At 49.5% G+C, this 56968-nt stretch carries 58 protein-coding genes (1 of these 58 cut by a window edge); 40 read left to right on the top strand and 18 right to left on the bottom strand.

What is annotated here, in order from left to right; all coding sequences use genetic code 11:
- The 9 genes from ACO0LI_RS17305 to ACO0LI_RS17265 all read left to right on the top strand — a co-directional run.
- Positions 1-282: the 3' portion of a hypothetical protein gene (locus ACO0LI_RS17305; RefSeq protein ID WP_423034033.1), read on the top strand. The gene continues 12 nt to the left of window position 1, outside the view; 282 of the gene's 294 nt are visible here — the last part of the coding sequence; the start codon falls outside the window, past its left edge; the stop codon is at positions 280-282.
- A 106-nt stretch (positions 283-388) separates the two neighbouring features.
- Positions 389-1228, top strand: a complete 840-nt coding sequence (locus ACO0LI_RS17300) for a HEAT repeat domain-containing protein (protein WP_423034031.1) — start codon at positions 389-391, stop codon at positions 1226-1228.
- A gap of 140 nt (positions 1229-1368) precedes the next feature.
- The gene (locus ACO0LI_RS17295; protein ID WP_422953771.1) at positions 1369-1653 is read left to right on the top strand and encodes a hypothetical protein; all 285 of its coding nucleotides are present in this window, start codon (positions 1369-1371) and stop codon (positions 1651-1653) included.
- 776 nt (positions 1654-2429) lie between these two features.
- Entirely contained in the window at positions 2430-2867 is a 438-nt protein-coding gene (locus ACO0LI_RS17290) for a hypothetical protein (RefSeq protein ID WP_422953770.1), read from the top strand.
- A gap of 193 nt (positions 2868-3060) precedes the next feature.
- The gene (locus tag ACO0LI_RS17285) at positions 3061-3474 is read left to right on the top strand and encodes a pilus assembly protein PilP (protein ID WP_422953769.1); all 414 of its coding nucleotides are present in this window, start codon (positions 3061-3063) and stop codon (positions 3472-3474) included.
- A gap of 293 nt (positions 3475-3767) precedes the next feature.
- Positions 3768-4178 carry a hypothetical protein gene (locus ACO0LI_RS17280; protein WP_423034029.1) on the top strand — a complete coding sequence of 137 codons (411 nt, stop codon included), beginning with the start codon at positions 3768-3770 and terminating at the stop codon, positions 4176-4178.
- Positions 4179-4265: 87 nt separating this feature from the next.
- Entirely contained in the window at positions 4266-4646 is a 381-nt protein-coding gene (locus tag ACO0LI_RS17275) for a polymorphic toxin type 33 domain-containing protein (RefSeq protein WP_423034027.1), read from the top strand.
- Between the two features lie 9 nt (positions 4647-4655).
- Complete coding sequence (locus tag ACO0LI_RS17270) at positions 4656-5348, top strand: hypothetical protein (protein ID WP_423034025.1); 693 nt, start codon at positions 4656-4658, stop codon at positions 5346-5348.
- A 625-nt stretch (positions 5349-5973) separates the two neighbouring features.
- A complete protein-coding gene (locus ACO0LI_RS17265; protein ID WP_423034023.1) occupies positions 5974-7896 on the top strand; it encodes a glycoside hydrolase family 16 protein in 1923 nt (640 codons plus the stop codon).
- 143 nt (positions 7897-8039) lie between these two features.
- Here ACO0LI_RS17265 and ACO0LI_RS17260 read toward each other — a convergent pair whose 3' ends face one another.
- Positions 8040-8705, bottom strand: coding sequence for a hypothetical protein (locus ACO0LI_RS17260; protein WP_423034021.1), 666 nt, complete (start codon positions 8703-8705; stop codon positions 8040-8042).
- An 82-nt stretch (positions 8706-8787) separates the two neighbouring features.
- On the opposite strand from ACO0LI_RS17260, the gene ACO0LI_RS17255 reads away from it, so the two are divergent.
- Positions 8788-9453 carry a hypothetical protein gene (locus ACO0LI_RS17255; protein ID WP_423034019.1) on the top strand — a complete coding sequence of 222 codons (666 nt, stop codon included), beginning with the start codon at positions 8788-8790 and terminating at the stop codon, positions 9451-9453.
- 190 nt (positions 9454-9643) lie between these two features.
- Here ACO0LI_RS17255 and ACO0LI_RS17250 read toward each other — a convergent pair whose 3' ends face one another.
- Complete coding sequence (locus ACO0LI_RS17250; protein WP_423034017.1) at positions 9644-10009, bottom strand: hypothetical protein; 366 nt, start codon at positions 10007-10009, stop codon at positions 9644-9646.
- A 98-nt stretch (positions 10010-10107) separates the two neighbouring features.
- Here ACO0LI_RS17250 and ACO0LI_RS17245 point away from each other — a divergent pair, with 98 nt between their 5' ends.
- The 3 genes from ACO0LI_RS17245 to ACO0LI_RS17235 all read left to right on the top strand — a co-directional run bounded on the left by ACO0LI_RS17245 (position 10108) and on the right by ACO0LI_RS17235 (position 11831).
- Entirely contained in the window at positions 10108-11046 is a 939-nt protein-coding gene (locus ACO0LI_RS17245) for an AraC family transcriptional regulator (protein ID WP_423034015.1), read from the top strand.
- 134 nt (positions 11047-11180) lie between these two features.
- A complete protein-coding gene (locus ACO0LI_RS17240) occupies positions 11181-11417 on the top strand; it encodes a hypothetical protein (protein ID WP_423034013.1) in 237 nt (78 codons plus the stop codon).
- Between the two features lie 81 nt (positions 11418-11498).
- Positions 11499-11831, top strand: a complete 333-nt coding sequence (locus ACO0LI_RS17235) for a hypothetical protein (protein ID WP_423034011.1) — start codon at positions 11499-11501, stop codon at positions 11829-11831.
- Positions 11832-11944: 113 nt separating this feature from the next.
- Here ACO0LI_RS17235 and ACO0LI_RS17230 read toward each other — a convergent pair whose 3' ends face one another.
- From ACO0LI_RS17230 to moaC, 4 genes are read right to left on the bottom strand one after another with little or no spacing between them, the layout of a single operon-like run.
- Entirely contained in the window at positions 11945-12148 is a 204-nt protein-coding gene (locus tag ACO0LI_RS17230; RefSeq protein ID WP_423034009.1) for a hypothetical protein, read from the bottom strand.
- A 38-nt stretch (positions 12149-12186) separates the two neighbouring features.
- Entirely contained in the window at positions 12187-12576 is a 390-nt protein-coding gene (locus ACO0LI_RS17225) for a hypothetical protein (protein ID WP_423034007.1), read from the bottom strand.
- A gap of 22 nt (positions 12577-12598) precedes the next feature.
- Positions 12599-13150 (bottom strand): endonuclease V, encoded by a 552-nt coding sequence (locus tag ACO0LI_RS17220; protein WP_423034005.1) that lies wholly within the window; start codon positions 13148-13150, stop codon positions 12599-12601.
- On the bottom strand, positions 13147-13674 hold the full coding sequence (moaC, locus tag ACO0LI_RS17215; RefSeq protein WP_423034004.1) for a cyclic pyranopterin monophosphate synthase MoaC: 528 nt from the start codon (positions 13672-13674) through the stop codon (positions 13147-13149). The genes ACO0LI_RS17220 and moaC overlap by 4 nt, the downstream gene beginning before the upstream one ends.
- A 275-nt stretch (positions 13675-13949) precedes the next feature.
- Here moaC and ACO0LI_RS17210 point away from each other — a divergent pair, with 275 nt between their 5' ends.
- The 9 genes from ACO0LI_RS17210 (at position 13950) to ACO0LI_RS17170 (ending at position 25959) form a co-directional block, all read left to right on the top strand.
- Positions 13950-15491 (top strand): M48 family metallopeptidase, encoded by a 1542-nt coding sequence (locus tag ACO0LI_RS17210; protein WP_423034003.1) that lies wholly within the window; start codon positions 13950-13952, stop codon positions 15489-15491.
- A gap of 161 nt (positions 15492-15652) precedes the next feature.
- Positions 15653-16846, top strand: coding sequence for a hypothetical protein (locus tag ACO0LI_RS17205; protein WP_423034001.1), 1194 nt, complete (start codon positions 15653-15655; stop codon positions 16844-16846).
- 5 nt (positions 16847-16851) lie between these two features.
- On the top strand, positions 16852-17946 hold the full coding sequence (locus tag ACO0LI_RS17200) for a hypothetical protein (RefSeq protein ID WP_423033999.1): 1095 nt from the start codon (positions 16852-16854) through the stop codon (positions 17944-17946).
- A gap of 482 nt (positions 17947-18428) precedes the next feature.
- Positions 18429-21092 carry a hypothetical protein gene (locus ACO0LI_RS17195; RefSeq protein ID WP_423033997.1) on the top strand — a complete coding sequence of 888 codons (2664 nt, stop codon included), beginning with the start codon at positions 18429-18431 and terminating at the stop codon, positions 21090-21092.
- Between the two features lie 104 nt (positions 21093-21196).
- Entirely contained in the window at positions 21197-21667 is a 471-nt protein-coding gene (locus ACO0LI_RS17190) for a DUF6794 domain-containing protein (protein WP_423033995.1), read from the top strand.
- A 129-nt stretch (positions 21668-21796) separates the two neighbouring features.
- On the top strand, positions 21797-22249 hold the full coding sequence (locus tag ACO0LI_RS17185) for a DUF6794 domain-containing protein (RefSeq protein WP_423033993.1): 453 nt from the start codon (positions 21797-21799) through the stop codon (positions 22247-22249).
- A 44-nt stretch (positions 22250-22293) separates the two neighbouring features.
- The gene (locus ACO0LI_RS17180) at positions 22294-22878 is read left to right on the top strand and encodes a hypothetical protein (protein WP_423033991.1); all 585 of its coding nucleotides are present in this window, start codon (positions 22294-22296) and stop codon (positions 22876-22878) included.
- 336 nt (positions 22879-23214) lie between these two features.
- Entirely contained in the window at positions 23215-24972 is a 1758-nt protein-coding gene (locus ACO0LI_RS17175) for a patatin-like phospholipase family protein (RefSeq protein WP_423033990.1), read from the top strand.
- Positions 24973-25122: 150 nt separating this feature from the next.
- Complete coding sequence (locus ACO0LI_RS17170; protein ID WP_423033988.1) at positions 25123-25959, top strand: hypothetical protein; 837 nt, start codon at positions 25123-25125, stop codon at positions 25957-25959.
- A 67-nt stretch (positions 25960-26026) separates the two neighbouring features.
- Here the strand turns inward: ACO0LI_RS17170 and ACO0LI_RS17165 are convergent, their stop codons facing one another.
- The 8 genes from ACO0LI_RS17165 to ACO0LI_RS17130 all read right to left on the bottom strand — a co-directional run bounded on the left by ACO0LI_RS17165 (position 26027) and on the right by ACO0LI_RS17130 (position 31718).
- Positions 26027-26614, bottom strand: a complete 588-nt coding sequence (locus ACO0LI_RS17165) for a hypothetical protein (protein ID WP_423033986.1) — start codon at positions 26612-26614, stop codon at positions 26027-26029.
- Positions 26611-27777: a M48 family metalloprotease gene (locus ACO0LI_RS17160; protein ID WP_423033984.1), complete on the bottom strand. Its 1167-nt coding sequence runs from the start codon at positions 27775-27777 to the stop codon at positions 26611-26613. Before ACO0LI_RS17160 ends, ACO0LI_RS17165 begins: the two co-directional genes overlap by 4 nt.
- Positions 27774-28481, bottom strand: a complete 708-nt coding sequence (locus ACO0LI_RS17155; protein WP_423033982.1) for a hypothetical protein — start codon at positions 28479-28481, stop codon at positions 27774-27776. The genes ACO0LI_RS17160 and ACO0LI_RS17155 overlap by 4 nt, the downstream gene beginning before the upstream one ends.
- A 254-nt stretch (positions 28482-28735) precedes the next feature.
- The gene (locus ACO0LI_RS17150) at positions 28736-29440 is read right to left on the bottom strand and encodes a hypothetical protein (RefSeq protein ID WP_423033980.1); all 705 of its coding nucleotides are present in this window, start codon (positions 29438-29440) and stop codon (positions 28736-28738) included.
- Between the two features lie 43 nt (positions 29441-29483).
- Positions 29484-30095, bottom strand: coding sequence for a DUF2946 family protein (locus ACO0LI_RS17145; RefSeq protein WP_423033978.1), 612 nt, complete (start codon positions 30093-30095; stop codon positions 29484-29486).
- Entirely contained in the window at positions 30095-31051 is a 957-nt protein-coding gene (locus ACO0LI_RS17140; protein WP_423033976.1) for a YheT family hydrolase, read from the bottom strand. The genes ACO0LI_RS17145 and ACO0LI_RS17140 overlap by 1 nt, the downstream gene beginning before the upstream one ends.
- Before the next feature lie 10 nt (positions 31052-31061).
- Positions 31062-31493 carry a YybH family protein gene (locus ACO0LI_RS17135; RefSeq protein ID WP_162042498.1) on the bottom strand — a complete coding sequence of 144 codons (432 nt, stop codon included), beginning with the start codon at positions 31491-31493 and terminating at the stop codon, positions 31062-31064.
- A 15-nt stretch (positions 31494-31508) separates the two neighbouring features.
- Positions 31509-31718, bottom strand: a complete 210-nt coding sequence (locus ACO0LI_RS17130) for a zinc-finger domain-containing protein (protein ID WP_162042497.1) — start codon at positions 31716-31718, stop codon at positions 31509-31511.
- 450 nt (positions 31719-32168) lie between these two features.
- On the opposite strand from ACO0LI_RS17130, the gene ACO0LI_RS17125 reads away from it, so the two are divergent.
- The 3 genes from ACO0LI_RS17125 (at position 32169) to ACO0LI_RS17115 (ending at position 33978) form a co-directional block, all read left to right on the top strand.
- Entirely contained in the window at positions 32169-32906 is a 738-nt protein-coding gene (locus ACO0LI_RS17125) for an AzlC family ABC transporter permease (RefSeq protein WP_422953739.1), read from the top strand.
- A complete protein-coding gene (locus tag ACO0LI_RS17120) occupies positions 32903-33226 on the top strand; it encodes an AzlD domain-containing protein (RefSeq protein WP_422953738.1) in 324 nt (107 codons plus the stop codon). Before ACO0LI_RS17125 ends, ACO0LI_RS17120 begins: the two co-directional genes overlap by 4 nt.
- Before the next feature lie 365 nt (positions 33227-33591).
- On the top strand, positions 33592-33978 hold the full coding sequence (locus tag ACO0LI_RS17115; RefSeq protein ID WP_423033974.1) for a hypothetical protein: 387 nt from the start codon (positions 33592-33594) through the stop codon (positions 33976-33978).
- 147 nt (positions 33979-34125) lie between these two features.
- Here the strand turns inward: ACO0LI_RS17115 and ACO0LI_RS17110 are convergent, their stop codons facing one another.
- Positions 34126-34416, bottom strand: coding sequence for a hypothetical protein (locus ACO0LI_RS17110; protein ID WP_423033972.1), 291 nt, complete (start codon positions 34414-34416; stop codon positions 34126-34128).
- 666 nt (positions 34417-35082) lie between these two features.
- Between ACO0LI_RS17110 and ACO0LI_RS17105 the strand changes: the two genes are divergently transcribed.
- The 10 genes from ACO0LI_RS17105 to ACO0LI_RS17060 all read left to right on the top strand — a co-directional run bounded on the left by ACO0LI_RS17105 (position 35083) and on the right by ACO0LI_RS17060 (position 45270).
- Entirely contained in the window at positions 35083-36276 is a 1194-nt protein-coding gene (locus tag ACO0LI_RS17105; protein ID WP_423033970.1) for a phosphoglycerate kinase, read from the top strand.
- Between the two features lie 304 nt (positions 36277-36580).
- Positions 36581-38020: a pyruvate kinase gene (gene pyk / locus ACO0LI_RS17100; RefSeq protein ID WP_422953734.1), complete on the top strand. Its 1440-nt coding sequence runs from the start codon at positions 36581-36583 to the stop codon at positions 38018-38020.
- A gap of 41 nt (positions 38021-38061) precedes the next feature.
- On the top strand, positions 38062-39126 hold the full coding sequence (fba, locus tag ACO0LI_RS17095; protein ID WP_423013034.1) for a class II fructose-bisphosphate aldolase: 1065 nt from the start codon (positions 38062-38064) through the stop codon (positions 39124-39126).
- 275 nt (positions 39127-39401) lie between these two features.
- Positions 39402-40298, top strand: a complete 897-nt coding sequence (locus ACO0LI_RS17090) for a phosphoribosylaminoimidazolesuccinocarboxamide synthase (protein WP_162042490.1) — start codon at positions 39402-39404, stop codon at positions 40296-40298.
- Between the two features lie 2 nt (positions 40299-40300).
- Positions 40301-40798 (top strand): 5-(carboxyamino)imidazole ribonucleotide mutase, encoded by a 498-nt coding sequence (gene purE, locus ACO0LI_RS17085; RefSeq protein WP_423033968.1) that lies wholly within the window; start codon positions 40301-40303, stop codon positions 40796-40798.
- A 318-nt stretch (positions 40799-41116) separates the two neighbouring features.
- A complete protein-coding gene (locus ACO0LI_RS17080) occupies positions 41117-42337 on the top strand; it encodes a 5-(carboxyamino)imidazole ribonucleotide synthase (protein WP_423033966.1) in 1221 nt (406 codons plus the stop codon).
- Positions 42334-43368, top strand: a complete 1035-nt coding sequence (locus ACO0LI_RS17075; RefSeq protein WP_423033964.1) for an L-threonylcarbamoyladenylate synthase — start codon at positions 42334-42336, stop codon at positions 43366-43368. Before ACO0LI_RS17080 ends, ACO0LI_RS17075 begins: the two co-directional genes overlap by 4 nt.
- Positions 43369-43443: 75 nt before the next feature.
- Complete coding sequence (locus ACO0LI_RS17070; protein ID WP_423033962.1) at positions 43444-43932, top strand: hypothetical protein; 489 nt, start codon at positions 43444-43446, stop codon at positions 43930-43932.
- Between the two features lie 284 nt (positions 43933-44216).
- Positions 44217-44690, top strand: a complete 474-nt coding sequence (locus ACO0LI_RS17065; RefSeq protein WP_423033960.1) for a hypothetical protein — start codon at positions 44217-44219, stop codon at positions 44688-44690.
- Between the two features lie 91 nt (positions 44691-44781).
- The gene (locus ACO0LI_RS17060) at positions 44782-45270 is read left to right on the top strand and encodes a rod shape-determining protein (RefSeq protein WP_423033958.1); all 489 of its coding nucleotides are present in this window, start codon (positions 44782-44784) and stop codon (positions 45268-45270) included.
- Between the two features lie 225 nt (positions 45271-45495).
- Here ACO0LI_RS17060 and ACO0LI_RS17055 read toward each other — a convergent pair whose 3' ends face one another.
- Entirely contained in the window at positions 45496-46212 is a 717-nt protein-coding gene (locus tag ACO0LI_RS17055; RefSeq protein WP_423033956.1) for a hypothetical protein, read from the bottom strand.
- Positions 46213-46478: 266 nt separating this feature from the next.
- On the opposite strand from ACO0LI_RS17055, the gene ACO0LI_RS17050 reads away from it, so the two are divergent.
- A complete protein-coding gene (locus tag ACO0LI_RS17050) occupies positions 46479-47126 on the top strand; it encodes a hypothetical protein (RefSeq protein WP_423033954.1) in 648 nt (215 codons plus the stop codon).
- A gap of 285 nt (positions 47127-47411) precedes the next feature.
- Positions 47412-49199, top strand: coding sequence for an RICIN domain-containing protein (locus tag ACO0LI_RS17045; protein WP_423033952.1), 1788 nt, complete (start codon positions 47412-47414; stop codon positions 49197-49199).
- Between the two features lie 99 nt (positions 49200-49298).
- Here ACO0LI_RS17045 and ACO0LI_RS17040 read toward each other — a convergent pair whose 3' ends face one another.
- Entirely contained in the window at positions 49299-49937 is a 639-nt protein-coding gene (locus ACO0LI_RS17040) for an esterase/lipase family protein (protein WP_423033950.1), read from the bottom strand.
- A gap of 332 nt (positions 49938-50269) precedes the next feature.
- Between ACO0LI_RS17040 and ACO0LI_RS17035 the strand changes: the two genes are divergently transcribed.
- Both ACO0LI_RS17035 and ACO0LI_RS17030 read left to right on the top strand, forming a co-directional pair.
- Entirely contained in the window at positions 50270-50782 is a 513-nt protein-coding gene (locus ACO0LI_RS17035; protein WP_423033948.1) for a hypothetical protein, read from the top strand.
- 257 nt (positions 50783-51039) lie between these two features.
- The gene (locus ACO0LI_RS17030) at positions 51040-51894 is read left to right on the top strand and encodes a C13 family peptidase (RefSeq protein ID WP_423033946.1); all 855 of its coding nucleotides are present in this window, start codon (positions 51040-51042) and stop codon (positions 51892-51894) included.
- Between the two features lie 120 nt (positions 51895-52014).
- On the opposite strand, the gene ACO0LI_RS17025 is transcribed toward ACO0LI_RS17030, so the two are convergent.
- Positions 52015-52875, bottom strand: coding sequence for a rhodanese-like domain-containing protein (locus ACO0LI_RS17025; RefSeq protein ID WP_423033944.1), 861 nt, complete (start codon positions 52873-52875; stop codon positions 52015-52017).
- Between the two features lie 355 nt (positions 52876-53230).
- Between ACO0LI_RS17025 and ACO0LI_RS17020 the strand changes: the two genes are divergently transcribed.
- Positions 53231-56662: an NPCBM/NEW2 domain-containing protein gene (locus ACO0LI_RS17020; protein ID WP_423033942.1), complete on the top strand. Its 3432-nt coding sequence runs from the start codon at positions 53231-53233 to the stop codon at positions 56660-56662.
- Positions 56663-56968 lie beyond the last annotated feature (306 nt).

The raw sequence follows: 56968 nt of genomic DNA, 5'->3' as shown, positions 1-56968 counted from the left end.
CTTGGATCAGATAGATTTGGCAATATTGTTGAGAATGATGATTTAGTTCGTTTATTACGTATTCGCCCTTCTATCCTAAAGCGATTGGCTGGAGATGAACATGCCGATGTTTCGTCAATGCTTGGTCAAGTCTTGCCTGTATTTGATGTCTATGAAGATGGTCTGGTTTGGGTAAGTCTGACTTGGAAAAGGCAAGACGGGGCGACGGAAGTTCACGCAATTGCTGTTGATACTGACGCCATCGAATTGGTCGAAAAAGCCAGCTCACGTAACTCAGATTAGACAGCAGGGAGCGTTATAACGCACCGTCCGCGTTGCAGACCATCTAGTGCCTCAAAAGATAAGATCAAGAAGTGCCCATGATCGCAATGCAATAAAGGAATTGATAATGAATCCCAATGATTCACGTCTCGAAGATATGGAGTTTGAAGTTTGGAAGGAAATGGAGTCCTTTAGCGTCCAGCAATTGCGCGCTGAGTTGAATGTAACGAATATACTTCGGCAATATACTGCTGCTAAATATCTTCAACTTAAAGGTGCATCAAGAGAGACTTTTATATATTTGACTGATCTTCTTAGATGCGAGAACGAGTCGTATCGTAAAGTTGCGGTATTTTGCTTGGGGCAATTAGGTACTCCTGATCGACCTTTCTCAGTAGAGACAGTGCCACTATTAGTTGATTTGGCGAAAAAAAATATTGATTTGAGCGTGAGAGCAGAAGTGATCTCTGCACTTGGTCATCTTAAGGACAATAGTTGTTTTGAATATTTGGCAGATGCCGCAAACGACAAAGACGCAGGAATACGTGCTTGCGTTGCTTTTGCGCTTGGTAATATTCACGATAAAAGAGGCTCCGTCCCTTTATTGAAGTTGACGTATGACGCAGATGATGAGGTAGCTTCTTGGGCTATTCTAGGCTTAAGGCTCCTTGACGTTAGCTCTCTTGATGTGAGAAATCGCTTGTTTGAATTAGTTACTACTACGGATGACGAAGTGTCGGAAAATATCATCTGCGCACTAGCGAGATGGCAAGACCTACGTATACTGTCAGTGTTAATTGATAAGTTAAATCAAGACGAAATAAATGCTGAGCTTTTTGAAGCAGCAGGTAATTTAGGAGATAAAAAAGCATTGCCGAGATTAAAGCAATTACTTGATGATTGGGGTGACGATTCACCAAAGCTTCTCAAACAAGCCATTTTAAAACTTGAAGCGCAAATAAATTAAGCGCTATGTCTTAAATGTAGTAGCCAGTAGGGGGGGGCGTTGCAATGCACTCTACGCGCTAAGCAGTTGAATCAATTCTTGAATAAGCTGCGTGGAAATGGTGTGAATTTGAACAACGTAAAAGTAGGAGCAGGATTCTAATGAACATAAATATAAATTTCTTAAGAATACCTATATATAACTTATATTATATTGATGACGTAGCTGACTTTGCAGGACTGTCTGTAGAAGATTCACGGTCTCTGCAAGAAGTCTATGACGAAGAAGAGCTAAAAGGAATTTTTGAGGCATTAGCGTGGGCGATTAAAAATCCGGAATATGATTTTCTATCGCTTCTTCCAAATTTGCGGCATTCTAACGAAGATATTTATCTATACCTTTGCAAGATAGAAAGGTCTTTAACTGCAGCAGGAGTCACCTATTAGCCCCCGGTAGTCAAGTAGCCGAACAACATACCCGCGACACATCGCGATAAAATTTACTACACCATCGCACGCTTGTTTCAAAATGCCGGAGAGTCTTTTTCTTCAACGTGTGGTTACGTTAATCAGAGCCAGTAGGGGGGCGTTGCAACGCCGCATGCGTGAGCCTATCTTTTATGAAAGAATGAGCAGTGAGGAGCCAGCTATATATTGGATTAATTGCATCTGAAGAAATAATAAAAAATTTTTCGATGAAGGTTAGTCTTTCTGAGGCGATTGTATATGAGATGGGTAGTAAATTGAAATCTTCCTGCGACCCAAAGTCTTGGCAATGGCGCACTCCCCGTAGAGCATCGTATACGTCGTTTCCAACAGATTCGATAGTGCCTCTTTTGCGAGAGTACGAAGTGATACTTCCTGCGCTCAATCAAGTCCGTGCATTTTCACATTTTCACGTGACGATCATTTGCGAATTTCATGACAATGAATCTCCTTGCGGATTTTCATTGTCGAGGGAAACTATAGAGTTACTTTCTAAATTTCAAGCTTCAGTAGAGATTGATTCGGTATCGAGGATGTCGCCGCCAGAAGTTTGAAGACTTCGGTCCGAAAGATAGCCAGTAGGCTGCGTTACAGCGCACCACTCGACAGATGTAGGGCAGGGGAAGTATCTATCCGGGTGAACCTGCTTCAAGTGTTTTCATGCCCTTCATGTGGTGCGTTGTAACGCATACTTCGCGCTGACCCGAGCTTGTACTACCAGGCATTCGAAAAATTAGATGAATACTTTAATTTTATATTTAGATCAATTATCTGATGGAAGACATCAGATTAAACACGGCATTAATTTCTGCGATGTTGCGATCGTCAAAGCTGTAATTGATGGTGAAGATATTGATGAAAACGAGCATTTTAAAGACTCGTTAATCTATTTTGATGAGTTGAAAAAAAGTAAGCTTGGTACCGCTCGCTACTTAATATTTACATGTGCCTGTGGCATAGCTGAAGATGGTGGTTGGGAAGGGGTTGAGGTTGAAATTAATGATACGATTGTGTGCTGGAAAATAGAGATGTGGAATGAGACACTTCAATATTTTTTTGACCGAGAACAATATGAACACGAAATTGACTCGATGAATGAGCATGTGGGTCGTTCTGGGTTACCTTTAGAACCTTTGAACGTGATTTTCCCAGAGAATTTTTCAAGGAGTATGTAAGCGTCCTGTCGCTTGCTTTGTTCAGTGCTCAGTCAGCCAGTAGGGTGTGTTACAACGCACCGCTCGACAGAAACAGACCAGAGGAAGTATTTACCCGGGTGAACTTGTTTCAAGTATTTTCATGCCCTTCATGTGGTGCGTTTTAATTCACCCTACCCGCTGAAGGAAAGATTACCTACAAACAAATATTAAAATGGAACAACGGGAAAGACGCGAAATCACGTCCTGTTCCGATGGGAAGTCCAAAACAATGCAAATGCCCAAAAAACTAGCAGTCACGCTAATTCTACTATTGGTGTGCATTTCCTCATTTGCAACTTTGACATTGGGAGTGTTGGAAAAATATGAATATGGTGATTTAGCTCTTGTGGGAACTGGGATGGACGGTAGAGGATGGATTGCTTGTTTCAAGAATATAAAAGGAGAGCGTTTCATCGCAATAAAAGGAGACCACATTGGGAAAGTATTTGGCTCAATTGCAGAAATTAATAGCAAAGGTATTTTTATAGCCGAAACGATAAATCTTAATTTTGAAGATTGGTATGAAAGAAAATTCTTTTGGCCAGTTGTGAGTAATGAATCAATGCGTTCGGTATGCAAAAGGTAGGTGATTTCGGCCTTGGATAAGGGGAAAGGTATGACATTCATACATTTCAAACCAGGCGGGCAATAACTGGGGCGCGGGGTCACAAAGCCGGGGGCACCCATTAGCCCCCGGTAGTCAAGTAGCCGAACAACATACTCGCAACACACCGCTCGATTACATGCAGGCCATGGGACCTATCTATCCAGGTTGCGTGCTTCAAGTATTTTCATGCCCTTCATGTGGTGCGTTGTAACGCAACGTACGCGTTGAAATTTAAATTGCAATTTTAGTAGTTGTAATGAAGTGAGGCTGATATGGAAATAAAGGATAATGAAAAAAGTTCGGATCAGTCTTTTGTTGATATGGCTAATCGAGGAATTTCTTTCACTTTAATCCTGGTTGTTCTAACGATAGCGGCGATAGCCATGGTGGTAGTATATGGATTGTCATGGCAACGATTAATCTTTCAATACCCACGTTGGTCCGCTTACTGTTTACTAATTGCCTCCCTCCTTAGATTACTGGCAATCGCCGGTATTTGGAGGTGGAAAAAAATCGCAGTAATTTTATATTCATTTACAGCAATGACAACGACGGTAATTTGGTTTGCGGTTGGAGAGCCAGTGCAAAGTATATTTGGAATGATCGGTGCAATACTTGTTGTATCGATGTCCACGCTCAAGTGGTCGAGAATGAGCTGGAAATTGATGAATTCCAAACATTAATGCAGGAGAGCAAAAAGCCGGAGTCACCCATTAGCCCCCAGTAGCCAAGTAGTCGAACAACATACTCGCAACACACCGCTCGATTACATGCAGGCCATGGGGCCTATCTATCCGGGTTGCGTGCTTCAAGTATTTTCACGCCCTTCATGTGGTGCGTTGAAACGCACCCTACGCGCTGCTGCTTGGATGGCAAATAAAGCTGATGAAAAAGGCAAAGACGAGGAAAAAGGCAAAGACGAGGAAAAAGAAATTCCAGAAAAGCCTGAAGGAAAAATTACCGTTACTGACGACAGCTATTGTGAAACAAAAGGGATACATCCCCATGATGTTAAAAATAATGGGAGAGGAGACTCCAAGAGAAATCTTGCTGTCGATAAGAAAGGTAATATTTGGAGTGTGGATCGTCATGGCTCAGGCAATCCATCTTATGAAGGACATATTGACCATTTTTGCCCTCCAAAAAAATGAGTGATATCTATGAAATTAATAAATTGGGAAAAGGATGCAAACGGTAGTTCGGCAATGTTTTTTGCTCCGAAAGAAAAGAAATTTATATCCTCCTCAAATGCGACATTTGTTGCCAAAAGCTTTATGCATGATGCAACAGTGATAAGTGCAAGCTTTCCACAAGTTGGGGAAATCGCGTATGGTTTATTGGCTGGTATTTCAGTCTTTGGAGATAACTCGGCGATTTTTTACGGGTTATATGGCGCTAGCAGCATGTCAGAGAATACTAAATATTGTTTAAGGAGGAGTGAATGGAAGAAAGGATTTGGAACTTTTGAGGCGGTTTTAAATGGATTTTCATCTAAAGTATTGTTTTTTTCATTACAGGATATACCCTCTTCATCCCAACAAATTATTGAAATGATAGATGCTCCTTTAAGTTCAACAAACATTGTTGTTCCTCGGAAATTAACCAATGCTAATTCTGAATTTATTAACAAACGAATTTATTATTCAATTGGAGACGACAGTCAGGACATGGATTGCCGATATTGGGGACGTGACATGATGAACCCATATATTGAAGACGTTTTTCAGAAGATTCAAATCGTATTCAATTCTTTGGAGTCCGTAAACACTATGGAGCCTATAGAAGGCTCTTTTAGATTGTCATATGCGTTTGATTTGCTTTGTGATGCCGAGAAGGTGCTATTAGCTACTTAAGCAGTGCTCAAGGGAAAATTGGGGTCACCCATTAGCCTCCGGCAGTCAAGTAGCTGAACAACATACTCGCAACACACCGCGATAATATTTACTGCGCCATCACACGCTTGTTTCAAAATGCCGTCGTGCCTTTTGCTTCAACGTGTGCTTGCGCGAATAGCAGCTTCACCCATGTGTATCAGGCGAAACATCAAGCTGGATTTCGCCCATTAGCACAGCTACTCCAGAAGCATCTCAGTACCGCGTTGCGTTCAGGTGATGGGCAGATCTGTGGCTACCAGATTTGGTTACAACCCCGCTTCCGTTTTCGATCTGCCGGTATTGCTCACCCTTGGTAGCACATTCTCAGCCACACAATAAACACCTTGCACCCGCCTGGATAGTAATGTTGCTTTCTGAGTAATAAAACCCCTAGATGTAAAATTTTCATTGACAAGAAATAAAAATAATATCACTATTTAAATTCCCGAATGGAAACGTTTCCAAAAATATGAATTAAATGGAAGCAAGTTCGGGAATTGATATCAATGGTCTTTACACATAGTTCAGACAGACGTTGTTGACAGCGTTTTCCATGTCAATCCGTCTAAACCCTGTTTTTAAAATTGAAAATAACGGAGGCATGATGAATCGGCAGGACTATCGTCTCAACAAGCAAAAACGCAGCAGCACACTCACCGCCATCGCGGCCAGTATCTTGCTGGCTTATGGCTCGCAAGCCTATGCCAGTGTCACTAATCCTGTGATAGGCAAACTGATCTGGTCAGAAGAATTTAATGGCACCAGCCTCAACACCGGTTTGTGGACTGCCTATGATGGCAATGGTTGCCAGATCAATTTGTGCGGCTACGGTAATCAGGAACTCGAATACTACAGCCCAAACAATGTCTCGATACAAAACGTGCCGTTTGAACCTGGCACGCGCGCATTGGCAATACAAGCAAAAAACCAGGTCATAGGCAGCAACGTCTTCACATCCGGGAAAATTTCTTCTGCGGGCAAAGTACAAGTCCAGTACGGCATGGTGGAGATGCGTATCAGCACGCCACAAGTTGGCACAGGGCTGTGGCCTGCCGCCTGGATGCTGGGTACCAGCCCGCAAACCTGGCCGCGCAACGGCGAGATCGACATTATGGAAATGGGGCATAGCAACGCAGGACGGGCGCTGGCTGGCTACCCGGCGATCAATAATTATGTAGGCTCAAACGTCATCACCTATCAGGACGCCGCTTGCGTGCCTGGCAACCCCAGTTGTGCCGCTTCGACCGCGTGGCAAACCAAAAACTGGTATATCGCCTCGACGCCTTTGATCAACCGTTTCGTCACCTACCGCCTGTACTGGACCGATACCCAAATGCGCTTTACCGTCATCGATAACGGTGTAGAGCGCGACATGTATCAAAATCCTTTGCCAGTCAATTCAACTTCGCTGCAAGCGCCGTATTACCTGCTGTTTAACCTCGCAGTAGGTGGCAATTTCACCGACGCCGCAACACCAGCGCAAGTGACCACACCTTTACCGGGCACCATGTATGTCGATTATGTGCGGGTCTATGAGCTGGATGGCAAAGGCACCGTAAAAGTGGGTAACCCTAACGTGCCCGAGGTTGGTAAATTTGGCGTGTTCACCGATCTCACCGCAGTCAATAACAAGCAGGCGGCAGGTGTCAGCTCTGACGTGTGGAACTGGAACCAGGCATCCATGTCGGCAGGCTCTACCGCACCGTATGAAGGCAGTAATGTCATCGCCTGGAACTACACCGCCGCCAACCAGTGGTTTGGCAGCAGCATACAATCGCGTCAAGTGCGTGACATGAGCAACTACAGAAATGGCACGCTGAAATTCAAGATCAAGATACCCGCCAACGTCGCCTTCAAAGTCGGCATCGGTGATACCTACACCAACCAGGGCTCGGTCACTTTCCCCGCAAGCGTGGCGAGCTATGGCCTGGTACGAGATGGCAATTGGGGCACAGCCACGATCCCCATTTCTGCACTCGCAGGCAATCTGATCGCCTTGCAATCGATGTCTGATCTGTTCCAAATCTACAGCGTCGATGGCAGCCTGCCCGGCAGCACTTTCCAGTGGGCGGTCGATGATATTATTTGGGATTCTGGTGTGCCGACACCGACACCGACACCGACACCGACGCCGACGCCGACGCCGACGCCGACACCTACGCCGACGCCGACGCCGACGCCGACGCCGACGCCGACTCCAACGCCTACTCCAACGCCTACTCCAACGCCTACTCCAACCCCGACACCTACGCCCACCCCGACTCCAACTCCGGTTTCAGCCAGCGCCACGCAAATCAACGCAAGCACACTGCAGTTTGGTATCAACACGTCGTCGTGGGCAGACGTGCATTACACAGTCAACTCCGGTGGCCAGCAAAACTTTCGCATGACGCAGTCTAACGGTAATAACAGCTACGCAGCCAGCGGGCTCAAAGCAGGGGATCTGGTGAAATACAGCTTCACTTATTGGGACGTCGCGAAAAACTATGCAGTCGATACGGGGCAGCAGAGTTTTACGATGAAGTGATATTGGTGATTTTGTAGAGAAAACGGTCGTAAGGGGGTTACGACCGTTTTTTTGGGGACTACCATACGCGCGAATCGCTACCTAAAATACCTCGACGAATACGAAGAAAGTCTCGCATTCATGCATTTCTTCGCGTACCTTAATCAATTGTTTCTTAGCTTTATTTCCAAGAAAGGGATAGCATATTTCTCTACTAAGTAAAAAATTTTCTTAAGTAGAAAATCTGATGCATGAGATAAATCTTGTTCGCTCAATATCATTACTTCGTCAATCGCTTGCCAAAGCGTATATGTTACTTTTATGCCCTTCATATCTTCGGCATCAATTTCCTCATCTGTAATTAAAGGATTTTTTTTTCGCATTTGTTTAGCTAAAAGCTCCCTAGATTTTGAGTAAATTTCAGTTTTTTTCCATTCGGCAATCGCAGTTGATTGAAGCTCCAAAGATGGTTCCTCAACAATCAAGAGTCTTCTGCCGTCAAAAAGTAAGTCGTCTGCCACTAACCGTTCGTCGGTAAGCTGCATCCATCCTTTAGAATCAAGAATTTCCTCAGAACCAAGTTCATCCAAGTCCTCAATTGAGTCCCCGTCTGCTGTCCAGTAAATCAATGCCCAAAGGTAGCTATTTGATTGATCTCCTTCAAGTAAAATCGATACGCGGCACTTATCACTAACACTTTTACTAAAGACACTGCGCGTTACGAAAACACCCTTTTTAAGCTTTAGCTTGACGGGCAGATAGTCGGGATAATGAATCGCCATCCACTTGCCAGTTTCCAGATTAATATAATTTAGGAGAGGTTTAATCATTTAGTTACATCTACGCTTCAAATATTTTATCAATACGAAAAAGATATAGATATTGCATTTATGTATTTCTATAGTATAGCTTATGCTGTCCGCTGGCCTGGTATATCCGGGCTCAAGGCCAGAGTTTCAGATATTGTTAGCAAGCGTGGCGAGCTATGGTCTGGTGCGCGACGGCAATTGGGGCACGGCGACCATCCCCATTTCTGCACTCGCCGGCAACCTGATCGCTTTACAATCGATGTCTGATCTATTCCAGATTTTCAGTGTCGATGGCAGTCTGCCGGGTAGCACTTTCCAGTGGGCGGTCGATGATATTATTTGGGACACTGGTGTGCCGACTCCTACGCCTACCCCAACACCGACACCCACGCCAACACCGACTCCGACTCCGACACCTACGCCAACGCCAACGCCTACGCCAACTCCGACACCTACGCCTACGCCAACGCCTACGCCAACTCCGACACCTACGCCCACACCGACTCCAACTCCGGTTTCAGCCGGCGCCACGCAAATCAACGCAAGCACACTGCAGTTTGGTATCAACACGTCGTTGTGGGCAGACGTGCATTACACAGTCAACTCCGGCGGCCAGCAAAACTTCCGCATGACACAATCCAATGGCAACAACAGCTATGCAGCCAGCGGGCTCAAGGCAGGGGATCTGGTGAAATACAGCTTCACTTATTGGGACGTCGCGAAAAACTATGCATTCGATACCGGGCAGCAGAGTTTTACGATGAAATGATATTGCTGAGTTTGTAGGGAAAACGGTCGTAAGGGATTGCGACCGTTTTTAACCTGTTGTACGAACGCCCCTAAAGCATCTCAGCGAATGCAAAGAGGGTCTTGCATTTACGTATTTCCTTATTATGGGGCTGTCCTGATGTAAGACCGCCCCTATTAAAGCCGCTACTATTTCGCATGCACTTTTATATTCAGCCAATTTCAGGAAGTGGTCCAAAAAAACTAAATACTGCGACGATTTTCCCTGCCACATCGACTTCGACTACATCATAGCCCGCAACGATGGCCTGCTTTGCTATGCGCACTTCCCAGGTGTAACGATGCAAATGGTGGTGGGAGTCAACTCCTGAAGTCCAGACTATCTCTGCGCCAGGACGTTGAGTGCGAAACTCTGCAAGGCAAGCTGAAAATTCTTCAACGCCCGTGGCAACACGGTGTGGATCAAAATACCGGGTATTGGTGCCGAATGCATCGCTGACATGTTGGCGAATCTCGTCTATGTCATGTGAATTCCAGGCTGCAAAGTAACTGACCAGGCAAGCGGGGCGGTTAAACATTTTTTTCTCCAGATAGTTCGTCAATGTGTTGATAATACGTGCTTGCAACGGGACGATCCATACTCTATAGTCCATTTTATCTTTTCAATCGTCCGAAGATGATGGATCCACTTTCCGATACTCTGGCACTTCTCAAACCCCGCAACTATATGTTTCACGGGCTGGACGCGGGCGGTAACTGGTCTATGCATTTCGAGCCACGGCAGGGGATACGTTGCTATGTCTTGCTTTCTGGTCAATTCTGGCTCACTTTGGACGATATTCCTGAGGCAGTACTTTTCAAAGAAGGCGATTGTTTTTTGCTCCCCGGTGGGCACGGGCTCACTCTTAGTAGCGACCCGACGCTGCCAACTACTGACGCGAAGACCATATTTTCTGACGTAAAAGAAGGCGGGCTGGTTACTTACAACGGTGGTGGTGCCTGTTACGGATTAGGCGGTTTCTTTGAGTTTTCTGGCAGACACGCAAGCATATTGCTCGGCGTTTTACCAACTATCGTGCATATCCGCAAAGAGTCAGACAAAAATACCCTGCGCCAGTCAATGGAACAAATTATGCAAGAGCTGCGAGAACCGCAGCCCGGTGGCACTTTGATTGCGCAATACCTTTCATCTCTCATGCTCGTTCAGGCGTTGAGACTTTTTCTGTTTGAGAGGGCAGAGGCTTCAAGCGCAACAGGAAGTACAGACATTGGCGCAGGCTGGATTTATGCACTGGCGGACAAGCAAATAGGTGGCGCCATAAGTGCCATGCATGAGAACCCGGCACATAAATGGACTATACAGAGTCTGGCCAGCCGTTCTTGCATGTCCAGATCCACCTTTGCAATGAAATTCAAAAACCTGGTGGGCGAGTCGCCAATGGATTATCTGACGCGCTGGCGTATGCTGCTTGCAGGTGACAGGCTTTTAAATTCGGACGATACAATTTCCGTCATCGCACCATCACTCGGTTATCAATCTGAAAGCGCATTCAGCACCGCTTTCAAACGTGTAATGCAATGCTCGCCGCGGGAATACAAAGCGCTTTGCCAATAGGCCGATTTGGGCTTGAACATATTTCTGTTGAGAGTTGCAATGCACATCACGCGATTACTATTTAATTTTTACCCAATCACCCCGACAGTCATAGTATATGAACTGCCACGTCGGTTTAACAAACTATTTAGATGATGCTGCAAAAATCTTATGTATTTAAGAGTCGGGCTGATTGTGCTGAATGTGAGCAAGCGATTGATCTAGCGCTTGGCAACAAAGAAATTAAATCAATTCCCGAGCCATCCTGGTATGCCCCTCCAATCGATGAAATGGGGCAGGCAGTATTTTTTGAAAAAATTAATGATGGCTCAGTTTGGGTGCTCGTTCTGCCAGAGCGAGTGTCATTCGGCTATTGGAAGCAGATTAAATAAGCGAATCGGGCGTTTGAAATTATCTGTTGATATACTTCAAAAATCAGAGGACGCGAACAATTTAGAAAAACTGCTTAAATTATGAACGATGAAAAATACAAATTGCGATTCGTAGTCGATGATCTTATATCTTCGTTGAATGCAGAGCGCGTTCGTCAACTTAATATGCTTATCCTCAATCACCAAATCAAGGAAAGCTGTCTATGGTACGACGAGGTGATTTCCCGGTATCTGCAAAGCCTAGACTCTGCCGAACTAATAGGCGAAATCGATGCTCTGTTTCCAGATGAGAGTACATTAAAACTTATAGAAACAAGCACCGTTTTGCCAGTGTTTGAAGCCAAGGTTATTCTCAGAGAAGCACAAAATCTTCTGCGATCGTCAGCGGCCGATAGCATTTTAGTTTCCAGGTAGCAGGCATCAAATAGACACATCAACTTATCAGCAAATCCGTTTCTCACACTTCCAGCACTGCCCACTTCCTTCGGGATAAAACAATGAGCCGCATTCGGGGCAGGGCATGGCTTTTACTCCAGGGTTATAGGGCTCCCAGCCTTGGCGCAGGTGGTAGATGGCCATGGCTTCTTCATGAGTGGCGACTTGTATGCGCCAGAACAATTGTTCGCAGTCTGGTTGTAGTGTTCCATCATTGAACCAAGGCGGGTCTTCGCCAGATGCAAGGGCGCATGGATATTGTGCATCTTTGGGACCCAACTGGTAAATATTGGCATGTTTGTCTCGTTTTAAAAATCAGATCATAGGATGCTGATTACAACAATTCATTGTTCCGAAAAAAACGCCGCTTTTTTCTTTCGTAGAATCTGGCACGCAATACTAGTGGTAAGGCGGCGACAACGGGCAGCAATAGAAAAATCAATGCCAGGGTTTTATAAGAAAGTATCCAGAAAATAGCAGCACCAAACCAGCTGTTCCCTGTCAGCGTTCCCAGAACTAAAGCAATGTGCCAGTGGCAGCTAAGGCTGCGATGGCAATTCTTGCATCGCACAGGCAGGCCGAGCAAGGCGCTCAGGGCTTTGTGGCTGGCAGAGCAGGCGGTTTCTCCGCAGGCGGGGCAAGACAATATGAGCAGGCTGTTTTTCATTGTGCCTGGTTTCTCTATAAATCTGCTGCTGTCCTTAGTGGTGATGATGCCTGCCATGTCAGGGCTCAAGACCAGGGTTTCAGGTACTGTCAGCAGGTTTATCCCCCGCTTCACGGCACAGTTGATCGACCAGCTTTAACAAAGTTGGCAGCCGGTATTCGCCATGCATGGCGGCTATGCTGGCCTGGGCTGTAGCCAGGTCCATGCCCAGGCTGGTGATGTACAGCGGCTTGATGCTCTCGCCCCGGCAGATGCCGAACGAGGCGGCTATGGCCGAGAAAGAAGACTTGGCAACGCCGATGATGCTGACCTTGCCAGCCAGCGCCTCGTGCAGGTACCAGCCCAGGCCGGGTTTGCTGGTGCCATCAAGATAGACATAGCCGTCGATGATGATGCAGTCTGGCTGCAGATCATGTTCCGCCAGCAATTGCAGGATGCAGGGCAGCTCGCGTTTGTAAAATTCACCAGGCACATAGCTGGCCACGCTGTTGATGTGGCTGATGCAGGTTTTTGCCGGTTTGTCGTCATCCCAGTTGTGGAAGACGACACCGGCAACGCAGGCGCTTTCACCAGCTTCGTCGCTACTGTAATGCACATCCACCGCCAGCAAAGTGGCTGGTTTTGTTGTCATTTGTCGATATCCGCTACCCAGTCGCCGGATTTGCCGCCGTGCTTCTCCAGCACTCGTATATCGGTCATGACCATTCCACGGTCGGCAGCTTTACACATATCGTAAATTGTTAAGAGGCCAACTTGCACGGCGGTAAGGGCTTCCATTTCGACACCGGTTTTACCCACTGTTTCAACCTGGGCCTCGCATGTAACAGTGTTGTTACTTGCATCAATGCTAAAATCAACAGTGACGCGGGTCAGTGCCAGCGGGTGGCACAACGGGATGAGGTCACTGGTGCGTTTGGCAGCCATGATGGCGGCGATGCGTGCTATGCCGATGACATCGCCTTTCTTGGCATTGCCCTGCTCGATGATGGCCAGGGTGGCTGCCTGCATGCGGATATGACCACGGGCAACGGCGATGCGGTGACTATTGTTTTTATTGCCAACATCCACCATATGAGCCTGACCACTTGCGTCAAAATGGGTCAGTTCGGCTGGCAATTCGTGGGACTGTTCTGTTTTGCTTGTATCTGTGCTCATAATTGTGTAAAAAACTTGTAAAACTAGAACAGGACTTACGAAAAATTGTCCCAGCAAGGCTATCGCTTTTGAGAACCATCCCCAGCGTGGGATGGTCGCTTTGCTGGCAGGCAACATGTTGCCTGAAACCCCAGCGATGCCGTAGCGACGAAGACAGTACTTTAGTACCGAATATTGCTAGATGCGGGAGCTGCAACGCAGCTAGGGCGGTTTTTCGTAAGTCCTGATAAATAAGGAAGCTATTAGTGTCCAAGTATCATAGCATTGAGAATCCCTTGCGACGTGTTTTTCGCCTGCCAGCCTTGTCAGCATTGCGGTTGGCGGTTTTGCTGACAGTTGGCCTGGGGAGTGCCAATCTGTCGCCTGCACTGGTCCAGGCGCAAAACCTGCCAACTTTGGGCGACACCTCGCGTGAAGACCTGTCGCCGCTGGCAGAACGCAAGCTCGGTGAGCAAATCATGAGCGTGGTCAGGCGCGACCCTGACTATATGGACGATGCCCCGGTCAGTGAATACCTGAACCGCCTCGGCAACAAAATGCTGGAAGCGCGGCCAGATGCCCGTGGCGAAACCAATTTCAATTTTGAATTTTTTGCCGTGCGTGATCCGGTGCTGAACGCCTTTGCCTTTCCTGGTGGTTTTATTGGTTTTCACTCGGGCCTGATCCTGGCGGCACAGTCTGAGTCCGAGCTGGCCTCGGTCATGGGCCATGAGATAGGCCACGTGGCCCAGCGCCATATCGCCCGCATGCTGACCAGCCAGCGTGGCGATGCCCTGATCCCGCTGGCGGCACTGGCACTGGCCGTGCTGGCTGCGCGGTCCAGCCCTGATGCTGCAATGGCGATTGCGACTGGCGGGCAGGGCCTGGCGATACAAAAGCAACTGAATTTTGGCCGTGATGCCGAACGTGAAGCTGACCGTGTAGGTTTCCAGATCTTGCGGGACTCTGGCTTTGACCCTTCGGGCATGGTCAATTTTTTTGGCCGACTGCAAAGTTCCATGCGCAACTATAACGATAACCTGCCACCGTTTTTGCGCAGCCACCCACTGACCAGCGAAAGGATAGCCGACATACAATCGCGCCTGTCAGAGCAGCGCTACCGCCAGCATGCAGATAGCCTGGAGTTTTTGCTCACCAAGGCGAGGATCAGGGTATTGCAAGACAGCAGCACCCAGGGCCTGTTGGATGCCAGCACCTTTTTTGACACCCAGGCCAAAACCGGCAAGCTCGAAGACCAGATCACTGCCAAATACGGGCAGGCCTTTGTCGCCTACAAGCGCCTGGACTTTGCTACCGCCCGCAAATTGCTGGATCAATCGCGCAAAATGCTGGAACAGATACCCGCATACAAAAGCATGCTCACATATAGCAATATGTATGTCGATATGTCCATCGACATCCTGATCGGTGACAAGCAAACTGCCGCCGCCGTCAAAGAGGCAGAAAAAGCCATGCGTGATCTGCCGCTCTCACGTGGTGTGGCCGTGCAATATGCCGAGGCACTGCTGGCAGACAGCAAAGAAGAGCAGGCGGCTGTTTTCTTGCGTGACCAGATCGTACTGTACCGGCAAGAAGCGCAACTCTACAATTTGCTGGCCAAAGTCTATGCCGCCCAAGGCAAGCAAGCCGCCCAGCATGTTGCCCTGGCCGAGGCCTATGGCATAGAGAATAACCTCGCCGCCGCCCTGCAACAACTGGACATTGCCCGGCGCGAAAAAGATGCGCAGTATTATGAACTGTCTGTCATCGATGCCCGCGAGCGTGAATGGAAAGAAAAGCACAAGGAACAACTGGCGGAAGAGAAGAAGCGGCGTTGAAAGAGAGGATATTTGATCGCACCTTATATCGCATGGTATTGCGTCAAATCAAAGAAGTATTGAACTTCGTAGATTTAATAGTTTGCTAAAGACAAAATTCATTTATTTAAATATAACGCTCTGATAATATTAGAGACACCAACCGATTGACTGGGAAAATTATGTCTCAACCCCTTTTGCGCCTTGACGATAAAAATACCAAATGCGTTTCGCTGATGGCTACTATAAAGCTCGACAATTATCTTAGCTTAGTTGAGGTTGCATATAGGGATCAAGGAGGCTTAGCTGGGCAACGTGCCCCAATTCGAACAAAAACTGCATTGAAGATACGGACACGATTAATTGATGATTTAAAACAAGGTGCAGTGATTCCTCCTGTTGTACTTGGAGTTGTATGCAGTACCGCTGCCCAAAGGAAAATGGCCTCTATTGAGACATCTGAAGAACTCGTGAATCTACTCAGAAGCGAAAATGAGGATATTTCTATCATTGATGGTATGCAGAGGACAACGGCACTACTTGAAGCCTTCCCTGGGAAATTGGCTGCTCAGAGTACCCGTCTCATTCGTGTTGAAATTTGGGTCGCACAAAAAGTCAGTAGTCTAATTTATCGGATGTTAGTTCTAAACACTGGTCAAGTGCCGTGGGATTTAAAGAGACAATTGGATACGCTATATCGCCCTATTATTTCAGAAGTTCAAAAGAAATTAAAAAATATAAAAGTTATTGGACTTGATGAGACTAATCGACGATCGCAAGCCGGAGAATATCGTAGCACGCGTGTAGTTGAGTTGTTTCTCGCTTTCACTGCTAGATCGATAAATATTGATATTAAAGAGAAGGTAGCAGAGGAATTTATTAAAATTGACATAACGGAGGCAACGGCATCGGATGATTTTTTGCCTTTGTTTATTCGTACGCTGAAATTGATGTATGAAATTGATAAACAATTTGATCGGATTAAACAACAATCGATTCCTGAAATTCCAACTAGAGTAAGAAATGGGAAGGATATTTTTACTTCAGCACCTGGATCTATTGGATTCGTCGTCGCAGTTGCAGAAATTATTTTTGGATCTCCTGGGTTTGATTATGAGGTAGAGGAAGCTGAGAAAAATTTAAGGAAAATTGAAAAATCTTCTACGAGCTTAATGAAATTTATGAAAACGCTTGACGATAATTCTTTAGCTGATTTTCTGGATCTGGAAACACTTAATCAACTTTTAGATGTGAGGTCTGGGCGTGTTGGAGATCATGATCGCTCACTTTATAAACGAGCGTTTCTTCTCATGTTTACCAAATCAAGTTCGTTGATTTCTCAAGGAGCAATGACTCCTTGTTGGAAGGCTAGATAATCATCGTGGAGTCTGGAAAGAAAATTTCAAAAATTAAGAATTTTTTAGAAAATCAAGTCTGGAAATGGGTATCCCAAAACATTGAGACCCAGCTAGTTCCGCGTTTTCCTTCGAAAAAAAATTTCAAAATTTTGCCAGTTGACGAAAGCGATCCAAATTCTAAGGACATTGTTAACGAACTATGTGATCAATTTTCCACAACGAGCCTATCTAGTTCAAGAGAATTTGATGGACTTTGTATTTCAGTTCTTAACGTGGGTGATAAGAAATTAATTTGTGGAATGTATAGAAATGGTGGGCGTTTTTTAAAGTCTTTATCCAATAATGAAAATAAAGATTTGTTGGAAGCAGAGCTGACTTTTCTTCAGAAAATTTTAGTACTGTCCTTCTTTGATATTGGTGCAACAGAGAGCATTGACATTAAAGTATGGGAGTCAGTACCCATATTTGAAAAAGATATTGAACGATATATGCCAGAAATGTTGGTGTATGAATTGGCTCAAGAAGACGCTAAAGAAGAAGATGATTTCATAATTTTAAGATTTTTACTTTCGCTTGAATTAGTATCTAGCAATGCACATGCATTTCAAAACGAAATTTTTACAGTACTTCAATTTCTCCTTGCAACGGGACATGATTGGCTAACCAATCAGTTTCTCTCTGCAATGCTATCAAGTCGGAATAGTAGCTATTTTGCGGAGATATATAAACTAGTTGAGTTCTTTTTCCCGCTTCAAAATGTTCTTAGACTGAAACAAAGCACTTCGTTCAGTGGGTCAACTATGGAGTTGTTAAGTTTCTGTAGGGCAGATTTGAAATGGAATCAAAATCATCATATGGGGGCGCGAGCCTCAGTAGCGTATGCGACCCCACACTTTGCAGAAATACTGCTTGAAAAATTATTTTCAGAAACTAACAAAGATGAAATTAAGTTCAAAGAGGAGGCAATAGAAAGAATCTCAGTAATGCGTCATTCAATCGTTCACCAAGACTTTAAAGATAGTGCTCCTTCAGAGGATGATTTAAGGCGTGCAACCCATGCGATGTTGATTTTTTTGGCTGAATCCTTTAATAACTATGTCATTGAAAGTTCAAGTTGACTTCGATATTTTGTTCGTTAATTTTTTTAGTATGATTTGAAGTCGCAAAAAAAAATCCACCTTGCCTAAATATTTTCAATCTGTAGGTTTTTATTATCTCTTGAGAAAATATACAGTGCGTATGAGTTGGTTGGTAAGATGTATGTACCAAAGACTTGCGTAAATTAATCTCGGCCATTGCTCTGTATCCTGGAAGAAACTGAAGGCAGTTTGCTGCTGATCAGCTAAAAAAAGATGCTGTGTAAACAGTAGCAGATTAATTTATGATATGCAGCAACTTGATGGCCACTCTGGCTGTCGATCCATATATCAATTAAACCACTCATTCCCCACATGTGAAATAAAAAATGAAAATCTGAAACCAACCTGTGCAGGATTGGTTTCATACCGGAAGTGCCTGAGCAGGCTGCTTGCATGTGCGTTCGCACTGTGATGCCTGTTTGTGGGTGCATGCCATCTCTGGATTTTTATTTTGTATTCACATGTCATCAAGCAAACCTGTCAAAGACAGGGCAGCGGTTCAGCCGCGTGTCCTGCAAACTGTCAAATCCATTTTAATCAGCCTGCTGCGTCAGCCTCAGGGCATCGTTGCCTTGCTCAGTGATGAAGTCGATAGCGTCGTGCAGCCTGCATTGCGGCAGGTGAAGCTCGCTGCACTGGATGCGCGCTTGTTTCCGCAGGCGGCCAGCTTGCTGGCAGATTGGCATAGCTTGCAAACCGCTACCGACTTGCGCAGTGTCTGGCCTGCTTTTTGGCGGGTGTTCTGGATGACCGTGCCTGATGCTGGCAATGCCAACATGGTGGCACTACCGCAAACCGGGGTGCCCAGGAAGCCGGTGGCGACTGCTGCCCATCCGCGTGCTTTTCGCGGTACCAAATACCAGCCGCCAAAGCCTGCGCAGCCTGCACTGGATTTGTGTGACTGGCTGGCAGATGCACGTTTGCTCGATGCTTTCTTTGCGCGTCATGATTTTGCTGCCTTGCCCGTGCTGGATGCGCAGGGACAGGTGATGTCGTTGTCTGCCGGGCTTATACCCAGCAGCGCCACTCTGTATTTGCATCACTGGAACAGGCCAGCACAAGAATTGCCCGTCTTGCCAGAAGCGTTTCGCCGTTGCTTACTGTGGCAATTGCGTGCATGCAGTGCAGACTTGCAACTGGCCTGGCTGCAAATATGGCATCAGCACAGCGGCCAGCATGCAGATGACATTGCACGTTCGCAAAAACTGGCCGTACTGGCGCGCCTGTGTGCCATGAATACGGATAATACTCACGCGGCACAGCTCACTTTGCTATTGCCAGAAAACCGGCAAACTATTTTTCTGGCTGTAGTGATGCGAGAAGTGCAGGGGAGTTTGTCGCCTCAACAGATGACGGCTGACCAGCTCATGCGTCTGCATGATTTGTCAGGGGACGATGCACGCTTTGAATTTTACCTGTGCAATATTTTGCGCAACCTCGCCAAGCAAGTCAGTGTGGAATATAGCCTCACAGGTTGCCTGCTATATGAGGCGAGTGATATCAGCGAATTGCGCGACTATGTGCTGACGGCCAGTCACGATTGTCAGGATGTACCATTAGAAGCGATAGCAAGAGCCTGTAAAGCTGTGGGTATCAAGTCCAGGGTGTCTTTGTGGGACTATTGCGCCAAATTTCCTGGTCTCGCACATTATCTGCGTGAAACCCAATGGGAAAAGTTGAGTGAGCCCGCCGCCGATACCTGGCTTCATGTCTTCTACAATTTTATGGATGAAGATGAAAAAGAAAAAATGCAGGCGAAGTGGCAAGTGTATCTGACGCTGTTTTCTGCCTGCCATAATGTACTGATCAACCTGCCTGCCGACAGGCAAAACAAGCTGGCACTGATGTGGCGTCACTTTATTGGCGGCTGGGATGATGCACGGAGTTTGCCACAAGCAGTGCAGGATTTTTTGCCACTCATGCATAAATTATGTTTGCCGCCGTTTAAGGCTGAGATTGATTATGGCCATAGCTTTGTGAACATCGTCGAGACCTGGCCGATAGATAAAAGAGCAGAAATTATTGCCATTGACGATAGCGTCTGGCGGCAATTGGAACTTGCATGCCGTCGCGAAGACAATATGAATTTGCTGACTTCTGGCAGTTATTCCTTCGTAAACCTGGCCCCGGCGTTCTTGCGAACTTCTTTGATGGCCGCGCCAGCCAGGTTTTTTAAGACTTGCAATCTGCTGGGCAGTTTGCATTTCGAGCGTCGGCAACTCTTCATGAAAAAGTTCCTTAAGACGGACTGGTTTGCGCTGGACTGGCATGCAATGCCGCCATTGGTGGCTTGCCAGCGCATGCTGGACTTGAGTAAAGAAGCTGGCCTCGATAGCCCCTTGCCACGTCGTTTGCGCGAATACCTTGAAGGCGTATTGAGTTTATCTTCACAGCAAATCGCCAGGCATTGCAGGCTGAGTTTGTCGAGATTGCCATCGTTGCGTTTACGCGCTCTGACTGCTGCACTTTGGGTAGAAATGGATGCTTCTTTCAACTTGCGTGATACGTCTGCACCTGCCAGGCATGCCCTGCGCCTGTTGGCGGGCCTGGATAATTTTTCTAGTCGTAATAACCGCAAAGGATTGCGACGATTTCTCGGCCACGCCAGAGATGGTAATGCATTGAATTATATCCAGCACCCGCTTAATCAGGCCTGGTATGCCAGACACCCGCGTGCACAGCAGGCGGCATGGCAGGCAGGGCTGCAATGCAAAGTGCAAACGGCACAAGGTGATTTGGCACTGGCATTTGAACATGATCCTTTTGAAGTTCTCATGATGGGCACTTATGCAGGCAGTTGTTTAGGTATTGGTGGTTTGTGTGATTATTCTGCGATTGCCTGTTTGCTTGACGTGAACAAGCAGCTCTTGTATGCCCGTAATGAGCAGGGAAAAGTAGTGGCGCGGCAGTTGCTGGCGATTGATGAAGGCGATCAACTGGTGTGCTTTGCGGTCTATCCAGGAAATGTTTCGCAGGACGTGAAAGCCGCGTTTAAAACCTACGGACTGGAACTGGCTACTCAATTGGGCATCACTGTTTATCAGGACGGTAACGACGGCAGCTATGACGTGGCCACCATCCTTGCGCAGAACTGGTGGGACGATGGCCCATGGCAAGAAAAATGATTGTCAAAAGGCAAGTACTTTCCTTTATTTCATGTATGATGCTTGTTTAGTACTTTTAACATTTTTTAATATTTTTGAGTTGGCCCATTTTGAAGGGGAAGTTGATGAGCATTACACGTGCAGGGATTTGTTCTGGCTTTGTTGCTGTCATCATGATGGGCGCCAATGTGGTGTGGGCGCAGTCTGTACCTGTTCCAGCACCTACCGCTGCAGCTGATCCGGCTAGCGCCAGCGGTGCTGCCGCTACTTGCGCCACGCCGGGCAAAAATGGCTACGACAAGCAATGCAAGCGCTACGCGGATGCTGATACCTGGCCAACGACCTGTGAACAGGCAGCGACAAACATATTGGGCAGGCTCGATGAAGCCAGCAAGCAGCGCACGCGGGATTCAACGTATGACAACCTGATTCAGTTTCACATGGGATGGGGCATGGGCATACGTAATAGCACGGGTTTGTGGCGCGGCAATGTGGCGCTGACGGATTCTTGTATGGCACTTGATAACGACGGTGATCGCCACCCTGACCATATTTCCATGATCATCATCCAGCAAATCTGGAAAAAGCTTCACTGAGTGGTCGCTTAGGTCGCTTAGCATTGAGCTGGATTTCAAACTGCTTATAGTGGGCGCTGTCCTTGCGTCCTTGCCCGGGCGGCAATCAGCTCACCTGCCTGCGCCGCCAGTTTTTTACAGAGCACAAACATGAAAACAACAACAGGCAAGATGCATTTGGCTGTGATTGCAGCCGTGTTTTTATCCAGCGCTGCACAGGCGCAACTTGACGCAACGGCAGAACCGGGCAGGCCCAGCTATAACCCGGCAACCGCCATGTGCATGCGCACTGATGATGTCAATGACAAGACCTGTCGCTCCCGTCCTGATGCATCATCATGGCCTGCAAGTTGCGGGCAAGCAGTAAGCCAATTCCTGGCCAAGCTTGATGACAACAGCAAGCAGGCTTTGCGCAAGACAAAATACACAGAATTGAAAGACCATGCCGTTCTTTGGGGCATGCTCGTGCGCAACCGCTTTGGATTGTGGCGCGGTAACAGTGCGCTCATCGCTTCGTGCCTGGCGATGCGCCCTGGCTCGAGTGCTGATCCTGAAGATATTTCCTGGGTGATCGTCGAAGAGGGCTGGAAAAGACTGCAATAAGCCACCATGTAAGAGCGCTAAAGACAAACAAAAAGGAGCAAGGCATGACAGCAGTGAATGAAAAATTGCCAGAGATTTTTATTGCCGTCGATGTAGAGGCCGATGGGCCCATCCCCGGCCCGTATAGCATGATCTCTCTGGGCATGGCGGTAGCCGGGCATCCTGAGCTGAGCTTTTATACTGAACTTAAACCCATCTCTGATGAATTTGATCCCGCTGCACTGGCTGTCTCTGGCCTCGACAGGCAACACCTGATAGACCATGCGCCAGAGGCCGCAGTGGCAATACGTGCAGCTTATGACTGGGTGAATTCTCTGCGCAAGATAGGCCGGCCCGTGTTTCTGGCGGCACCGGCAGTGTGGGATGGCATGTATGTGCATTGGTACTTCATGAGATACGTTGGTGCCAGCCCCTTTGGCTCTACTGGCTCGGGCGTGGATTTGCGCAGCTACTGGATGGGCCTGACAGGTTGCGAATGGGTGGAAAGCCGCAAGGGCAAGATCAAATACGCGCTTAATCTTGAGGGTTTGCCGCATACCCACCATGCAGGTGAAGACGCAGCAGAGCTGGCGCAGGTGTTTGCGGCGGTACTGAAAAGCAGGAGTGACAGCTTGCCTGATGTTGCATAATCAGTGACTGCAGTGACTGATCGGGCGACCAGACTGCAGATCACAAAGCCATGGTTTGACACTCCCCATCGACAAGCAATTCACATCTCTCTGCACAAGAACTGTGAATACACGCAACACTCATCTTGAATAAAGTGACTTTTTTGTAAGCAAATGTTATCTTCGCTTTGTTTGTAAAAATGTCATCTCTCTGAAAAATCAGCCAGCTAAAGTGGAACATGTCCGTGCTCAACAGCAGGGCATGTCTCATCGTGCTGTCATCCCCATGCCGGTTTTTTTGGGAGAGAGGGCGCAAGTCATTTAATGATGCAGCCACTTATCATTGAGGAGTGTATTTTGTCTGAAGCAACTTATCCAGTTACGCCACAGGTGGCCGTTGACAAGATATTCCCGCTGACGCAGCCTGGGCCTGCTGCACATACCTTTGAGCTGGCTCTGGTGCTCGGCGGCACGGTGTCTGCCGGTTGTTATACAGCCGGGGTGCTGGATTTTCTGATCGAGGCACTGGATGCCTGGGCTGCGGCGATTGTACAAGATGACAAAGACAACCCCGGTGCGCCAACCGTGCCACGCCACAAAGTCTTGATCAGGGCGGTCACTGGTACTTCTGGCGGTGGTGTTAATGCCGTGCTGCTGTCACGTGCACTCAGTTATGTCTATCCGCCGGCGAGTGTACAGACCGCGCCTGAGTTGAGGGCAAAGAATCCGTTCTATCAGATATGGGTCAATGCCATCGATATAGACGGTTTGCTGGCGACCGATGATCTTGATGGCGCAACGACGATCACCTCATTATTGTCTGGCAAACCGCTTGCTGCAGCGGCTGCCAGTGGCATTTCATTTGACAGCGGGCAGGCTGCAGCGCGGCAATATGTAGCCAATCCTTTGCCGGTAATACTGACTTATACCAATGTCGCGGGCATCCCTTACAAGCAGATGTTTTCCGGCCAGACTGGCCGCGCCGAATACTTTGTCAATCACGCTGATTTTGTGCGCTTTGCCATTGATATCCAGGGGGCACTGCCAACACCACAATATGCGTTGGCGCCAGATAGTTTTGAGGTTGGTAATCAGACTCAGGACATGCTGGCCTGGTCTGGCATGTCCAGTTATGCGCTGGGTACGGCGGCTTTTCCTGTGGGTTTGCCTGCTGTGCAGATCGCCAGGCCAGCCGGGCATTATGCTTACCGCTACATCTTGCCGAATAGCGGGCAGGGCGTTTACAGCCCGCAATGGCTGGTGCCGGAATGGTCATTGTTTGTACAGCCCGATAGCGATGCAGGCAGCAAGTATGCGTTTGTTTCTCTTGATGGCGGTTGCACCGACAATGCACCGATAGGCCTCGCGCATGATGTGCTGGCAGGCATAGCACCAACCCGCGAAACCAGTGGCAGCACGGTCAACCGTGCCATCGTGCTGATAGACCCATTTACCGATGTGCCCAATTTTGCTGCCTTGCCCAAGGCCGATTTGGCGAGCATCCTGTTCCCCACCATTAATTGCCTGATCCAGAATAACCGTTTCAATTCAGCAGACCTTGCGGCTTTTACTGATGGCAGTGACTTCAGCCGCTTTTTGATCACGCCCAGTCGCAAGAATGCGAAAGGCGATCCACTGACAGGTGGCGATGCGATTGCCTCATCCGGCCTGGCGGCTTTCCTTGGTTTTTTCTCCCGGCAATACCGTGAACATGACTACATGCTGGGCCGCAGGAATTGCCAGGCTTTTTTAAAATCCTGGTTTACGCTGGAACCCGACAATGCCGTGTTCAATCCGCTTAAACCTCCGGCGGTAGAGACCCCGCCCAACAGCGGCAAGTTTGAGATTCCCATCATCCCCTTGTATGGTTCTGCCCTGGCTGAGCAGTCATCGCCCGAGATACCGGGCAAGTTTGACCCTGCCAGTCTTGAAGACCAGATAGAGGCGAGAGCAGACAAGTTGCTGCGGGTGGCCGCCCACGTCGATAGTGCTGGCTGGTTGGCACGGCAGGCTTACAAAGTGGTGATAGGCATAGCGAGCAGCAAGGCCGCAGACAAGGTAGTTAACGTGGTACAGGCTGCAACGCGGGACTCAAAATTGCTGAATCCCAAATGAATTTACCCAAATGAATTTAATTTGAATAACAAAACGCAGGAGCAATGCAAGGTCTGCATTAAGAAAACTTGTTAAGCAAATTTATTAAGAAAACTTATTAAGCAAACTTGTTGTACAGCTCCGTTGGCAACATCGAGAAAAGGATTCATCATGTTTGGTAGCCAGGTATTGGAAACGGCCATCGGTATCGCCCTGTTTTTTCTTGCGGTATCGCTGTTCGTGACCGCATTGCAGGAATTTATTGCCACGGTCTTGAAACTCAGGGCCAATACGCTTGCTTCTGGCATTGATGAATTGCTGGAGCAAAAAAAGAATCTTGACCCTGTCATACAGGCTATCGTCAATCATCCGCGGGTATCGCCGCTCGATGGCAAGCTCTCTTATATTTCATCGACCAGTTTTGCTGCGGCCACTATCCATGTGCTTGGTGGTGCAGGAGATGCTTCCAAAGATGCTTTCAACCGCCTTGATATTGCCGTGGATAATTTACCAGCCGGGAATCTGAAAAGCGTGCTGCAACTCGCCGTCAGCCGTGCCCAGGGTGATGTCACCAAGGTAGAGCAGGAAGTGGCCACCTGGTTTGATGAATCCATGGACCGCCTGTCTGGCCGTTACAAGCGCTATGCCAGCTACCTGAGCCTGGGCCTGGGGGCAATACTGGCCGTGGCCATGAAGCTCGATGCCTTTGCCGTTGGCAGCGCACTATGGGTCAGCCCTGTGCTCAGGGACCAGGCCGCCGCGGCTGCCGCAGCCGCCATAGAAAAAGGCGCAACGACAACCCCTGCCATCACTGCTGATGTGCTCACCATGTTTGGCTTTCAAAGTTTCTTCGCCAGCTTCCCTTGCGGCATGGCGCTGCTGGGTTGCCTGGTCACCGCATTTGCCGTCAGCCTGGGGGCACCTTTCTGGTTTGATTTCTTGCAAAGCATAGTCAAGATCAATGTGCGCGGTACTGGTGACAAGCCAGCAAAGGCGGATGGCAGCTGATTGCTTGCGTCAGGCAGGGGTAAAAATAAAGCCGGCATCGCCGGCTTTATTAGCTTACTTCAGTGAGTTAACCTATCCTTGCGCTTTGTACGATGCGCTTCACCCGCTCTATATGTCGTGGGTAAAACACCAGTTTTGGTGCCTGGTACATGATCGCATACAGTTGCCCGTTGACGACAGATACATCTGCGCTGCCAAGGATTTCGAGATTATCAAGCTTACGCAAGAGGCTGAATTCAAAATGAAAACCTTTGGTACCGCCAAACTGGCTGGGCTCCATTTTCAGTAATTTGAAGGTAGAACTGTCACGTGTCAGTGCACCTTCAAACAAGGCAATGATCTGCTCATTTTGCATGCCTGGTTTAAATGCGAACACTTTTTTATCCTTGTTCGATTCTTCTGGCGGGTGCACAGGCTCGCCATCCCGCAGGCCTGAATACACCAGCAGCTTATCTACCGGCAAACCTTCCATGGTCCAGGTATCGCGGTGTGGACCATTCATGCCACTGGCACTGACCTGGTTCCAGGCACCTTCCAGCGTGAGATTGAGTTTGTCGCCAATCAGGCGCGTGCCTGACTCTACTTTGGTTGTGGTGACGCAGGCACTTAATGCGAGTACCAGTCCCAGGACTGAGAGTTTCTTAAGAAAATTCATGTATTCAAATCCTCAATATAACTTTTAATCATGAGTGCATCTCCGGCTTCGGGTGCACTTTGCAGGTACTGTTCAAAGCATAGTTTTGCCTGGTCTTTATTACCTTTTTGACGCCAGATCAAACCCATGCCACGGTGTGTTTCGGCAGGTTCATTGCCTGCTGCGATGGCAGCCTGATACTGAGTCAGTGCCAGGTCAGCATCCTTATCCTGATTGCGCAAACGCAGTATTTCAGCCTTGGCCCACAGGTATTCCGCCTGTTTCACTTGACGCCCTGACAGACGCTCAAACAGGACCAGGGATTCGGCATAGCTGCCACGTTTGATTTCATCGACCAGCCAGTCATGCAGGAATGGTGCGGTACGCTCCAGCCATTCTTGCTGGTTATTGCTGCCCTGGGTATTGAGCAGCGCTGCATATTGCTCCAGCTTTTCCTTGCGCTCGTGGATGGGCGGGTGAGTGGCAAACATGGGACTGTTTTTAGCCGGGTCACCCAGCGGACCTGCCTTGCTCTCTTCACGCAGGTTTTCCCAGATTTTTGCAGCTTCAGTCGTATCATAGTGAGCGTTATGCAGCAGTACGATACCTATCCTGTCGGCATCGCTTTCATGCTCACGCGAAAACGAAAATTGCCCGGCAAGCAAACCGACCTGGCCCAGTGCACCAATCAAACCAAACAAACCGAGGAACTGCCCAAAGGCGGCACGGCTCTTGATGTCGCGCAAATTGGACAAGGTATGCCGCTCAAGGTAATGGCCTATCTCATGTCCCAATACAGAAGCCAGTTGCGCCTCATTGTCTGCACGCAGCATCAGGCCAGACCAGACTTGCATCATGCCATTTGGCGCCATGTTGGCGTTGAAATAATGATTCCTGACGATGTGCACCCGGATGTCCGGACAATGTTCTGGCGCCAGCTTGCAGGTCAGGGCTTGTACATATTGCGTGAACTCTTTGTCTTTCAAGACAAAGGGGCTGCGGCGCAATTTGGTTTCTTCCCTGTCCATCATGGACCACAGACCACCTTCGTCCGTGCTGATCTCAGGACGGATGAAACGGCCAGGCACCTGATACAAAGCCTGGGCGCTGGCGGTGATACTGCTCAGACCCAGGCTCAAGCCCAGGGTAATACAGAGCAGGTGTTGACCCTTGCGGTATTTCATGGTTTCACCGGGAACTTGTCGAGCAAGTTGTCCACGGTGTTTCTTGCCTTATCCAGTTCGCGCATGTCGCCTGAACCGCTGATCAATTTATTGAACCAGAGTATCCGGCCAGTGCGCAGATCAACCAGTGAGGCATAACCGACTTGCATGCCGCCTGTCAGGCCTACGCCAAAAATGGCCATGGCGATCATAGCAGCCTTGCGCTCGGCGCTGGCATAGCTATCCCTGACCCAGGTAAATATTGCATAGTCTGCCTGGGTTTTTTCGCGCAGGACTAGTACAGAATCTCCCAATGACCAGTCAAGCGCACCTGCCTTGGTCGGCAAGTATAACGAGGAGGAGCTGAAGTGGTGCAGGTTGATCGCCTGCGCAACTGCACCATGCAAGGCGTTGACCTCTGCAGTGGAGTCCGCATCCTGTGCATTGAGGGTGACAGTATTTAGGCCAAATTTATTCTTTTTCTCTATCAGGGCCTTGGCAAAATACCTGGAAGCTGCTTCAGTCCAGTCGGCCTTGGGTTCAGGAACGCCACCTGCACTCAGTGAATACAGTTCTATGTCACTGGGCATGATGAGTACAGTGCTGCCTTTGGGAATCTTGCTAAAACCCGGAGCAAGTTGCTCCACCGCCTGAGCTGATTGCATGGCTGCCAGCAGCATGAGGCCAAAAAAGGCAAAAGGCGCGAAGGTTTTGCGTATAGACATGGATGGAATCCAGAAGAAAAAAGTGCCATATCTTATCAGCGCACCTCAATAAAATACAGTTAAGTTTGTGTGACAGGCGCTGGGGATAGACGCAATTCTTTGTGAAGATTGCGTTTGATCAAGAGTGTTTTATCCTGCAGCAGAGGTCTGCCGTGCAATGACTTGTGTGGCATGAAAATGCTGAATTACCCGCACGCTCCTGCTTCAATATCAGGCATCAGTATTGATGACGGTGGCGCTTGTTTTTTGTGCTTCTATTTGACCACAGGCGGCCCATAAACCGCATTCGCCCATCCTTCTTTAATCATGGGCAGCATATTTTTAATGTCCGGGTCGTTTGATCTGAGTAAATTACCGGTAAATGTTCCGCTGAAGAACACGGTGTCGTCAGGGCGGTAGATGAAGACAAAATCAGTACCTGCGCCTTTGCGGTCATTGACAGAATTCTTGGGAAAGACATTGTAATGTACCGCTCGATACAGAATCTTTTTGTACTCGTAAGAGTAACTTGCGCGGATGGTTTGGCCCTCGAACATTTCCTCTACCTGTGCGCGACTGGCTCCAGCCTTCAAATCGGTGACTGGTATAAAACCCATCCAACTGACGGTTTTGCCTGACAATTTTTCTACCACCTCAGGCCGCCAGAGCTTGTCCTGATAACGCGGAACAATGTCATATTCCTTGCCAGCCTCAAATATGACATACATGGCGACGGCATCTCTGGAAGTCTTGCTCTGAATGCTGATGACGTGTTTGCCAGGTAATGTAAGTGCTTCATTGCTTGGCAGGCCTTGTGGACCCAGTTCATCTATAAAATTAATAATCGCATCAGGATTATTGATTTTGGCGAGTTGTTCTGGTGGCAGTTTGGGGCCCAGGTATAAATCAAGTGCTGTTGCACCAGAGGCGTTCGCGATGACAAAAAGCGAGCCCAGGAATAAAGACAGGTATCTGTTCATTTTTATATATGTTGGCAGAGCAGGATAGTGTGTTTGCGTTGGCTTAATTACTGTTTTCTCTGGGGCGCGCCACAAAACCAAATTCCCGCATCAATTGCCCCTCTTCACAGCGCTGCACTTCTACACATAAACCAGGCATGCCGGGCGGGCGCAATTGCAATTCGCCAGGTGTGCTTGCATCTTCCAGCCACTGCAATAGTGCTTCATCACTGACTGGCTTTTCGCCCAGGGTCAGCCAGGGCAGGCATAGCGCGAGGTCGCGGTCATCAAGCTGAGCCAGGATATTGCCGCTGCTGAGTTGCAGCCTGCCTTGCGGGTCAAGAAAGGCGAGTTCGGGTGTGAAAGCCATCTCTCCATGCTGTAGCACTAAGCTACAATTTACCGTGGTGTTGGCGATATAAGGTGTGGCTTCCAGATCGACATACACGCGCTGCGGGCCATTCTGAAAATACCAGCAACCCTCTTCATTGCATAAATAATTGCGGGTGATGAAAGCCAGCAGGGCGGCATTGCGTATGGGGTCACCCTGCAGGTTCAAGGCCTGGCTGCGCTCGTCGCGCATGCGCCAGTTGCCGCGTGCATCGAGTGCCAGCCAGCCGTAGCAATGCGGTACATTCGGCCACTTGGCCATGGCTGCCTTGACGATTTCATCCATCAGCTATTCGCCTCAAAAAATTGCAGTATCTTTTGCGGTAACCAGTTCAAATGGCCTGGTACCTTGCCTGCCGCAAACCCTACATGGCCGCCATGATCAGGGTAATCCAGCGTCACGCATCTGGCCGCCTGGGTGGGTAAATGCTGCTCGGGCAGGAAAGGGTCATTTCTGGCGTTCAGCACCAAAGTCGGTACCGTGATGTCATTCAGTATAAGCTTGGCACTGGCTCTGTGCCAGTAATCATCAGTATCGAGATAGCCATGCAGCGGGGCAGTGACGACATTGTCAAACTCGTACAGGTCACGGGCATTGAGCATAGCATCACGGTTGAACAGGCCAGGGAACTGGTTGAGCTTTTGCAGGCACTTGGGTTTGAGTGTCTTCAAAAACATGTGGGTATAGATCATGTTGAAACCGCTCGACAGCGAAGCACCACCCTGCGCCAGATCAAGCGGGGCAGAGACGGCGCAGGCTGCATTGACGATATCCGCATGATGTTGCGATTCACCTAGCCAGCGCAACAGCGCATTGCCACCGAGAGAAACACCCGCCGCATAAAACTTGCCACCATCATGACGATGATGGAATTGCTGGTACAGGCGCTCTATGATCCAGTCTATCTCTTGCGCATCACCAGAATGATAAAAGCGTGGCGCCTGATTCAGCTCGCCCGAGCATCCCCGAAAATGCGGTACCGCACCCGACCAGCCTTTTTCAGCAAGGGCAGCCATCATGGCGCGCGCATAATGGCTGTCGCTGGAACCTTCAAGACCATGGAAAAGCACGACCATGGGTTTGCCGGGTTCGCCATCAAGGAAATCGATATCGACAAAATCATTGTCCGGCGTGGTCCAGCGCTCGCGCCGCAGCGGTGTCACGGGCTTGTTGATAAACAAGGCCGGGTAGATGGTTTGTAAATGGCCACCGGGTAACCAGCGAGGGGAGATGTATTTCATGCAAACTTCATCAATGCAGGGTGCTGGCCTTGAACATGTCCAGCGGTGGTTTGCCAGACGCGACCGAGGCGTGGTGCATGGTGATGCGCCAGCCACGTGGAGTCTTGACATACACATTGGTGGCCAGGATATGTACATCCTGGCTGCCGTCGCTGGGGCGCTGGAATTCTTCGACGATGCTATGGACTGCTGTCAGCATATTATGGGTCGCATGCAACTGCAAAGGACGTATCTGCACACTGCCGCGCTCGAAGATCGCTTCCCAGGAACTGCGTATGGCTGCATGGCCTATCAGCCTGGCTGCACCGGGGTGGATGCAGACGATCTCTTCATCCTCGGCCCACAGGGCCATCATGCCATCGAGATCGGCACGGCTCAGTGCATCATAAAAAGCCGCCTCAACTTCGTCGGCACTGCCATTCAGCTGTTTTTTAGCGGCCATGATAGGGGTGGTGGATTAGTGGGCTTTGAGCACTACGCCTGCTGCCAGCTTGTATTGCGTGCCGCAGTAAGAACAGGTGGCTGTGCCGCCATGCGACAAATCAAGATAAACACGTGGATGCGAAGACCACAGCGGCATGGCCGGGTTAGGGCAATGCGCAGGCAAATCCGTGGCTTGCAGTTCGACGATGTTATTGGTTGTGGCTGTGCTGGCTGTGGTGGACATGGGGACTCCGTAAATAAAAATGGTGCTGGAAGCAGGCGCGCACAGGCTGGCGACGCTGGGTTGCTCCCGAATTAAACATTGCCAACGGGATTTTAACGGATTATGGGGTGGCTGGGGGTATTCGTGCGGGTGGGTGGTGGTGCTGTGTACTCTGTGATTTTGCATGACCCAAAAAAATCGTAGGTTGGGCCGGGCCCTGCCAATATGTAGGTTGGGCTACGCCTCATCAGCCCAACACTCGGCGCTTAAATACCGTATACGTTTGCAGAAGCCCAGTGTTGGGCTGATACCCCGCAGCCCAACCTACGAAATTGCATTGCATGAAATTTAAAATTGTTTGCGCTTGCCAGGATTTGAGAATTTATCAATCTGCTCACAAAATCAGCACCATCGGCAAGCTTTTTGTTTCCAAGTTACAATGATGCACTTTCCCGCTCTATCTACACTCTCATGTCATTTGAATCAGACAAGGCCGCGATCAAGGAAGGTTTGAGAGTAGGAGCACCCACCTGGTTTGGTATAGGTGCCTGGGGAATGGTGGTTGGCGTTGCCATGATCAAGGCTGGCCTGACGCTGCCACAAGCCATGGGCATGACCCTGCTGGTCTTTGCCGGCTCAGCCCAACTCGCTTCACTCCCTCTGATTGCCGCACACGCACCAGCATGGGTGATTTTTGCTACGGCACTGGTCGTGAACCTGCGGTTTTTGATTTTTTCTGCCATTCTCGCTCCCCATTTTGCGCACCTGCCCTGGCGTACCCGCGCCTGGCTGGGTTTTATGACAGGCGACATTTCTGTCAGCCTGTTCATACAGCGTTATCCTGAATTTATTGAGGAAAAAGGCAAGCTGGCCTATCTCAAATCCTTGGTCTTCCCGAATTGGGGCGCCTGGCAAACTGGCTCTCTCATTGGCATCTTGCTGGGCAGCCAGGTGCCGTCAAGTTGGGGTCTGGGCTTTGCCGGTACCCTGGCCATCCTGTGCATCATGCTACCCCTGATCATCAACCGCGCTGCCTTTGCCGGTGTCGTTGTGGCTGGCATCGTGGCCCTGCTTGCAGTGAATCTGCCCTACAAACTAGGTCTCTTGCTGGCCGTCTTGCTCGGCATGGGTACGTCCATGATGCTGGAAGAATATCTGGACGGTAAAAAAGTAGCCGCCGCTGGCAAGAACAATGGGGAGCAAGAATGAGCGATTGGGAAATCTGGCTAGTCATAGGCCTGCTGACTCTCGCCACCTTCATCGCCCGCAGCGGCTTCTGGCTGGTGGGGCATCACATCAACCTGCCCAAGCGCGTGCAGGAAGCTTTGCGCTACGCCCCCGCCTGCGCACTGGCCGCGATCATTGTGCCAGACCTGTTGCTGACCAATGGTCAGATCGAAGTCGGTTTGCAAAACCCGCGCCTGCTGGCGGGTTTGCTGGCAACAGCTTTCTTTTTGGTGCGCAAGAATATGTTGCAGACGATATTTTTTGGGATGGCGGTGTTTACTTATATTCGGTTGGGGTTGTGAGGTGAGGGGCTATGTTCCTGCCCGGTGCCAGGTCATGCAATCATGCGCCATATCGCAGCTCTGCTTGATCATAAACGGCTCCCTTTGCGACGTCATTCCTGCCAAAAGCATGCATGAATGACGTAATGATGAAAGGGGCTGGACGAACACGTTCCCGCTTCGGTTGCGGTCGTTCGGTTAAGTTAACCATTGCAAGCGACATGGTAAATTGATCGAAAAGACAATAAAAGAAAGCAAATACTGATTATCCATCCATACACCCTGGCTTCAATCCGTGTTCGCGTATCGCTCGATTTTCAAGTAGTTATTGTTTAATTTTGCCGCGTTGTGCAGGATAATGGGTGACCCAGAACTAGACTCATCGCATGACTAACACTTACTACAATCCAGATCAAGCTCAGGATCGCGAAACATGGATGGCGCTATCCCCGGCTGATAAAGTGAGGGTTGCAAAAAATTATCACGATTCAATCCGGGTGAAGGCATCCAAGCAGCATGCCTACCTTCATGTGTTCGTTGAAGATCAGATTGCTCATGGTGTCAGACCTGTTGTCTGGGCAATGGAGCGATTGCAAAGAAAAGGAATGCAGCGCCATGAAGCGATACACGCAGTTGCGGCTGTCTGTGCTGCGCACTGGCAAAGAATGTCACTCTCATCAATTGAAAATGATCAATCAGCAATTCAATTACGTCTTAATGCTGAGCTTGATGCATTGCCTGCCGATGACTCGAGTAAACCAGTAGCTCGATAAAAATCATTGTGAAATAATTTGATACTTGGGATTTGTTTTCAATTAACCGACTTTTCACTGTCTGTCATGTACAAACTGCGGTTGCGCATGTGAGATGCGGACTTCAAAAACATTGGCGACAAGCTACATTGCTATCTTTCGTGGCCACTATTGGTCAAACATTCCGGCATACCAGTGCCAACTCTTATCCTTCAGCCACGCAAATTTGCTTCGCTCCGCGAGTACGCCAAGTGGTTTTAAATTGATCTGGTAACGACTCAATATCCCTATCAATTCAAACAGCGAATCACGACCAAGCCCTCTCAGTTCAAAATCGATGATGAGTGAGCGCCCAACGCCTTGTATTGATTTCAAGGCCGATATTTCTCTTAGCGCCATGAAAAAACGTGATTCGTCTTTTTCTGTATAGAATTTTGTGAGTTCAATTTGAAGCTTCATTGTCAGCAGTGCTTACTTTGATGAAAGTGAGATTCCTAATAATTATTGTAGTAATTTTGACTGTACTTTATGGTGGATAAACCTAGCACAATAGTTTGCCACGAACGCCTCTGGAGCGCCAGCCAGGTGGATTCCTGCCAAAAGCACGCAGGAATGACGTAATTATATGAATGGTTTTGCTTGTATGTGGCAGCTTCGGCTGTGGATATTCGTTTGATACATGCAAATCAACAAAAGTATTTGGCATGCTAAATTAACAAAAATCATATAAAAGCACGAACGTACTGATTCCCCACCAAACCCCATCCATCTCCGACCAAACCCACCCGCCATCCCCAGACCGAAGTAATTCCATCAAATAAATGTCAATTTATTATTAAATTTCACATTAAACGCGCAAAACCCGCGCAAAACCGTATGGTCTGCAAGCGGGCTTTGGTAAAATAGCGGGCTGGGGACTTATGCAATACTGGACTTATTTGGACATATCCACAGGGCTTACACAAGATTGTTCCGGCCATGCACCAACATGGCGCGACAGCGGTTTTGCGTAAGTCTTGAAATATCCCGGCGTCGTGTTTTGTCAGGCTTTGCCATGTGCAGCATCATGGCTCATGGCTAGCTGAGACAGGGGCGCCACCCTTCAACCGCCAACTCCATATCACGATGCAATTCAACCGACTCAGTGACCTGATCGCAGCAAACCAGCTCCAGGGCAAACGTGTTTTCATCCGCGCCGATTTGAACGTTCCTCAGGACGATGACGGCAATATTACCGAAGATACCCGTATCCGCGCCTCAGTCCCGGCGATACAGCAGGCTTTGCAGGCAGGTGCGGCTGTAATGGTGACTTCGCATCTTGGTCGCCCGACTGAAGGTGAATTCAAGGCAGAAGATACACTGGCACCGGTTGCCAAGCGCTTGTCTGAATTGCTGGGCGTGAATGTAGAACTCAAGCAAAACTGGGTTGATGGCGTCGATGTCGCTGCTGGCCAGGTGGTCTTGCTGGAAAACTGCCGTGTCAACAAGGGTGAAAAGAAAAACGACGATGCGCTGGCGCAAAAGATGGCTGCCCTGTGCGACGTATATGTGAATGATGCCTTTGGCACTGCCCACCGTGCAGAAGCAACTACCCACGGCATCGCCAAATTTGCCCCTGTCGCCTGCGCTGGCCCGCTGTTGTCTGCCGAGCTTGATGCCCTGGGCAAGGCGCTGGGTCAACCTGCGCGCCCACTGGTGGCTATCGTGGCTGGCTCCAAGGTATCCAGCAAACTGACTATTTTGAAGTCCTTGGCAGACAAGGTTGATAACCTCATCGTCGGTGGCGGCATTGCCAACACCTTCATGCTGGCATCTGGCCTCAAGATAGGTAAATCCCTTGCAGAAGCTGATCTGGTGGAAGAAGCCAAGGCCATTATCGACATGATGGCCAAGCGCGGTGCGTCAGTGCCTATCCCGACTGATGTAGTGTGCGCCAAAGAATTTTCGCCAACGGCAGTGGCAACCGTCAAGGCAGTGGCAGATGTGCAGGACGATGACATGATCCTCGACATCGGCCCGGCAACCGCAGCCTTGCTGGCAGAACAAATTAAAAAATCAGGCACGATAGTCTGGAACGGCCCGGTGGGCGTATTTGAATTCGACCAGTTCGGCAACGGCACCAAGGTGCTGGCCCAGGCAATTGCCGATTCTGCAGGCTTCTCGATTGCTGGCGGTGGCGACACCCTGGCCGCAATTGCCAAGTATAACATCGCTGATAAAGTAGGCTATATCTCCACAGGCGGCGGCGCTTTCCTCGAGTTTTTGGAAGGCAAAACCCTGCCAGCAGTAGAAATTTTGTTGCAACGCGCGGTAAAGTAAATTCAAGGTCAAGATCAAATTCAAGACCATTAACCACAGAGGTACAGAGGAAGGAAAGACTGCTTGCAAGCAGTCTTCGTTACGCGGGCGAGTGGCATGCCACTCGAATTCCCCGCTACACCACAGAGAAAGGCAAGAGAAAACCTTGAAATGACTGAATCTGTAATGATTAGATTCTCTTTTGCCTTTCTCTGTGCTCCTCTGTGTCTCCGTGTCTCTGTGGTGAGATTTTCGGTCTTAACAAGCTTTTCAGGTTTTCATCCAACTCAACGCTAAAAATAATATCTAATTTTCAGGAGACCAGATGTCACGTGCCACCAAGATTGTTGCCACCATAGGCCCAGCTTCCAATGACATGGCTACGCTCAAGCGCATGATCCATGCCGGGGTGAATGTGGTGAGGTTGAATTTCTCGCATGGCAAGGCGCAGGATCATATAGACCGGGCCACGATGGTGCGTCAGGCAGCAGCAGAGTGTGGCCGCGAAATCGCCATCATGGCTGATTTGCAGGGGCCTAAAATCCGTATCGGCAAGTTTGAAAATTCCCGCATCCATCTTGAAAACGGCGACAAGTTCATCCTCGATGCAGACTGCACCATGGGCACGCAAGAGCGCGTTGGCCTTGATTACAAAGCCCTGCCACGCGATGTCAGAAATGGCGATCTGCTATTGCTCAATGATGGCCTCATCGTGCTGGTGGTAGAAAAAGTCGTTGGCAATGAAATCCATACCATTACAAAAATTGGTGGCGAGCTGTCCAACAACAAGGGCATCAACCGCCAGGGCGGTGGCCTGACAGCGCCAGCACTGACTGGCAAGGACATGGAAGACATCAAGACTGCGATGTCTTTCCAGGCTGATTATGTGGCCGTGTCTTTCCCAAAAAATGCGACTGACATGGAAATGGCAAGGCAACTCTCGAACATCGCGGGTGAGCCTTATAACCACAAACCCATGATGATCGCCAAGATAGAACGTGCAGAAGCGATACCGCTGCTGCAAGAGATACTCGATGCATCAGACGGCATCATGGTCGCCCGTGGTGACCTGGCTGTAGAAGTCGGCAATGCGGCTGTGCCAGCCCTGCAAAAACGCATGATCAAAATGGCGCGTGCTTCCAACAAGCTGGCTATTACTGCCACGCAGATGATGGAATCCATGATCGTCAATGCCGTGCCTACCCGTGCTGAAGTGTCAGACGTGGCCAATGCTGTTTTGGACGGCACCGATGCCGTCATGACCTCGGCAGAAACTGCCTCTGGCAAATACCCTGTAGAAACCGTGGAAGCGATGTCGCTGATTTGCCTGGAAGCTGAAAAATTCCAGGAGAACAAGCTTGACGCCGATTTCCTCAACCTGACCTTTACCCGCATCGACCAGTCCATCGCCTATGGTGCGCTGTTCACAGCGCACCACCTGGGTGTAAAAGCCATCGTGGCCCTGACCGAATCGGGTTCTACTGCCTTGTGGATGAGCCGCCACAGCGTCGACGTGCCCTTGTTTGCACTGACACCAAGCGTGGCCACCCAGCGCAAGGCAGCGCTGTACCGCAATGTCCAGACCTTCAAACTACCTTACTCTGATGACAGGGAAGCGGTGTTGAAGTCTGCCGAAACCGTCTTGCTGGAAAACGATGTTGTCGTCAAAGGCGACATGATCGTCGTTACCTGGGGTGAACCCATGGGGCAGGTCGGCGGCACCAATGCAATGAAAATTGTCAGAGTAGGTGAGAACCAAGCGTAGCAGGGACAAAGATTTTTTTATAAAGCAATCTGGAGTTAATTATGCCACTCGTATCCATGCGTCAATTGCTGGACCACGCCGCCGAAAACGGTTACGGTCTGCCAGCTTTCAACGTCAACAACCTGGAGCAGGTCACTGCCATCATGCAGGCCGCCGATGAAGTTGGCGCACCTGTCATCATGCAAGCCTCTGCCGGTGCCCGTAAATATGCTGGCGAAGCATTCTTGCGTCACCTGATCGAAGCCGCGGTAGAAGCCTACCCGCACATCCCTGTCGTCATGCACCAGGACCACGGCCAGTCGCCAGCAGTCTGCATGGCTGCGATCAAATCCGGCTTTACATCCGTGATGATGGATGGTTCGCTGGAAGAAGACGGCAAGAGCGTCGCCAGCTATGAATACAATGTCGAAGTGTCGCGTGAAGTGGTCAAGTTTGCCCACTCCATCGGCGTCACGGTAGAAGCAGAACTGGGCGTGCTCGGTTCTCTCGAAACCATGATGGGCGACAAGGAAGACGGCCATGGTGCCGACGGTAAAATGACGCGCGAACAATTGCTGACTGACGTGCAGCAAGCCGCTGACTTCGTCAAGCAAACCCAGTGCGATGCCCTGGCAATTGCCATCGGTACTTCCCACGGTGCCTACAAATTCTCTCGCAAGCCAACTGGCGACATCCTGGCAATCGACCGCATCAAAGAGATTCATCAGCGCATTCCAAATACGCATCTGGTCATGCACGGTTCCTCTTCCGTACCGCAAGAACTGCTGGATGAAATCCGTCAGTTTGGCGGCGACATGAAAGAAACCTATGGTGTGCCGGTTGAAGAAATCGTCATCGGCATCCAGAACGGCGTGCGCAAGATCAACATCGACACCGACATCCGCCTGGCAATGACAGGCGCGATCCGTCGCTACATGTTTGAAAACCCAGGCAAGTTTGATCCACGTGATTATTTGAAGCCAGCGCGTGAAGCTGCCAAGCTGGTGTGCAAGGCACGTTATCTGTCCTTCGGTTGCGAAGGCCAGGCAGGCAAGATCAAGCCTATGGCATTGGAAAAAGTGGCAGAGCAATACAAGAAGGGCGCTTTGGCGCAGATCGTAAATTAAGACGTAAGTTTGTTTCCTCATTCCGGTGTGAGCCGGAGTGGGGGGAATGAAATGCAGGGTTTAGACAAAATTGACGGTTGGAAAAATGTAGGTTGGGCTAATCTCGTAGGTTGGGCTACGGTTTACCAGCCCAACACTGGGCCTTAAAAAATGTATGCGTTATTTAAACGCCGAGTGTTGGGCTGATGAAGCGTAGCCCAACCTACGAGAAGCTATATTCGCCTCACCAACAATTCTGTGTAAACCCTATCCAGATCGAAATAAAGAAATCCCTCATGACTACGCAAATCAATTCCACTCTTCATTCCCTGCCTTTGCTGGGCCGTGGCAAAGTACGTGACAATTACGCTGTCGGCGACGACAAGCTGCTCATCGTCACCAGTGACCGCCTGTCCGCATTCGATGTCATCATGAATGAACCCATTCCTGACAAAGGCCGCGTGCTGAACCAGATGGCGAATTTCTGGTTTGAAAAGCTGGGCCACATCGTGCCTAACCACCTGACAGGTGTCGCACCAGAATCCGTGGTGGCAGCAGATGAAGTTGCCCAAGTCAAAGGCCGTGCCGTTGTCGCAAAACGTCTGAAGCCCATCATGGTAGAAGCCGTGGTACGCGGCTACATCATCGGCTCAGGCTGGAAAGATTATCAAGAAACAGGCGCAATCTGCGGCATACAATTGCCAGCAGGTTTGCCACAGGCAGCCAAGTTGCCAGCACCTATTTTCACACCGGCTGCCAAGGCAGAAATGGGCGAGCATGATGAAAACATCAGCTACGCAGAAACAGAGCAACGCATAGGCGCAGAACTGGCCGCCAAGATCCGCGACATCAGCATACAGCTCTACACTGAAGCCGCAGAATACGCCGCCACCCGCGGCATCATCATCGCCGACACCAAGTTTGAATTTGGCCTCGACGACAATGGCGTGCTGCATCTGATGGATGAAGTGCTGACTGCTGATTCTTCGCGCTTCTGGCCTGCAGATTCTTATGCTACCGGCATTTCACCACCGTCTTTTGACAAACAGTTCGTGCGTGATTATCTCGAAACCATCACCAGCTGGAAAAAGACCGCACCAGCACCAGCCTTGCCGGATGAAGTCGTGCAAAAAACTGCCGCCAAATACCGCGAAGCACTGGAACGCCTGACTGGCGAAAGCCTGAAGGACTGATGATGACTACGCAAAATAAAATTGTCGTCGGCGTCGTCATGGGTTCATCCTCAGACTGGGACGTCATGCAAAACGCCGTTGCCATCCTCAAGGAATTTGGCATAGGCTTTGAAGCCAAGGTCGTCTCAGCCCACCGCATGCCGGACGAAATGTTCACCTATGCAGAAACCGCCCGCGAACGCGGCCTGCGCGCCATCATCGCCGGTGCTGGCGGTGCAGCGCACCTGCCAGGCATGATTGCTGCCAAAACCATCGTACCAGTACTGGGTGTGCCCGTGCCATCCAAATACCTGCGTGGCGAAGATTCATTGCTGTCCATCGTGCAAATGCCCAAAGGCATACCGGTGGCGACATTTGCGATAGGCGAGGCAGGCGCAGCAAACGCCGCCCTGGCCGCGATTGCGATATTGGCGACGACCGATGATGCATTGGCGGCGAGATTGATCGAGTTCCGCGAAAAGCAAACGCAAGTTGCACGCGATATGGTGTTGCCGGTTTGAGTTAAGTTTGTAGATTGGAATAATCTGGTAGGTTGAGTTAACTTCGTGAGTTGGGCTGACCCCGTAGGTTGGGTTGGTCTTGTAGGTTGGGCTACGCTTCACCAGCCCAACACTCGGCGTTTGAATCACGGATACGTTTGTTGAAGCCCAGTGTTGGGCTGATAAAGCGTAGCCCAACTTACGGCACGGCCCAATCTAGGTACACGGCCCATTAACGAAACTTGATATCGCAACCCGGATTTCTATCTACCTAAATATCCGTACCTCATTTGATTTGTACTATTGTGTACAAACAATCCCTAGTTTGAAATCACTACCATGACCACTCATCCACAGCCCGCACAGCCCCGCCAGCCATTGTTACCCAATACCCCCGCCAGTTGCCTCGGCATCATGGGTGGCGGCCAACTGGGCCGCATGTTTATCCAGGCGGCGCAAGCCATGGGTTATCAGGTGGCCGTGCTGGAGCCTGAAGCAGGCTGTCCCGCTGCACAGGTGACAGGCCAGCATATCCAGGCTGGCTATGAAAACCACCCCGGCCTGATGGCGCTGGCCAAGCTCAGCAAAGCCGTCACCACAGAATTTGAAAACGTCCCGGCAGAAAGCCTGAATCTGCTGGCGCAAACCAGTTTCGTCGCACCAGCTGCTGCCTGCGTCTCCATCGCGCAAGACCGCATCGCAGAAAAAAACTTCTTCACCCGCTGCGGTACAACGACCGGTGTTTATCCGGCACCGCATCTGGCCATCAATAGCCAGGACGACGTTGCCAAAGTCAGCGATGATCTCTTGCCCGGCATCTTGAAAACCGTGCGCATGGGTTATGACGGCAAAGGCCAGGTACGCGTGCGTGACCGTGTCGAACTCGCCGCCGCTTTTGCAGGCATGAACGGCCAGGTCTGCGTACTCGAAAAAATGCTGCCACTGGCCTATGAAGTATCCGTCCTTGTCGCCCGTGGTGTTGATGGAGAAGCGGTGGTTTACCCAATCGCAGAAAACGTCCACCGCGACGGCATCCTGTTCACCACCATCGCCCCCAGCACCCATGTATCGGCAGATGTCGCCAGCAAGGCGCAAGCTGCAGCCCTGCACATCATTGCAGAGATGGGCTATGTAGGCGTGTTGTGCATAGAATTTTTTGTGCTCAAGGATGGCAGCCTGGTCGTCAATGAAATGGCACCACGCCCGCACAATAGCGGCCATTACACGATTGATGCCTGCGTCACCAGCCAGTTCCAGCAACAGGTCAGGGCACTTGCGCAATTGCCGCTGGGCGATGTGCGCCAGCATTCGCCAGCAGGCATGCTTAATATTCTCGGTGATGTCTGGTATGAAGGCGACACCGACACCATGCGCGAACCTGCGTGGGATCAAGTGCTGGCTATCCCGGGTGCGCACCTGCACCTGTATGGCAAGGCAGAAGCACGCCGCGCCCGCAAGATGGGCCACGTCACCTTCGTCTCACCGACGATGGCAGAAGCGCAGGCCAACCTCGGCAAAGCCTGCACTATCCTTGGCATAGCAGCACCGGAGTGGGCATGAAGTCACAAGCCATTACACCTGAGGCAATCGCACAAGCAGCACAAGCATTGGAAAGCGGCCAACTGGTAGCCTTCCCGACCGAGACGGTCTATGGACTCGGTGCTGATGCAGAAAACCCAGTAGCCGTCGCCAACATCTATGCCGCCAAGGGCAGGCCATCGAATCATCCGGTCATTGTCCACGTTGCCCCCGGTGCTGATATCAGCTACTGGGCCAAGGACATCCCGGTAGAAGCACACCAGCTCATCGCAGCATTCTGGCCCGGCCCGCTGACCCTGATCCTGAAACGTGCTGACCATATCCCCGATGCCGTCTCAGGCGGGCAAGATACTGTCGGCATACGTTGCCCATCGCACCCCGTGGCACAAGAACTCTTGCGCGCCTTCAAGGCAGGCAAGGGCGGCGTGGCTGCACCATCGGCCAATAAATTCGGCCACGTCAGCCCCACCATGGCTGCGCACGTAGAAGAAGAATTCGAGCAAGAGATACAGCCCGGCGGCCTCATTGCCCACATACTTGACGGTGGCCAGAGCGATGTCGGCATAGAATCCACCATCGTCGATCTCAGCCGCCTCGCCACCCACGGCCCCGTCCTGCTACGCCCCGGACACATCACCATCGCCCAAATGGCTGCCGTGCTGGGCATTACACCAGCAGCACCAGATGCTGCCGCACCTCGCGCATCTGGCACACTCGATGCCCATTACGCACCGCATACGCCAGTAATTCTGGTCGAAGCCGCAGAACTCGATGACACAGTCAACCGCCTGCACGAAAAAAACAAAAAGCTCGCCCTCATGAGCTACCAGGCCCACCCCGCTATCCATGCCGAAGCATGGCGCCACCTGCCCGCCGACCCGGTAGGCTATGCCCACGACCTGTACGCAGGCCTACGCGAACTTGATCATGCCCATGCAGATTTGATTTTGGTAGAAGCTTTGCCGCAAGACAAAGATTGGCAAGGTGTGAACGACCGTTTGCGTCGGGCGGCGTTTGATTCGCGGGATGTGTTGAGAGGGATGTTGGGGTAGGGGGCGTTACTCTACAGTGACAGACTTGCATCTCATTCCAACAATGATTAAATAGCCAAAGCACAAAAGTAAACGATGGGACTGGACGAAGCGCTGCGATTGAAAAAATGGATGTCCTTTTCCAGGATTGGAGAAAGCGCGGAAGCAATTTCCGGCGGTTTTTTTTGTCTGGGGACAAACCTTTATGTCGGAACCCAAGCTTATAATAAAAATCTGGAAAGAGATGACCCGCTGGCCCCATTCATTACTGGCGTATATTGGGCTGCATCCGTCGCAGCCTTGAAATGGGCATATCTGGATAGTGATTTGCCAGCGACCTCAGATACTTCTCTGGCTACTCCCCCGCAAGAACTTCTGCTGGGGACTTCTGGTACCTATTCTGAACTGCAGCATCAGATTCCTAAAAGTGGAAATAGAATTTTTGAACGGGCCGAGTATTCAAATAAAGGTTTATTTTTATTTAAAGAGCTTAACATCGATGGTTTTAAGTACCTATTCTTTGAAAATAAAAATAAACCAAAAGAGCGAGTCTCAGTTATTGGTTTTTCCTTGCAAACTGAATAGGTGCAGGAAAATGATGCATCCCTACAGCGATGTGTAGATATCGCCCAGATTTCTACTAACCCGTAGGAGCGGCTTTAGCCGCGAATTTTTTTGCTGCGAGTCCAAGTGTGCTCGCTCATATGGGTAATATATATTCAAAATTCAAAGACTATTTGAGTTTCAACTTTTCAGTTGATAAGTGTCTGTTGTTCAACATGTTCAGTGAGAAAGCAAAGTATTCCATAAATTGGGCATATTACAGCGTTGCAAAAATCATCTTCTGGCAAATCAGTCTCTAATAAAACATGAACAATACTGCCCTCTTAAATGAAATTGCATCTTCATTCCAAGTAGTGCCTATGCCGTCCAAGGGGGCACTCTCGGTTCACCAGGGTGATTGCCCGCAATGCGCTTACTTGAGGAATTATCTGGAAGAACAACGAGACCGGAAGATTACTCGGGATGTTATCCGTTATCTGCATAATGAGTTGAGTTGCTTATCGACTGCCGGATTAAAATGGATACTTCCCCACTATCTGGAATTCTGCCTGACGCCGGAAGCAGAGTACAGCAAGTTGGAAACAGAGTTCTTGATTTACCATCTTGGGCCGGAGTTGAAATTCCAACATGAGGCGAAAGCGCAGCTTTCTTGTTTGCATCAAAAACAGATTGACTGTCTTGTGCACTTTCTGGAATGGTGTGAAATTCATCCCAGCTGGAGTGAATACTGTCCTGACGATATACAAAGAGCCTTGAATTTTATGCGCACATTGCTTTGACTCTTCGTCATTCAATGATCAAATGTCTCTACTCTGGAGTGCATTTACTTGCGCTCTGGTACGCTTCTCCAGTCCTGAAAGTAAATTTCCTATGTTCGACTCCTTCAAGCAATTTATCTATGTCCAAATTTCTCCTGATCGCTTAAGCGTGAAGAATATCAAATCGGGAGAGTGCATTTCAGAAGTACCTGAACTGGCGATCAGTGCGCCACCTGATCAAAAGATACTGGGTGTTGGCGCTGAGGCGCGGTCTTCGATAATGGGAAAAGCCGGTGCCGTTGTGCTTAATCCTTTTGCTCATCCTCGCTCACTTGTATCTGATTTTACCTTGGCACAGCAACTCATCAAGGCCTTTGTTAAGCGCGTCAAATCCAGTTCTGCGATGGCGATGAATCCCATCATCATCTTCCACCCACTCGGCAACCCCGACGGTGGTTTTACCCAGGTAGAAGGCCGCGCATTTCGTGAATTGGCGTTCGGGGCCGGTGCATACAAAGTCATACTCTGGTACGGTGACGAGCTGACTGATCAGGAAATATTGTCCGGCCAGTATCCCGCCCATGGGCGTGTTATTGAGTGATTTTGTTGGTGCAGCAGAGCCTATGCTTGCCAAGACCGTTGAGTCGGGGGTGTTATGGCTAAACGAGTTTTAATAAAGTTCGTGTAGATACGATTAGACTAGAGTGTAATAACAAGTACAGCAATTAACTCCATGCACTTAAACAGTATTTCTCTGAAATTTGGAAATAGCTAAGCAGTCGGATTTATCTTGCTTATTGCTATTCACTTTTTTCCATAAATACGATTACGTTTCACTATTCGCCCCCGCGCTTGCTGTGAGTTCTTTGATTTTTTCTCTATAAGGTTCTGACCAACTGTCAATACGGGTAAGGCTATTTATCCATTGCTGCATATGGGGAAGAGCTTCAATTGCTTTCCCTTGTTGATATAAAATATCCGCAATGAATTTTTGATTAAGGCGGCTATAAAAAATACCTGGCTTCCTTGCTTCTTTTTGGGGTTTTGGGAATAGAAAATTCATGGTGCGTGAAATGACAGATCCTTGCTGTTGCTCTTGAGGCGCACCAAAGTTTAATTCGCCTTTTAATACTGCGATGAATATTTGAGGCTCAGAGAATTTGTCCAACCAGGGCAATATACGCTTGAAAAAATCTGATTCAAAATCACTGTGGTTTTCAATTGAATAATCCATAGATGTGTGCCAGCCCCGTTGTTCAAAGCCGGTTTTCAAGACCTCGACACTTAAAGCTTCCTCGAATACTCGCTCTTCATTTTCATGCATCCGCAAAAAATCAGGTTGGAGCACGGCGATAGAGAGCACGATGCAAAGACATTGCTTATTCAGTGAAGACTGCGTTACTGATATTCTTTGCTGGATAAAATCGCATGTTGGCGACTGCCTAGTAAATGAAATGTATCGCAGAGATTTGCGAACGAGATTTTCATCTATGTCAAAACCAAGATTTGAAAAATTAATCTTTACCCACTCGAAGGTATTCATCGTTAGCTTAAATGAGAGTCTGACGTGATCAATGGAGTTTATTTATGCGGTGATTATAAGTGTTTCCTTGCAAGCGGTCTTATAATCAGGAATTGCGTTTCTCCTCAGTTAACCTCAAATGCTGAAAATACCATCATATGAGCTCAACAAAATTAGGCTTTAAAGAAAACCAGGCCAAATTGATTTTGTATAGCTACTCCAGCCTGCAGCACCAACTCCATGCCGACGCATGTATGCAAGGCTGATACACCAGACGATACATAAAGATGGAAAAAGAATTCAAAGCACATATCCAGAAAAATATAAACACCAGGCTCACTATAGATGGGCTATTTAAGCTGGATAAAAAAATCAAGCTTGGTGCACAGCGTCCGGGCTCTTGCGTCTGGCGCTGGAGGGTGACGGACAATTTCTCTTGTTTTGTGGTTCTCGAATTCTATACATCCGGCAATGACTGCAATATCGGTATAGGGTGGTCAAAAAGAAGTGGTGGCGTATTGGATTTTGCCGAGGCTCATCGAACTGCTGTTGAGAAGCTGGATGCTAACGATGGCAATCTTGATGCTCTGTCAGATTTGCAGGAAGTGTATTTTTATAGAGGTGCATTTGGCAGCCCGGTTGGATTTTTTGGCCCGGCAGAAGAAATGGCTTCGATAGAAAGGGCAAAGGATGTATATGCCGACCCTGATACCCTGAAGAGAGCAAATGCATCTGCTGCCTATACAGAAACCGATTGGGAAAAGAATACGATGATCAGATACTGGGGCATTATGAAATACTTCATGGATACTCCGTTGACTCAAGAAGATGCCGAATATGCGACTGGCGATATGTACAGGGAAATGCTTTCCTTTCTTGACGACTTCGGCCTGCCATATCTGATGAAAACTGCGCAGGTATGCTGCCCTCTTTAAATTGGTGGCATAGACAATTTCCATCCAGCCATTGTTACCTTATCGCACAGCTTGCAAATTGCCATGGCGGGTAGCTGTTATGTGCACAGACAAAGGCTTAACAGGCAAGCCAGGAGCAAGAGCAAACGCGGCAACACCGCCGTAATGATTAAAAAGGAAACATGATTGTGCATTTGATTATAAAATGCATGGTCTTGAGCTGTCTTTTTATCCCGTCTTTTGATTCCCCCGGTCTGATGTTTGTCACCACGGTGGCGCATGCCGGTTTTTCCCCTGGAGTTTTGCATGGCCTTCAATTTTGAGAACGACAGACCTTATTTCATCATCCCCAAACATAGCAAGCAGCCACTGGGCGTGCAAAGGCAGGAAAAACAAAAAGGGCTGAAGATAGAGTCGCAAAACGCGATCCTGGGCAGCGCTGCCCAGCAAGTGCGTTTCGCCCGCAATGGCAAGGGGCACTTTTATGTGATCATGAGTCATTCCGGTTTGTACTGGGATATCAAGAACGCTTCGCAAGATGCAGGCGCAGAGCTGTTGCAATGGGATTGGAGTGATTCACACGGTAATTCGCCCAACCAGCGTTTCAGGCTGATGTCGAACGGTGAGGGCTATTACTACATCAAGGCTGCTCATAGTGGTCTGATGCTGGAAGTAAAAGATGCGGGGAAAGATGGTGCGCAAGTACAGCAAAATCAACTGAACTCTAATACCGCCAACCGCGATTATCAGTTGTTCAGCATTATGCCGGCCAGTACTGGTTATCTGGTGAGAGAGCCAATGGCATTCAAGGTTCATACCGATTTTATACGTGAGGCAACGCTGTCACTTATAGACAAGATGCCCGAGCTTGGTGGTGCAGTGCAGGCCATTGTCGGCTTCTTCTGGCCTGACAATCACGATCAGAATTTTTGGGATCAGATCACCGCCTATGTTGAACAGCGTATGAAGGATTTGCTGAAACAGGCTGAAATCAAGGCATTGACCCAGACCCTGGAAGGCATCAAAAAAAATCTCAAGGAATATCTGAGCACCACTAACCTGATCAATAAACGCATCAAACTGGTCTCTGCCATTACAGCGGCTACGCAGGTAGAAAATCACTATCTCGATAATGATGGCGGCCTTGCCGTGCTGCCACTCATGGCATCCTGGGGTACCATGGTACTGACTATGCGCATGGAAGTGGTTAGTCACTATAACCAGGTGAACCTGCTCCTGGCCAACCCGGACCAGGCTGCGCTTAAGGCAGATGGTGATGAACTGCAATTTTTAAACGAAGCCATAGCACGCTTTGGCCTGGCCGCCAGTACCAGCCGCAAAAAGGCGATGGAATGGCGATTGTCATTTATCGTCAGTGATGTAAAAGTCACTTCCAGCAGGCAGGGGCGGCTGGATGAATACTGGGTCGAAGATCGTTATGAAGGCTGGCGTGTTTCACATACTTCCGCACCTTCATCACGCGTTCACGATCCCCATGCCAAGGCCAAGGTAGATAAAGCCAAGGAAATGCATGTGGCCAGGGTAAAGGCGAAATTCGATGTCGAACTTGACGTTATCCTGGCACAAGTGTACCTGTGGCCTTATTTCAACAGAGAGAAAAAACCTGGGCCGGGCAAAAAGAAAATCGCAGTAACGACTGCTTATGGGTATATGCCTTCTACCAACAGTTTTGCCTCAAAGCTTGATGATCTGGGCGAAGTCGTATTGTGGACGCATACCAATAATCAACCACATGCCTTTCTTTGCGGCCTGCAATTATTACCTGTGAAAGTTGATGGTTTTTCCGTCGGCAAGACAGAAGGGGATAAACAGACACTGAAACTGGCAACAGGTGAATATATCTGTAATGTCCGCCTTCTTGAATGGGATAACATCATTTTGGGACTGATACTCGAAACCAATCTGGGACGATCTATCCAGGCAGGCAAGATTGGCGATCACATCAATGGCCGTTATTTTGACGCGGGCCTTGACGATATGGTTGCTGCCAAACTCGTCAATATTTCTGGCACCCATAGTACGGATAAATTCAATTCATTGAATTTTCATTGGGAATATGAGCGGGCTGAATAAGTCTATCGCTGCCTAAGACATTTGTGGTGATGAAGATGAATGTGCTCATCAATGCGTTGATGACACTGCAAGGCATACATCGCAACTGTGCTTTGCTGCCTAAGCGTCGGCAGCAAAGCATTGTTCCATGGCCCTCAATGCATGCACATTCGATGGAATGAATGCATGGCTTGCCGGTACAGGTATCGCCTGCGCCTGCGACGATGGCATGGCCTCTTCAGCAGCAACCATGCCATCGTGTGGCAAGTTAAAGCCAAAGAAAAAACAGAAAGCGCCCAGCCAGGGCCATGTGCCATAAACGTGTGCGCAGGGTATGCTGAGCATGGGGACTTTGCTCATCCTTTCTTCATCAGCGGCAAACTGGCCGCATTCGCCAGTCAGTATCTGGTAGATTTTCCAGTGACGTAATCTGCGGGCGAGCCGCATGGCGCGTAGTGGTGATGCCAGCAAGACTGCGCGCCTGGGCCGCAAGTGCGGTTCCAGTTGCTCGTTCAGGCTCCTGAGAAGCACACCACCAAAAGAATAGCCGACAGCATGGTAGTTACCTTGACTGCCGACTGCAGTTAGCAATTCGCTGAGCTTCTTTTGGATTTGATCAAAGGATTGGGACGATACCTTGTAATCAAAGCATAGTACCTTGTAGCCGCGTTGTTCAAAGTAGCGGACAAATGTGCCGCGCATATAGCGCTTGCCGCCAACACCATCGATAAAAACAATCTGGCGGGTACTATTGTTCATGCAAACTTTCCATTAAAGCCTGGGCGTGAGGTGAAGCCCATCTACACATTTCTCCGCCGCTGTCCCTGGCATTGATACGACATAAACGATGCCGTGATTTTTTTATGATCGCTGCCACAGAAGTGGTTTTAAATTCTGAAGATTCTTGTAGTATTGTAGCTTGAATCAGACTGTGGCAACGTAGCGGGCGCATCAATATGCAAAGCGGGTTCCATCAAATGTTAAGTAACTGCATGGTGGTAAATTCTCCACGGAGATATTAATACCGCATCCCGCTCATTTGCAAAAAATTCGCGATCGATATAGAAGTTTCTTCAAATTACAGGCAGGCCATGACCACACTTACGCAACTGGATAAGTTAACCAATCAGTCGTTCAACAATAAAATGCGCAGGCGAGGGTTTGCGATAGAGAAGACGTTCTATTTTTGGCGAAAGCGGGGGCCATTTTTTGATGTGCTTTGGGGTGAGATAATTGGGAGCGGTAGCTCTCTCCGAATCTTTGTCACAGTCATGTGCCCCTGGATAGATGACCCTGTCACTGGCGAGTTTGTTGAGTTCCCATTTAGAACGTGCTCAATTGGAGGAACATTGTCCGGGAGATTTCCAGAAAATATGCGCAGTGGTGTAAATTTTGATGTTGCCACTGAAGATGAGGTTACGCAAAGCCTTGAAAATATCCTTAAATTGGTCGATGAGAATGCCGTGCCCTGGTTTAACGAGATAGTCTCATTAGAGACATATCAGTTTTACCTGGAGAAAAGCGCTAATCGACCTGACGCAAAGGACAGGGCGAAAGTCAAAAAAGGTATAACTATTGGACTTCAACGTGAGTCATACCGATAATTTTTGCATCGCCAAAGGGCATACATAGGCTACGTCAATCTGGGCACTGCCGGGTTTTGTAGCCGAAGTGAACGGTAGCTCTGCGTCATCAATGGTGCTGCCCAGGCACACAAACGAAGAATCCATTCTTGCGTTAGCGAGCTCGCCAGTATGAGCGCAAGCTTCTCCGTTTTTAACTCCCGCAGTAGAGCATGACACATTTTTTAACAAATGTTATGATAGCCAGCTTTATCGCTTAAAGAAGTGTGCAGAAATACATGAAGAAACTTTCCTCTTCCCTGTGGATGACTGGTCTGCTGGCGCTCTTGTCTGCTTGCGCGACCAAGCCGGCTATTACTTATCTGAACCCCGGCCAGGACAAGGCGCGTGAGATGAGTGATCAATTGATGGCGCAGCAAAGGCTCAGTAATCAGGAGAAGGCGAGAGCCATAGACCATCACCGGGTCTGGTACGCCGGATTTGGTTTGCATTCAGGTTCCAGGGCTTTTCTGGGGGATGTGCAACTGGCCAAACAAAGGCTGGAAGAAATCAATCCTGAACTGATCAGCTATAGCTTCAATAATGACCCGCATCAGGACAAACTTGACTCTCCCTTTGCTCATCTGGGCAGCCTGGACCAGACGGCCAGGGATATTGCCAGCCAGGCCAGGCAGGGTGATGTGGTGACCATTTTGCTGACCAGCCATGGCTATACCGACCTGGTGGCGGTTGAAATAGGTAATAAGCCCACTGCACCTATCTGGACGCGTTATCTCAAAACGGCACTGGCACCTCTGGAAAAATTCCCGACAGTGCTGATCATTTCTTCCTGCTATTCGGGTTCCCTGATCTCGCAATTGAAAGCACCGAACCGCATTATTGTCACTGCGTCGGCACAAGACAAGGTGTCTTATGGTTGCCAGCCATTGGCAAACAATACGTTTTTTGTTGATGCCCTGTTTGGCAGCAAACTCGATTCAGGTCAAAACCTGATGCAAGTGTTTGAACATACCAAAGAGTTGGTGACCGAGCGTGAGAAGGCAGCGAAAGTTGATCCCTCGTCACCACAGATTTTTGTTGGCGAGAAAATGCAGGCTTATGCGCAACAGCCTTTGAAGTCCTGGTTGCAATAGGGGCGATGTATTCCTTGCGCAGCTACCATCACTGTGCAGCCATCCTCAATGCGCAGCTACTATAAAAAAGCCAGGGCCGTCATCCGATGGCTCAGGCTTTTTTGTGGTGATGCTTGAGGTCTAGCGCATCACGGTCAATAACGGTACGGCTTTCACCACTGGCAATTTTGCTGCTTGCCATGCAGCGATGCCGCCGCGATACCAGTACAGATTGGAGTAGCCCATGTCCTTGAGGCGCACCAGGGTATTGACACTCATCCAGCATTCTTCAGAAACACAAAATACCGCGATGGCAGCGTCTTTTTGCGGAAAGTTTTTTTTCATGACCGCACGCAAATCTTCATCCAGGTTTTTATTGAAGGCGGCTTCAGGGTCGTCTGCAAGATTGGCCGCACCGTCAAGCGAGATGGCAAACGGCAAGGTCATGCCGCTATTGTCTATACCCAGGGCGTCGATCACGCTGATCTGTTTTTTAGCCAGCTTTTCTGCCAGCTCTGGGGTGCTGATGTTCTTTATACCTTCTATGCTGGTGGGCGTGGCATAGTGGAAGCCTTCACTGCCAGGGCGCAGGTGTTTCACCGTTGGTAAAAACCAATCGGCATTTTCAAAATCCTGATAACCATTCTGGACCTTGAGATTTTTTATCGCACGCTCAGACTCTGTCAGAAAAAGTGCATACTTGTCCTGGAAGGCCTCATCATCAAGGTCATAGAGTTTGCAGTTGAGCTTAGTATGGCGCTGACACTTTGACAGCGCCGATCGTATGGCCAGGACATCGTTATTAAAACCAAAACCTGTTCCCCAGGAGCCGTCAGCAGACACGGCAAAGGCTTTCTTGGTTTTGTCCCCCTTGTATTTTTCAAATCCGGTTTGGGCGCTCTTGTTCAGTTCAATCTGGCCCGGCCATATATCCTCGGCATGGGCGGCACCATGGGCACCAAGGGCGCAAAAAGAAAACGACAGGACAGTGAAAATTTTCATGTTCAGAATAATTAAGTATGGTGACAGTGCTTGATCCTCCGGCATTTTTCTATTCATGCGGGAGAATTCAAATCTGATCGCCATTTTACATTATTTAACTTTCGCGTGAGTCAGGCTCTTGAGCAGAGCACTGCTCTTGTTCGTCACGGCGGCATGCACGGCATGTGCTGCGTTGCTGCGTAATACTTGTCGCTTGATACAGATGCAGTGGCATGCTTCAAGCAGACGCTTAAACAAGGCTTGAGCCCTGCATGCCTCATGTGGGAAAATACTTTAAATATATTAACGACAGTTTACCTTGATCCTGCCCTGAATCGCCATTCACCTGACGCCGCATTTACCCACTGACGCCACCATGTATCCACCATTGCGCAAGACCCTTATCGCAGGCTTGGTTTCCATATTTGTCTCCAGCCTGCTGGCATCTTCACCATCGACCAGCCATGCCGCACCCCTGGGCAATATGCGCAACTTGTCTGTCAGTGCGCAACGCCAGATTGAGTTCACGACGGATGAAGGTAGTATCGTCCGCATCAGTTTGCTTAAGCCAGATATGTTCCGTGTCTGGGTGGGTAGCAAGGGGCAGTTGCTGGATGCCGGTGACAAGGCTGCGCCTATTGTGCTCAAAAAAGACTATGCGGATTTCCCGGTCAGCGTCACTGCGCCAGACGGTTATCAACTGGTGCAGACATCTGCCATGGCCTTGCGCATCTACCGCTCGCCTGTGCGCCTGGCGCTCTACAAGGCCGATAATAAAACCCTGCTATGGGAAGAAAAACAGCCGCTGGAACTGGGCGACAAGGCCAGCTTCCAGACACTCTCCAGCACACCCGATGAAGCCTTTTTTGGTGGTGGTCAGCAAAATGGCAGCTATGCTTTCAAGGGCAAGCAGCTTGAGGTATCTTATTCCGGTGGTTGGGAGGAGGGCGACAGACCCAGCCCCGCGCCGTTCTATATGAGCAGCAAAGGCTATGGCGTCTTGCGCAATACCTGGAGCAACGGCAGCTATGATTTTCGCTCGAACGATTACCTCAGCACCAGCCATCAGGAAAAACGCTTCGACGCCTATTACTTCGTCGGCGACAGCATCAAGGACGTGCTGGCCAGCTACACCGTACTCACGGGCCGTGCAAAACTCTTGCCACGCTGGGCCTATGAATATGGTGATGCCGATTGCTACAACGATGGCGACAACAGTAAAAAGCCCGGCACCGTGCCCGCAGGCTGGACTGATGGCCCGACAGGCAAGACGCCAGACGTGGTGGCAGCAGTGGCCGCCAAATACCGCGAACACGACATGCCTGGCGGCTGGATATTACCTAACGACGGCTATGGCTGCGGCTATACCAATTTGCCCGAGGTCGTCTCTGGATTAAAAAAACATGGCTTCCGCACCGGCCTGTGGACAGAAAACGGCGTCGATAAAATCGCATGGGAAGTTGGCACGGCAGGCACGCGCGCGCAAAAGCTCGACGTCGCCTGGACAGGCAAAGGCTACCAGTTCTCGCTCGATGCCAACATGGCTGCAGCACAAGGCATACTCGATAATTCAAACGCACGCCCCTTTGTCTGGACCGTCATGGGCTGGGCTGGCACGCAACGCTATGCCGTCACCTGGACAGGTGACCAGTCCGGTAGCTGGGACTATATACGCTGGCACATCCCCACGCTGATAGGCTCAGGTTTGTCCGGCCAAGCCTATGCCACCGGCGATGTCGATGGCATCTTTGGCGGCAGCCCCGAAACCTTTACGCGTGATTTGCAATGGAAGACCTTTACGCCCGTACTCATGGGCATGTCAGGCTGGTCAAAGTCAGAACGCAAACACCCCTGGTGGTTTGACGAACCCTACCGCAGCATCAACCGCGATTACCTCAAACTCAAGATGCGCCTCATGCCCTATATGTACACCTATGCGCATGAAGCAGAGCAAAGCGGCGCACCCATCGTGCGCGGCCTGATGTGGGATTATCCGCAAGATACCAATGCCAATAACGAGAACTACAAATACCAGTTCATGCTAGGCAAAGACTTCCTCGTTGCACCCGTCTATCGCAGCCAGGCCGCCAGCAAGGGCTGGCGCAAAGGCATCTACCTGCCGCAGGGCCGTTGGATAGATTATTGGGATGGCCGTGTCGTGATGGCAGCCGCCAAGGGCAAAGTCATCGACCAGCAAGTTACGCTGGACAAACTGCCCGTCATGGTACGCGCTGGCGCGATTTTGCCGATGTACCCGGTTGCCCTGTACGACGGCCAGGTACCCAAGGACGTGCTGACGCTGGACATCTACCCTCACGGTAAATCCAGCTTCACCCTGTATGAAGATGATGGAGAAAGCCGCCAGTACCAGAGCGGCAAATCCAGCCTGCAAACCTTCACTGTCGATGCCCCAGAAAACCGCGCAGGCGACATCAGCATCATCATAGGCGCAGTCAAAGGCAGTTACGAAGGCATGGAACAGCAACGCGCCCTGCAACTGCAAGTACACACCCGCGTACAGCCAGATGCAGTGCACTTTGGTGAACAAAACCTGCAGACATACAGCAGCCACGCAGATTACGACAAAGCCAGCAGCGGCTGGTATTTTGACGCCGCAGAAAAATACGGCACCGTCCACATCAAGACGACCAAACTGCCCGTTAATCAGGCTTACCAGTTCCGCCTTGCCGTTACCGCCAACAGGCAACTCGCGACAACAGCAGACTACCCGCCAGCACCAGACCTCGGCAACACCATCGCCGCAGACAGCCTCATCGTACTCAGCCGCCCGGCAGAAGAACCCGGCCACCCGCTGGAAAACGCTTTCGACGGCAAACCCGGCACCTGGTTCCGCACCGTGCGAGACCAGTCGCAAAAAACAGGCGCACACGAATTCAGCCTCGCCCTCGGCGAGCGCCGCATGATCAACGGTTTTGAAATCGCCCCACGCAATGACAAGAACTGGCAATACGGCCAGGTCAAAGACTTTGAAATCTACCTGGCCGACACCAACGGCGAATGGGGCAAACCCATCTACACCGGCCAGCTCAAGAAACAGGAAGGCAAACAAAAAGTAGAATTCGCCGCCAAAGCAGGCCGCCTGTTCCGCTTCCGCATCCTCAGCACGCACGACCAGAACGACGACGGCGACGCCCAAGACCCCATGGTACTCACCAGCACAGGCGAAGCCAAACCAGCCAAAGCCTACAACGCTTTCAACCCCGTTGTCGTCAGCCCGATCACGATTTCAGAATTCAGCATTCTGGAAAAACCAGCACCTGACAAAGCCAAGCTGCAAACCTATTTGTCGGATGCCGTTGCTACAATCATCGCGGGCAACAAAAGCAGCTACGCCAAAGACCAGCCCTATAGCAGCGCAAGTGCCAAGCCAGTGAAAGCTGAAGTCAGCAAACAATCCGGCGCGCAAACCAGCATGCAAAGAAGCATGCAAAGTAGTATGCAAATGAATGGCCTGCTCTTCCGCAAAGGCTTGGGCGTCGCTGGCAACAGCGAAATCGACTACCAGCTAAAAGGCGACTGGCAAACCTTCCGCGCCGACGTAGGCATAGACGACAGCTGCCGCAACAACGGCGGCCTGCAATTCCAGGTATGGGGCGACGACAAACTATTATTCGACAGCGGCCTCATCACCGCACCAGCAGTCGTCAAACCAGAACTGGACATACGTGGTATCAGCAAACTTAAATTGAAGACAACCGGTGTCAAAGCAACGGGCAAGGCAGAGGTTTGTGCTAACTGGGCGAATGCTTCTGTGATTGGGTTTGTGGGGGATGGGGTGGGGAGGTAGATTGAGATTAAGATGATCCTCTCGTCGATAATTTATTTGTCGAGAGGTATTTTCTTGAGCCTACAAAAGGTTTTGAAAAGGTGGTTTTTCAAAAGTAATTGCAACTAATCATACCTAAGGAATCTCTGATTAAGTCCCCGAGCAATGATTCAGAAACGGTAATATAAGCTTATTTTCCGTTGAATCATAAATACCATGAGACAGACAACATTTGCCGAAGGTGGCTTTGAACGCTATGCCAAGACGACGAAGCGAGCAGTGTTTCTATCAGAGATGAATCAGGTCGTGCCATGGGCGATGCTGTGC

It is taken from the genome of Undibacterium sp. Tian12W, assembly GCF_049339405.1.
Taxonomy (GTDB): Bacteria; Pseudomonadota; Gammaproteobacteria; order Burkholderiales; family Burkholderiaceae_D; genus Undibacterium.
Note: the sequence above shows the minus strand (reverse complement) of the source record. Positions and strands in the feature narration are given on the sequence as shown.

Excerpts from the sequence above, each read along its gene's own strand:
- ACO0LI_RS17155 (WP_423033982.1), bottom strand. The coding sequence starts at position 28,481 with ATGTCTATACGCAAAACCTTCGCGCCTTTTGCCTTTTTTGGCCTCATG.
- ACO0LI_RS17035 (WP_423033948.1), top strand. The coding sequence starts at position 50,270 with ATGACCACACTTACGCAACTGGATAAGTTAACCAATCAGTCGTTCAAC.
- ACO0LI_RS17290 (WP_422953770.1), top strand. The coding sequence starts at position 2,430 with ATGAATACTTTAATTTTATATTTAGATCAATTATCTGATGGAAGACAT.
- ACO0LI_RS17190 (WP_423033995.1), top strand. The coding sequence starts at position 21,197 with ATGAGCATTACACGTGCAGGGATTTGTTCTGGCTTTGTTGCTGTCATC.
- ACO0LI_RS17145 (WP_423033978.1), bottom strand. The coding sequence starts at position 30,095 with ATGGATGAAATCGTCAAGGCAGCCATGGCCAAGTGGCCGAATGTACCG.
- ACO0LI_RS17205 (WP_423034001.1), top strand. The coding sequence starts at position 15,653 with ATGTCTCAACCCCTTTTGCGCCTTGACGATAAAAATACCAAATGCGTT.
- ACO0LI_RS17040 (WP_423033950.1), bottom strand. The coding sequence starts at position 49,937 with ATGAACAATAGTACCCGCCAGATTGTTTTTATCGATGGTGTTGGCGGC.
- ACO0LI_RS17270 (WP_423034025.1), top strand. The coding sequence starts at position 4,656 with ATGAAATTAATAAATTGGGAAAAGGATGCAAACGGTAGTTCGGCAATG.
- ACO0LI_RS17075 (WP_423033964.1), top strand. The coding sequence starts at position 42,334 with ATGAAGTCACAAGCCATTACACCTGAGGCAATCGCACAAGCAGCACAA.
- moaC (WP_423034004.1), bottom strand. The coding sequence starts at position 13,674 with ATGAGCACAGATACAAGCAAAACAGAACAGTCCCACGAATTGCCAGCC.
- ACO0LI_RS17245 (WP_423034015.1), top strand. The coding sequence starts at position 10,108 with ATGATGGATCCACTTTCCGATACTCTGGCACTTCTCAAACCCCGCAAC.
- ACO0LI_RS17130 (WP_162042497.1), bottom strand. The coding sequence starts at position 31,718 with ATGTCCACCACAGCCAGCACAGCCACAACCAATAACATCGTCGAACTG.
- ACO0LI_RS17060 (WP_423033958.1), top strand. The coding sequence starts at position 44,782 with ATGTTCGACTCCTTCAAGCAATTTATCTATGTCCAAATTTCTCCTGAT.
- ACO0LI_RS17250 (WP_423034017.1), bottom strand. The coding sequence starts at position 10,009 with ATGTTTAACCGCCCCGCTTGCCTGGTCAGTTACTTTGCAGCCTGGAAT.
- ACO0LI_RS17125 (WP_422953739.1), top strand. The coding sequence starts at position 32,169 with ATGTCATTTGAATCAGACAAGGCCGCGATCAAGGAAGGTTTGAGAGTA.
- ACO0LI_RS17110 (WP_423033972.1), bottom strand. The coding sequence starts at position 34,416 with ATGAAGCTTCAAATTGAACTCACAAAATTCTATACAGAAAAAGACGAA.
- ACO0LI_RS17195 (WP_423033997.1), top strand. The coding sequence starts at position 18,429 with ATGTCATCAAGCAAACCTGTCAAAGACAGGGCAGCGGTTCAGCCGCGT.
- ACO0LI_RS17135 (WP_162042498.1), bottom strand. The coding sequence starts at position 31,493 with ATGGCCGCTAAAAAACAGCTGAATGGCAGTGCCGACGAAGTTGAGGCG.
- ACO0LI_RS17150 (WP_423033980.1), bottom strand. The coding sequence starts at position 29,440 with ATGAACAGATACCTGTCTTTATTCCTGGGCTCGCTTTTTGTCATCGCG.
- ACO0LI_RS17265 (WP_423034023.1), top strand. The coding sequence starts at position 5,974 with ATGAATCGGCAGGACTATCGTCTCAACAAGCAAAAACGCAGCAGCACA.
- ACO0LI_RS17185 (WP_423033993.1), top strand. The coding sequence starts at position 21,797 with ATGAAAACAACAACAGGCAAGATGCATTTGGCTGTGATTGCAGCCGTG.
- ACO0LI_RS17030 (WP_423033946.1), top strand. The coding sequence starts at position 51,040 with ATGAAGAAACTTTCCTCTTCCCTGTGGATGACTGGTCTGCTGGCGCTC.
- ACO0LI_RS17295 (WP_422953771.1), top strand. The coding sequence starts at position 1,369 with ATGAACATAAATATAAATTTCTTAAGAATACCTATATATAACTTATAT.
- ACO0LI_RS17170 (WP_423033988.1), top strand. The coding sequence starts at position 25,123 with ATGTTTGGTAGCCAGGTATTGGAAACGGCCATCGGTATCGCCCTGTTT.
- ACO0LI_RS17260 (WP_423034021.1), bottom strand. The coding sequence starts at position 8,705 with ATGATTAAACCTCTCCTAAATTATATTAATCTGGAAACTGGCAAGTGG.
- ACO0LI_RS17115 (WP_423033974.1), top strand. The coding sequence starts at position 33,592 with ATGACTAACACTTACTACAATCCAGATCAAGCTCAGGATCGCGAAACA.
- ACO0LI_RS17105 (WP_423033970.1), top strand. The coding sequence starts at position 35,083 with ATGCAATTCAACCGACTCAGTGACCTGATCGCAGCAAACCAGCTCCAG.
- ACO0LI_RS17220 (WP_423034005.1), bottom strand. The coding sequence starts at position 13,150 with ATGACAACAAAACCAGCCACTTTGCTGGCGGTGGATGTGCATTACAGT.
- ACO0LI_RS17255 (WP_423034019.1), top strand. The coding sequence starts at position 8,788 with ATGCTGTCCGCTGGCCTGGTATATCCGGGCTCAAGGCCAGAGTTTCAG.
- ACO0LI_RS17140 (WP_423033976.1), bottom strand. The coding sequence starts at position 31,051 with ATGAAATACATCTCCCCTCGCTGGTTACCCGGTGGCCATTTACAAACC.
- fba (WP_423013034.1), top strand. The coding sequence starts at position 38,062 with ATGCCACTCGTATCCATGCGTCAATTGCTGGACCACGCCGCCGAAAAC.
- ACO0LI_RS17050 (WP_423033954.1), top strand. The coding sequence starts at position 46,479 with ATGGAAAAAGAATTCAAAGCACATATCCAGAAAAATATAAACACCAGG.
- ACO0LI_RS17070 (WP_423033962.1), top strand. The coding sequence starts at position 43,444 with ATGGGACTGGACGAAGCGCTGCGATTGAAAAAATGGATGTCCTTTTCC.
- pyk (WP_422953734.1), top strand. The coding sequence starts at position 36,581 with ATGTCACGTGCCACCAAGATTGTTGCCACCATAGGCCCAGCTTCCAAT.
- ACO0LI_RS17165 (WP_423033986.1), bottom strand. The coding sequence starts at position 26,614 with ATGAATTTTCTTAAGAAACTCTCAGTCCTGGGACTGGTACTCGCATTA.
- ACO0LI_RS17180 (WP_423033991.1), top strand. The coding sequence starts at position 22,294 with ATGACAGCAGTGAATGAAAAATTGCCAGAGATTTTTATTGCCGTCGAT.
- ACO0LI_RS17300 (WP_423034031.1), top strand. The coding sequence starts at position 389 with ATGAATCCCAATGATTCACGTCTCGAAGATATGGAGTTTGAAGTTTGG.
- ACO0LI_RS17025 (WP_423033944.1), bottom strand. The coding sequence starts at position 52,875 with ATGAAAATTTTCACTGTCCTGTCGTTTTCTTTTTGCGCCCTTGGTGCC.
- ACO0LI_RS17080 (WP_423033966.1), top strand. The coding sequence starts at position 41,117 with ATGACCACTCATCCACAGCCCGCACAGCCCCGCCAGCCATTGTTACCC.
- ACO0LI_RS17275 (WP_423034027.1), top strand. The coding sequence starts at position 4,266 with ATGCAGGCCATGGGGCCTATCTATCCGGGTTGCGTGCTTCAAGTATTT.
- ACO0LI_RS17240 (WP_423034013.1), top strand. The coding sequence starts at position 11,181 with ATGCTGCAAAAATCTTATGTATTTAAGAGTCGGGCTGATTGTGCTGAA.
- ACO0LI_RS17045 (WP_423033952.1), top strand. The coding sequence starts at position 47,412 with ATGGCCTTCAATTTTGAGAACGACAGACCTTATTTCATCATCCCCAAA.
- ACO0LI_RS17020 (WP_423033942.1), top strand. The coding sequence starts at position 53,231 with ATGTATCCACCATTGCGCAAGACCCTTATCGCAGGCTTGGTTTCCATA.
- purE (WP_423033968.1), top strand. The coding sequence starts at position 40,301 with ATGACTACGCAAAATAAAATTGTCGTCGGCGTCGTCATGGGTTCATCC.
- ACO0LI_RS17055 (WP_423033956.1), bottom strand. The coding sequence starts at position 46,212 with ATGAATACCTTCGAGTGGGTAAAGATTAATTTTTCAAATCTTGGTTTT.
- ACO0LI_RS17160 (WP_423033984.1), bottom strand. The coding sequence starts at position 27,777 with ATGAAATACCGCAAGGGTCAACACCTGCTCTGTATTACCCTGGGCTTG.
- ACO0LI_RS17230 (WP_423034009.1), bottom strand. The coding sequence starts at position 12,148 with ATGCCAATATTTACCAGTTGGGTCCCAAAGATGCACAATATCCATGCG.
- ACO0LI_RS17235 (WP_423034011.1), top strand. The coding sequence starts at position 11,499 with ATGAACGATGAAAAATACAAATTGCGATTCGTAGTCGATGATCTTATA.
- ACO0LI_RS17120 (WP_422953738.1), top strand. The coding sequence starts at position 32,903 with ATGAGCGATTGGGAAATCTGGCTAGTCATAGGCCTGCTGACTCTCGCC.
- ACO0LI_RS17285 (WP_422953769.1), top strand. The coding sequence starts at position 3,061 with ATGGAACAACGGGAAAGACGCGAAATCACGTCCTGTTCCGATGGGAAG.
- ACO0LI_RS17065 (WP_423033960.1), top strand. The coding sequence starts at position 44,217 with ATGAACAATACTGCCCTCTTAAATGAAATTGCATCTTCATTCCAAGTA.
- ACO0LI_RS17090 (WP_162042490.1), top strand. The coding sequence starts at position 39,402 with ATGACTACGCAAATCAATTCCACTCTTCATTCCCTGCCTTTGCTGGGC.
- ACO0LI_RS17280 (WP_423034029.1), top strand. The coding sequence starts at position 3,768 with ATGGAAATAAAGGATAATGAAAAAAGTTCGGATCAGTCTTTTGTTGAT.
- ACO0LI_RS17225 (WP_423034007.1), bottom strand. The coding sequence starts at position 12,576 with ATGGCAGGCATCATCACCACTAAGGACAGCAGCAGATTTATAGAGAAA.